We start from the raw sequence: 57671 nt of genomic DNA, 5'->3' as shown, positions 1-57671 counted from the left end.
ACGTGATCCACGGGTGACCGGTTTCGAACAGCATGCCCAGCATCTTGCGCCACAGGGCTTGTGCCGGCACCTTCTTGAACAGCTTGATCTCGCCGCGTGCGGCCTTGTCTTCGTAAGCCGTGTAAGCCTGTTCGAAAGCCTTGCCCACCTTGTCGTGCAGGTCCGGGCAGGTCGACGGCGAGAACAGCGTCCACTCCGCGCCTTCCATCACGCGCTTCATGAACAGATCGGGAATCCAGTTCGCCGTGTTCATGTCGTGCGTGCGGCGGCGGTCGTCGCCGGTGTTCTTACGCAGTTCGAGGAATTCTTCGATGTCCAGGTGCCACGTTTCCAGGTACGCGCACACCGCGCCCTTGCGCTTGCCGCCCTGGTTCACGGCCACGGCCGTGTCGTTGACCACCTTCAGGAACGGCACCACACCCTGGCTCTTGCCGTTCGTGCCCTTGATGTGCGAGCCGAGCGCGCGAACTTGCGTCCAGTCGTTGCCCAGACCGCCGGCAAACTTCGAGAGCAGTGCGTTTTCCTTGAGCGCTTCGTAAATGCCTTCCAGATCGTCCGAGACGGTCGTCAGGTAGCACGACGACAACTGCGAGCGGCGCGTGCCCGAGTTGAACAGCGTCGGGGTCGAGCTCATGAAGTCGAAGCTCGACAGAATTTGGTAGAACTCGATCGCACGCGCTTCGCGCTCGACTTCGTTCAGCGCCAGACCCATGGCCACGCGCATGTAGAACGCCTGCGGCATTTCGATGCGATGGCTATCGATATGCAGGAAGTAGCGGTCGTACAGCGTTTGCAGACCCAGGTAGTTGAACTGGAGGTCGCGCGAGGCGTCCAGCGCAGCACCCAGCTTGGCCAGGTCGTACGTCAGCAGTTGCTCGTCGAGCAGTTCGGCTTCCACGCCTTGCTTGATGAAGCGCGGGAAGTATTCGACGTAACGCTCGGCCATCTCGCCCTGCGGCACTTCTTCGCCGAGAATTTCGCGGCGGATCGTGTGCATCAGAATGCGGGCGGTCACCAGGCTGTACGCCGGTTCCTTTTCGATGAGGGTACGCGAGGCGAGAATCGCCGAGTCGTACACCTGCGACAGCGGCACGCCGTCGTACAGGTTCTTGATCGTCTCGGTCAGGATCGGCTCGGCGCTCACTTCGTTGCCGAGGTTTTCGCAAGCGGCCTGCACCACGCCACGCAGCACGCCCATGTCGAGGGCACGCGTCACGCCGTTGTCGGTGACATGCAACACCGGGGCATCAGGCGTGGCCGACTCTTGCGTCGTTTCGACGGCGTGAGCACGCTCTTGCGAACGCTTCTCGCGATACAGCACGTAGGCACGCGCCACGTTGTGCTCGCCCTCGCGCATGAGCGCGAGTTCGACCTGATCCTGAATGTCTTCGATGTGGAACGTACCGCCGTTCGGGCGGCTGCGCACCAGCGCGCGCACGACGGCTTGCGTCAGTTGCTCCACGAGTTCGCGAACACGCGCCGAAGCCGCACCTTGACCGCCGTTCACGGCGAGGAACGCCTTGGTCACAGCGATCGCGATCTTCGACGGCTCGAAACCCACCACCGCGCCGTTGCGTCGAATCACTTTGAAGTCGGCGTTGGTCGCCGGTTCGAATGCGCCCGTCGTTTGGGGCGCCGACGCACCCGTGCCATTGCCGGCATTCGCGGCGGGCGTCGGGTTCGGGCGGGTGAGGTTTTCGTTAGTCTGCATGTAAAAACTCCCGTTCCAATGAGATGGTGCTGTTAGCGCGTCTCTACCAGTTTTACGGCCGGCAAAAATGCGCCCTGGGGGCGCCGATGGAGCGAAGTGCTGAACACCGCACGACCGACGGACGGCCAAGGGTTCGAGGTGTCCGCTGCACGGCTTTGCTGCTGTGCCGCCCCACAAAACGCCGCAGGACAAGCACGGTATTGATGGATATTGCTTCCTGTGCCGACCACGTCATCAACCACTACATATAGTGGTCAGCACCCGAATTGGCACTAAGTATAGTGGAGATGACGCACTCCGCAAACTCAAAAATTTCTCTCTCCGGGAAGGCCCGTGGCATCGCCGTGTCAAGCAAAACCTACCCCGTCATGGGGGTTAATCCGCCGGTTGAAACGGCAACATCGCCGGGCTCAGGTCGGCCATCTGGCGCAACCGCGGCCATTCGAAATACGGCCCCGGATCCGTCTTGCGACCCGGTGCTATATCGGCATGTCCGGCGACAGCTTGAATGGGATAACGCCCGCGCAACGTCTTGGTGAGCGCCGCCAGCGTCGCGTACTGCGCGGCGGTGAACGGTGTGTCGTCGGTGCCTTCGAGCTCCACCCCGATCGAGTAGTCGTTGCAACGCGCCCGGCCTTCGAACGACGATGCACCGGCGTGCCACGCACGCGCATCGCACGACACGAACTGTTGCAACGCACCATCGCGGCGCACGAGAAAGTGCGACGACACGTGCACGCCGCGAATCTCGTCGAAGAACGGATGCGCGTCGTGATCGAGCCGGTTCTGAAAGAACGCCGGGATTTCGTCGCCACCGAACTGCCCCGGTGGCAACGAGATGTTGTGCACCACGAGCAGGTCGGTCGGCATGCCCGCTGGACGTGCATCGAAATTCGGTGACGGCAATCGCTGCGCTTCGCGCACCCAGCCTTCGGTGTCGAGCGTGAACGCCGGCAGCCGCGCCGAAGTGTCGGGTGCGTTCATACCGCGCCTCGCGACGACATGCGCAAAACCGCAGCGCAAGCGCTAGCGCGGCATTCCGGCCGGTGGACAACGATAGGGGACACCCATGACTGGAGCATGACGGGCACAGCGATCTCCCGTAGAGCGAGGGGCGCCATTGTAGCCCACTTGGCGTGACGCCGTCGGCGGTGATCCCAACGGCGGTAGCGGCACCCGCTGTACGCAATGTGCCCGACCGATAGCGCAAAACAAATCGGCAAAATCCCCAAAGAAGAAGCCTCCCGCCGCACTAGGCCGAGAGGCTTCCATGGGCGTTGCCACGCCCGGGGGTGGCAATGCACTCGTGTCGTGCAACACGTGTACCACCCCGCACCGCTCACAGGGGCGGCGCCGTTGGCCGAGACTTCCGGCCGGATGAACCCATCGATCACGGAAATGCCGGTATCGCCGCCTCCACCCCTTCCATATGCGCTTCGGGGTGGTGCGCTTTCAACATCTCACGGACCTCGTCGACGCGGCTCTCGCGCACATCGACCATCAGCAGAATCTGGCCTTGCTCCAGCGGCTCACGGAACATCTTGAGCCGCGAATTCGGCACCGACACGCCGATCATGCTCGACACCCACGCACCGAACAGTGAGCCCAGCGGCGCGGTGATGATCATCAATTCCCACTGGGGACGCGTGCCCACGATGGGGAAAAACGCCGCGACTGCACCGACCGCCAGCCCACAGAAGCCACCGATCACGAGCCCGGCTTCGGCGCCGTGCACGATATCGGAAGTCTGTAGGAGGTTAGCCTCGTGCAGTCCCTCCAGGTCCATTTCGTCACGTGCCATAAAGTGGATGTGACGCTCCTCGATCCGCGCGAGCAACAGGTCGCTCATGGTGCGTTGCGCACTGGCAAGATCGGGAAGAAGGAAATACATCCGTCTGCGCATTAGCATGTTGCGCCCTCCTGTCGACGTTTCCGACAAATCCCCTTCGTTGGTCTTAGTCTGTACGGGGTTGGTTACTGTGTTTTAGTGCATGCGACAGGCATGCGCAAGCCGCCCACCGAGGCAGGCTTGCTAATAGAGAGGGAAATGCGCGCGGAAGATGCGCGGATGTGCCGCGCTGGCAGACTCAGGCGCGGTGTTCGCGCGCGAGATAGGCGTCGCGATGCGCGCCGCTGCAAAAGTGCGTGCCACCGGCGCCATGCACCGCATCGCTCTCCGGCAGATAGGTATCGCACTCCTGGCAGCGCACCATGCGCTCGGCCGGCGGCAGCGATTGTTGCACGGTGGTCTTCGCGCCATTCGACGGCGGCGGACGCATGCGATCGGCGTCGCGCTTGCGTTCGTTATGACGCATCCACCAGGTGCCCAGCACCAACAACACCAGTAACAGCAAGATATTGCGCATCGCGCTTCAAGTCTCCGTCATGCGATGCAGCACCACCTCTAGCACGAAGCGAGAACCGACATACGCCAGCAGTAGCGCCACGAACGACGCCAGAACCCAACGCAGCGCGACCTTACCGCGCCACCCATAAAAGTGCCGGCCCAGCAGCACCGCGCCGAACATCAGCCACGACACCACCGCGAACACGGTCTTGTGATCGATGCGCACCGCACGCCCGAAGAGCGCCTCGGAGAACATCACCCCGGAAATTAACGTCAACGTGAGCAACACGAAGCCCGCACCGATCAGCCGGAACAACAGCTTCTCCATCGTGAGCAAGGGCGGCAGTGTTTCTAACCAACGCGCGAGCCAGCCGGTCGGCTCGTTGCCGCGCGACGGATGCAACTGACGTTCCGCGTAGATCATTAACAGCGCATGCAAGGCCGCGAGTGCGAACAAGCCGTAGGCCATATTCGCAATGATGAAGTGCGCCTTGAAGATCGGATCGGCGGCAAAACCAAGAATGCGCACGTCCGGGAAAATCAGCGGCAACAGACAGGCCACGGCCGCGATCGGTGTGACCATTAGCCGCAGGCTGTCGAGCGGGAAAAAGAAACTCTCGATCCAATAGATACCGACCGAGAGCCAGAGCATGGCCGAGAGCATGTACGCGAAACCGAAGTGCATGCTGTCGGCGCGGAAGATTGTCTGATGCAGCAACACCCCATGCAGCGCGAGCACGACGAACAGCGAAAGCTGCATCGGCCAACGCGACGGCGTGCCTGTGACAGGCATAGGCGCGAGCTGTCCACCCGCCATCGCGAGCGCGGCATCGCGCCGGTAACCTTGCCACGAACAAACCGCCAACCCGGCGTAAAGGATGGCGGTCAGCGCATACAGTAAAATAGTCATGTTTGAAGTTTACACCAGCCCATGACGGGCGCGCTGCCAGGCTGTTCACCCGCCCGGCCGTGCCCGCCCACCGGGCCACTGCGGGTCTTACAGGATACGTTTCATGCTCGACAATCTCACTACGCGCCTTGCCAAGGTCGTCAAGACACTGCGCGGCGAAGCCCGTCTGACCGAGGCCAACACGCAGGAAATGCTGCGCGAAGTGCGCCTTGCCCTGCTCGAGGCCGACGTGGCCCTGCCGGTGGTTCGCGATTTCATCGCCAAGGTGCGCGACAAGGCGCTCGGCGAAGAAGTCGTCGGCAGCCTCTCGCCGGGTCAGGCGCTCGTGGGTGTCGTTCAGCGCGAACTGACCGCGCTCATGGGCGGCGACTACGAAGGCCGTGCCGCCGAGCTCAATCTCGCCACCACCCCGCCCGCCATTATCTTGATGGCCGGTCTGCAAGGTGCCGGTAAGACCACCACCGTCGGTAAGCTCGCCAAGCTGCTGCGCTCGCAGAAGAAGAAAGTCCTGACGGTTTCCGTCGACGTCTACCGCCCCGCCGCTATCGCCCAGTTGCAGACGGTGACCGAACAGGTCGACGCCGATTTCTTCCCCTCGCAACCCGATCAGAAGCCGGTCGACATCGCCCGCGCGGCCGTCGACTGGGCGCGCCGCCATCACCACGATGTGCTGCTCGTCGACACGGCCGGCCGTCTGGGTATCGACGAAGCGATGATGCAGGAAATCAGCGCGCTGCACGCTGAGCTGAAACCGATCGAAACGCTGTTCGTCGTCGACGCCATGCTCGGCCAGGACGCCGTGAACACCGCCCGCGCGTTCAACGACGCGCTGCCGCTCACCGGCGTGGTGCTCACCAAGCTCGACGGCGACTCGCGCGGCGGTGCAGCGCTGTCGGTGCGTCATATCACCGGCAAGCCGATCAAGTTCGTCGGTGTGGCCGAAAAGCTCGATGGCCTCGAAGTCTTCCACCCGGACCGCATGGCGAACCGGATTCTCGGCATGGGCGACATTCTCGCGCTCGTCGAAGAAGCCCAGCGCGGTGTGGACGTGCAAGCCGCCCAGAAGCTCGCCGAGAAGGTGAAGAAGGGCGGCGACTTCGATCTGAACGACTTCAAGGCGCAGATCGGTCAGATGAAGAACATGGGTGGCCTCTCCTCGCTCATGGACAAGTTGCCGGCACAGTTCCAAGCCGCGGCCAGCCAAACCAATATGGATCAGGCCGAGAAGCAAGTGCGCCGCATGGAAGGCATCATCAACTCGATGACGCCCGCCGAGCGCGCCAAGCCCGAGCTGATCAAGGCCAGCCGCAAGCGCCGTATTGCTGCCGGTGCGGGCGTGCAGGTGCAGGAAGTCAACCGCATGCTCAATCAGTACGATCAGATGCGCACGATGATGAAGAAGCTGAAGGGCGGCGGCATGATGAAGATGATGCGCAGCATGAAGGGCATGATGCCGGGCATGCGCTAAGCGCGTGCGTTAGTGTGTGTTGTGCATGACATCCCGGTCGCAGGGTTGCGGTTCGGCTGATATCGGACATTTCCGGCTAACCCCGGGCTTTCCGTATATACTCCGGGCCGCAAATAGCGACATCCCCCCGCAACAAGTGATACAGGGTCGCCCCATATGAACCGCGAAGAAGCCCTCGAAGTATTCCGTAATTCCGAAGAAATCGTCTCGGCTGACCAGGTCAACGCCTCGGTCGACCAGATGGCCGGTGCCATCAAGGCCGCCATCGGCGACGAATTCCCGATGGTGCTGTCGGTCATGGGCGGCGCCGCCGTCTTCACCGGTATGCTGCTGCCGCGCCTCGACTTCCCGCTCGAGTTCGACTACATCCACCTCTCGCGCTACAACAACACCACCACCGGCGGTGCGATGCAGTGGCGCGTGGCGCCGCGCGACTCGGTGCGCGACCGAGTGGTGCTGGTGCTCGACGACATTCTCGACGAAGGCGCCACGATGGCCGCGATTCGCGATCGCATTCTCGAGATGGGCGCGTCGAAGTTCTACAGCGCGGTGCTGTGCGAAAAGATTCTCGCCAAGGAAAAGCCGTCGCATCCCGACTTCTGCGGCTTCACGGTGCCCGATCGCTATGTCTTCGGCTGCGGTATGGATGCCAAGGGTTACTGGCGCAACTTGCCGACGATCCGCGCGCTGACCATGCCGCGCTGATCGCTGGCGAATCACCGACGGATCGCTGCCATATCCCTGCCAGCGTCGCCATGAAGAAAGGGCCCCACGGGGCCCTTTTCTTTTTGTGTCTCGACGTATCGGCTGACGTGCCGCTCAGAACTGATGCACGAAGACCTTCACGCCCTTGAGGATCATCTCGACAGAGATCGCCACGAGAATCAGGCCCATCAGTCGCTCGAACGCCGCCACCACACGTGAGCCCAGCAAGCGCTCGATGCGATCGGCCAGCAGCAGCACAACAGCGCAGACGGCCATCGTCACACTCAGCGCCATGATCCATTCGAGCATCCGCCCCGGCTGTTGCGACACCAGCAGCATGACCGTCGCCAATGCCGATGGCCCAGCCAGCGCGGGAATCGCCAGCGGCACGATCAGCGGCTCGCCCGCCGTCGGCAGCGACCCCTGATCGGGATGCGGGAAGATCATGCGCAACGCAATCAGAAACAACACGATGCCGCCCGCCAACTGCAACGACAAATCCGTCAGGCTCATCATCCGCAGGAAGCGATCGCCGACGAGCATGAACAGCAGCAGAATCGCGAACGCGATCAGCACTTCCCGCACGATGACCCGTGGCCGTCGCGACGCGGGCACATTGCGCAAGGCGTTCACAAAGATGGGGATGTTACCGAACGGGTCGGTGATGAGCAGCAGGAGAATCGTGGCCGAAGCGAACGTGTATTCCATACGGAGAGTGCTCTGGATATGACAACGGCAGCCGCCGAAGCGACTGCCGTCAGGTACGGCTGGAACGGATAACTAGCTAGCTCAGACGGCCTTCGCTGCGCGCACCTTGCCAGTGACGACTTCGGCGACAGCCGCAGCGTCGAGCAACTGGGCTTCGGTGTCGCGTCGGCCCTGATACTCGATCTTGCCTTCCTTCAGGCCACGATCGCCAATCACCACACGGTGCGGCACGCCGATCAGCTCCCAGTCGGCGAACATCACGCCCGGGCGCTCGCCACGGTCATCCAGAATCACGTCGACACCGGCCGCCAGCAGATCTTCGTAGAGCTTGTCGGCGGCGGCGCGCACGGCGTCGCTGCGGTCGTAGCCCATCGGGCACAGCACCACTTCGAACGGAGCGATCGATTCCGGCCAGATGATGCCGCGATCGTCGAAGTTCTGCTCGATCGCCGCACCCAGCACGCGCGTGATACCGATGCCGTAGCAGCCCATTTCCATCGGGGCGGGCTTGCCGTTCTCGTCGAGGAAGGTGGCGCTCATCGCGTCCGAGTACTTGGTGCCCAGTTGGAAGACGTGGCCCACTTCGATGCCGCGGCACAGTGCGATCTCGCCCTTGCCGTCCGGCGAGGCGTCGCCCGGCACGACATTGCGCAAGTCGGCGACAACTTCCGGCTCCGGCAGGTCACGGCCCCAGTTCACGCCGGTGATGTGGAAGTCCACCTCGTTGGCGCCGACGACGAAGTCGCTCATCTTGGCGACCGTACGGTCGACCACCAGCTTGACCGGCTTCTTGGTCCCGATCGGGCCGAGATAGCCCGGCGGCGTGCCGAACCATTCGACGATCTCGGCTTCGGACGCGAAACGGAAGTCCGTCAGCCCCGGCACCTTGCTCGCCTTGATTTCGTTGAGTTCGTGATCGCCGCGCAAGAGCAGCAGCCAGACGGTCGTCCCGGCGTCTTCGCTATCGGTCGCCAGCACAATCGACTTGACGGTGCGCTGGAGCGGGATCGACAGCAATTCAGCGACGGCTTCGCACTTGGCCTTGCCCGGCGTGGCGGTCTTGGTCAGCGCCTCGGCAGCGGCAGCGCGCTCGCCTTGCGGGGCGGCGGCTTCGGCCATTTCGACGTTGGCGGCGTAATCCGACGTCGGGCAGTAGGCGATGGCGTCTTCGCCGGTGTCGGCAATCACGTGGAATTCGTGCGAACCCGAGCCGCCGATCGAGCCGTTGTCGGCCACGACAGCACGGAAGTCCAGACCCAGGCGCGTGAAGATGCGCACATAGGCGTCGAACATCTTCTGATACGAAACCTGCATGCCGGCGCGATCCTTATCGAAGGAGTAAGCGTCCTTCATCATGAATTCGCGCCCGCGCATCACGCCGAAGCGCGGACGGATCTCGTCGCGGAACTTGTTCTGCACCTGGTAGAAGTTGACCGGCAGTTGGCGATAGCTCTTGATCTCGCGACGTGCGATGTCCGTCACCACTTCTTCGTGGGTCGGGCCGACGACGAAATCGCGGTCGTTGCGGTCCTTCAGGCGCAGCAGCTCCGGACCGTACTTTTGCCAGCGGCCCGATTCCTGCCAGAGTTCGGCCGGTTGCACGGCTGGCATGAGCAGTTCCAGCGCGCCGGCGCGGTTCATTTCTTCACGCACGATGGCTTCCACCTTGCGAATCGAGCGCAGGCCGATCGGCAGGTAATCGTAGATACCGCCGGCAACGCGGCGGATCATGCCGGCACGCACCATCAGCTTGTGGCTGACGATCTCGGCGTCCGCGGGAGCTTCCTTGAGGGTGCCGATGAAGAAACGAGAGGCTTTCATGCAGATTTCCGGAAAAATTAAGGGTCAACGGCCGGGTTGCTTCGGTCGGGTGCCCGAGCCCCGCCAGCCGCCGCGCCGGTGATTATCTGTTTATAATCGAAGCAATTTTAAAGGATTCAAGGGTGGTTGTATGCTTGACCGTGAAGGCTTTCGCCCGAACGTCGGCATCATCCTCTTAAACGCACGCAATGAAGTGTTCTGGGGCAAGCGGCTGGGCGAGCACTCCTGGCAGTTCCCGCAAGGCGGCATCAAGTACGGCGAAACGCCCGAACAGGCCATGTTCCGAGAATTGCACGAGGAAACCGGGCTAAAGCCAGAACACGTCAAAATCATCGGTCGCACGCGCGACTGGCTGCGTTATGAGGTGCCGGACAAGTTCATCAAGCGCGAAGTGCGCGGACATTACCGGGGCCAGAAGCAAATCTGGTTCCTGCTGCGCATGGTCGGTCGCGACTGCGATATCTGCCTGCGTGCGACCGATCATCCCGAGTTCGACGCCTGGCGTTGGAACGAATACTGGGTGCCGCTCGACGCGGTGATCGAGTTCAAACGCGAAGTGTACCAACTGGCGCTCAACGAGCTCTCGCGCTATTTGCGCCGCACGGCTGCGCGTGCTCAGCACGAACGGCGGCGGTTTCCGCGCGCGGGTGCCCATATCGGCGAGTTGCCGCCGGGTGCCACGGACGGCGCGTACGGTGACGACTTGGGCCACGGTCCGCAGGGTCCGGACGACCATTCGGACCATTCGGGCCCTTGCACCGAAGACTGCGCCGGTGGTGCCGTAGACGCTTCCGTCAGCGCTTCCGTCGGGATCAACGAGGCCAATGGCACCGACGGCGCCAGCACTCCCGGCGGCGCGGCTAACCCCGGTAGCCACCGTAAGGGTTCGGCGGGCGGAGGTCACTGAACGAGGCCGCTGCTGGCCTGTCCATCATCGGGCGCGGGCGTCATGCCCGCGCCGCACCGATCTCACCGTGCCGACCAGCAGTCCCGGCAGCACCACCGATCACCCGGAACATTTCGCGCGGACTTTCCCGCTTTCGCTCATCAGCCGTCTTACTGACCGTCATCTCATGCGACTTTCTTTCCTCCGCCGCGCACCGCGTCTTGCTGTCCTGGCCCCGCTGACTGCGCTGGCATTGCTGGCCGCTTGCAGCAGCACGTCGCAGCCCGTCCAGGACTTCGACGAATACCTCGCCCAGCAGGAAGCTGAAAAGGGCAAATGGAAGGAAGCCGAGTTCACGATGCCGACGACGGCGCCGCAAGACGCCGATCTGGTCGCCTTCCCCACGCTGCCGAATTCCTCGCTCACTTACGCGATCGACACCAAGTCCGTGCAAGTGACCGACGACGGTGTGGTGCGCTATGTGGCCGTCATCACGAGTAAGGAAGGCGCGCGTAACGTCTCGTTCGAAGGCATGCACTGCTCGTCGTTCGAAACCCGCCTGTACGCCACCGGCCGTCCCGATGGCACCTGGGCCCCGGCACGCAATAGCGAGTGGCGCCCGATTCGTCCGTACGGCACGACGGCCTATCAGGGCATTCTGTACCGCGACTACCTCTGCCGCGACAAGACGCCGCTGGGCAAGTCGAAGGACATCGTGCAGAACCTTCGCTACCCGGCGACGAACCCGGACTACAAGTAAGCGGCAGCGGGCGACTCGCGCCCGCACGACAACGTCGATGCCATAAAAAAAACGCCGGCCACGGTTATCGTGCCGGCGTTTTTTATTGTGGCGATCCGCGCCCCGGGTGCGCCGGGAACGCCGCTCGATCAGCGCAGAATCAGGTTATCGCGATGGATCAGCTCGGGTTCATTGGCAAAACCCAGCACCTGTTCGATGTCGCTGCTCGGGTGACGACGAATGAGTCGTGCTTCCGACGCGCTGTAATTCGACAGCCCGCGCGCCACCTCGTGACCGGCTTCATCCACACAGGCGATGACTTCGCCACGTGCGAACGTGCCTTCGACGTCGATCACGCCGATCGGCAGCAGGCTCTTGCCCTCTTCGATCAGCTTCTTGCACGCGCCCGCATCGATCACGACGCGCCCGCGCACCTGCAAATGATCGGCCATCCACTGCTTGCGCGCCGTGAGCACTGCCGTACGCGCCACCAGTTGCGTGCCGATGGCTTCGCCGCCAGCGAGCCGTACGAGCACATCGGCTTCGCGACCCGATGCGATCACGGTATGCGCGCCGCTCGTCGCCGCACGCTTGGCCGCGAGAATCTTGGTCAGCATGCCGCCGCGGCCGATGCTCGAGCCCGCACCGCCAGCCATCGCTTCAAGACGCTCGTCGCCCGCCTCGGCTTCGTGCACGAACTCGGCGTTCGGGTCCTTGCGCGGGTCTGCCGTATAGAGGCCCGACTGGTCGGTGAGAATAACGAGGGCGTCGCCGTCGATCAGGTTGGTCACCAGCGCGCCCAGCGTGTCGTTGTCGCCGAACTTGATTTCGTCGGTCACGACCGTGTCGTTCTCGTTAATGATCGGCACGACGCCGAGACGCAGCAACGTCAGCAGTGTCGTGCGCGCGTTCAGATAGCGCTCGCGATCGGCCAGGTCGGCATGCGTGAGCAGAATCTGCGCCGTGCGCACGCCATGTTCCGCGAAACGCGTTTCATAGACCTGCGCGAGACCCATCTGCCCCACGGCGGCAGCGGCCTGAAGCTCGTCGATGGCCTTCGGTCGACGCGTCCACCCCAAACGCTGCATGCCTTCGGCAATGGCGCCGGAACTCACGAGCACCACTTGCTTTGGCGCACGTCCGTCGCCACCATGCCGCAAAGCGGCAATTTGCTGCGCCCAACGCGCAATGGCAACGTCATCCAACCCGCGACCGTCGTTGGTCACAAGGCTGGAACCCACTTTCACCACGAGCCGCCTGGCATCGGCAATGACCGAACGCATGGGACTGGTTTCTCCTGCGGATATATTGGGGAAGGCTGGTTCGCTGGCACCGTCGGGGAATTGCGGCGTGTGCGTCTATTAAGTCGACGGCACTCGCCTTCACACCGATCACGGCCAGCGCGGCCGGACCACCGGCGGCGACGTCATGCCGACGACACCGCCCGTGTCTTGAGTGATGTGGAGTTTACGCCTTTGGCGTATCGTCCGGGGGCGTTTGTGGTGCTGGGTCAGCCGCGGGCGCGGCTTCCGGCGATGCACTGCCCGCGCGGAATCGCGGATCGAGCGCGGCATCTTCGAGCGCTTCTTCCACGGCACCGCGTTGTTGATACAGATACTCCTGAACCGACAGGCACAGATGTTCGCAGCCTTCGCCGGTCAGCGCCGAGATCTGGAACGTCGGACCCTCCCACTCGTAACGCTTGAGGAAGTCGGCCACGCGCTCGGCACGCTCGTCTTCCGGGATCATGTCAACCTTGTTGAGCACCAGCCAGCGGGGCTTTTCGAAGAGCTGCTGATCGTACTTCTGCAATTCGAGCACGATGGCCTTCGCATCCACGACCGGATCGACACCTTCGTCGAACGGTGCGATGTCCACGATATGCAGCAGCAAGCCCGTGCGCTGCAAGTGACGCAGGAACTGGTGACCCAGCCCGGCGCCTTCCGCGGCACCCTCGATCAAACCGGGAATATCGGCGATCACGAAGCTCTTGCCGGGCGCGGTGCGCACGACACCGAGGTTCGGGTGAAGCGTGGTGAACGGATAGTCGGCAATCTTCGGACGGGCGTTCGACACCGACGCGATGAAGGTCGACTTGCCCGCATTGGGCATGCCGAGCAGGCCGACGTCCGCGAGCACTTTGAGCTCGAGCTGGAGCATACGGCGCTCGCCGGGCTTGCCGTCGGTCTTCTGACGGGGCGCACGGTTCGTGCTCGACTTGAAGTGGAGGTTACCCAGACCGCCTGCACCGCCTTGTGCGAGCACGACTTCCTGACCGTGTTCGGTCAAGTCGGCGATGGTCTCGCCGGTGTCCATGTCGCTGATGATGGTGCCGACCGGCATACGCAGGAAGACGTCGTCGCCGCCCTTGCCGTAGCAATCCGCACCCCGCCCCGACTCACCGTTGCGCGCCAAGTGCTTCTTGGAGTAGCGGTAGTCGATCAGGGTATTGATGTTGCGATCTGCCACGGCATACACGCTGCCGCCGCGACCGCCGTCGCCGCCGTCCGGTCCGCCGAACGGCACGAACTTCTCACGGCGCATCGATGCCGAGCCATTGCCGCCGTCCCCGGCGATCACCTCGATACGCGCTGCGTCAATGAATTTCATGGTTCCGTTCCGCCTTATCGACCGTCCGTAGACGATGCTAATTCTGTACAACGCCCCGTGCAATCCGCGAAATCTCGCGCCCTTTGCGCCGGGACAAACAAAAAAGGCTCCGCATGAGAGCGGAGCCTTTTGGTGGCAAAAGGCTTAGCTTACGCTGCCGGCACCACGCTAACCACTTGCTTCTTCGCTGCGCCCTTGACGGCGAATTGCACGTGGCCATCGGCCAATGCAAACAGCGTGTGGTCCTTACCGATACCGACGTTTTCGCCGGCATGCATACGAGTACCGCGTTGGCGAACGATGATGCCGCCAGCCAGGATTGCCTGACCGCCGTACACCTTCACGCCGAGGCGCTTCGACTCGGAATCGCGGCCGTTACGGGACGATCCGCCTGCTTTTTTGTGTGCCATGACTTAACTCCTTACCTAGCTCGATCGATTAGCCGTTGATGCTGTCGATGCGCAGCTCGGTGTAGTTTTGGCGATGGCCTTGACGCTTTTGGTAGTGCTTGCGACGGCGCATCTTGAAAATCTTCACCTTGGGGTGACGACCCTGGGCGATAACGGTAGCCTTGACGGAAGCCCCACTGACCAACGGTGCACCGAACTTAATCGATTCACCCTCGCCGACGGCGAGAACCTGGTCGATGGTGATTTCAGCGCCAATGTCAGCCGGTATCTGTTCTACTTTGAGTTTTTCGCCAGCAGCAACCTTATATTGCTTGCCGCCGGTTTTTATGACCGCGTACATTGTTGAACCTCACTCATAAACAAGAGATATTTCTTCGTGCAGGCCGAGGGTCCCGAAAGGACGCTTCTTACCGGCCGAACATTGCCCGCAGCCCGTCATACTTAGGTATTTTCGGACTTGTTGCGAAGAATGCGCGCACGAAAACCGGGGATTATACAGACTTTCTCCTTTTGCGTCAAAGACTTCCGTGAACGCAGTCATTCCGCGGGGCTGGTGCCCGAAAGTTGCCGCGTCCACTATATAATTTGGGGCGAATTTTTCCTCACCCGAGCCTTGTCTTGACTGCTTCGACTTCTCCCCAGAACGTACTGGCCGCCATCGCCGACGACATGCGTGCCGTCGACCAGCTTATCCGCCACCGGCTGGCCTCCGAGGTGGTCCTGATCAATCAGATCTCGGAGTACATCATCAATTCGGGCGGCAAACGCCTGCGTCCGGCCTTGTTGCTGCTCGTCGCGAATGCGCTGGGCGTCACTTCGCCACACCGTTTCGAATTGGCCGCCGTCATCGAATTCATCCACACCTCGACACTGCTGCACGACGACGTGGTCGACGAATCCGACCTGCGCCGCGGCCGTCAGACGGCTAACGCCCTGTTCGGCAACGCGGCGTCGGTGCTGGTCGGCGACTTCTTGTACTCGCGCTCGTTCGAGATGATGGTGAGCGTGGACAACATGCGTGTGATGCAGATTCTTGCGCGCGCGACGAACGTCATCGCCGAAGGCGAAGTGCTTCAGTTGCTCAACATGCACGACCCGGACGTCGACGAAGCGCGTTATCTCCAGGTCATCAAATACAAGACGGCCACGCTTTTCGAAGCGGCGACGCAACTCGCCGCGGTATTGGCGAATGCGGATGCACAGACCGAAGCGGCCGTCCTCGAATACGGCGGCCGTCTCGGCACGGCGTTCCAATTGATGGACGACTGGCTCGATTACGCCGGCGACACCGATGCGATGGGCAAGAATGCCGGCGACGATTTGCGCGAAGGCAAGCCGACGCTGCCGCTCATTCACGTGCTTCAACATGGCACCCCGGACGAGCGCGCGCTGGTGCGTGAAGCTATCGAGAATGGCGGCACCGACAAGTTCGAGCCGATCCTTGCCGCGATCACGCGCACGGGTGCACTCGACTACACGCTGGCACGCGCACAAGAAGAGGCCGATGCCGCCGCACAAATAATTTCTGCGCTTCCCTCTTCACAATACAAAAATAGCCTGCTAGAATTGTGTTCTTACTCGATAGCGCGACGCACTTAACACGCGGAGCAGCAAAATCGAAAGCGGGGTGTAGCTTAGCCTGGTAGAGCGCTACGTTCGGGACGTAGAGGCCGGAGGTTCGAATCCTCTCACCCCGACCAAGATTCACTTTGCTCTCATGCAAAGCAAAAAAACCGCCGGATTCGTCCGGCGGTTTTTTTATTTCTGCGGCCGTAATGATTGCGGTCGTTTTTGTTTCAGTCTTCGTTCGGATTTCGACGTCGCAGGCAGCACCAATGCCTTGCACTCCATGGCATCCGCAGAAGTCTCGCCAGCCCTTGGGCCGACGCAATTCCCCCTCTGCTATAGTGGCACCTCATTGCCACCGCCCGCGCCATCTGCGCACATATACGCTTGGATTCCCTGCCCTTATGGGCGCAAATTTGCGCCGTCGCCCTGCTGATCGTCTGCTCGGGCTTCTTCTCGATCTCCGAGACGAGCATGATGGCGCTCAACCGCCATCGCCTGAAACATCTTGTACGGGTCGACGTGCGAGGTGCCAAGGCCACACAGGGTCTGCTCTCCCGCACCGAAGACTTGCTCTCGACGATTCTCGTCGGCAATAACGTCATCAATACCGTCGTCCCGGTACTCACCACGTCCATCGCGGTGCGCTACTTCGGCAACGACGCGGTCACGCTCACGGTGGCGACCGCGCTCATCGCTTTGCTCATCATCGTGTTCGCGGAGATCGGTCCGAAGATCGTCGGCGCGACCTATCCCGAGCGCATCGCACTGCCCGCCAGCACACTGCTCAAACCCATCGTCACGCTCGCCACACCGCTCGTGTGGGTGCTCAACGGTTTCGTGCGCGGCATTCTGCGCGTGATCGGTATCGACACACGCCGCGCGGCCAATGAAGCTCGCCTCACGACCGAAGAACTACGCACCATCGTGCTCGAAGCCGGCAACTACATGCCGACCAAACCGCGCAGCGTGCTACTCAATCTGCTCGATCTGGAGAACATCGCCGTCGATGATGTGATGGTGCCGCGTGCGCGCATCGAAGCGCTCGATATCTCGGCCCCGCTCGACACGATCCTCTCGCAGCTCGAGACCTGCTATCACAACAAGCTGCCGGTCTATGACGGCGATATCGATCGCGTGGTCGGCATCTTGCCGGTGCGCCGCACGCTCGCCGCGCTGCGCCACCCGGACGATCTCACTGTCGACACGCTGCGTGCGCTGTTGGTCGAGCCGTATTTCATCCCCAGCGATACGCCTGCGCTGCGTCAGTTGCAGTACTTCCAGGAGAACCATCGACGCGTGGGTCTCGTCGTCAACGAGTACGGCGAGGTCGAAGGACTCGTGACGACCGAAGACATCATCGAAGAACTGATCGGTGAATTCACGACGAGCACACCCGGGTCCGGAGGCAGCCGCTCGGGGTGGAACGCAGAGAACGAATGCCTGGTCGGCGGCGGTGTCGGCTTGCGCGATCTGAATCGGCGGTTGGGTCTGCATCTCCCCACCGACGGCCCCAAAACACTCAACGGCCTGATCCTCGAAGTGCTGCGAGAAATTCCGGAAGCCGCCGTGAGTCTGGAAGTCAGCGGCGTGCGCATGGAGATCGTGCAGATCGACAATCAGGCGATCAAGACCGTGCGGCTGTTCAAGCCGGAAGGCCATAAGGCAGGCACATAACGCAGTAACGCAGAGCGAACGACGAGATCGGTGTGAATTTCTCCTGCTCAGTTCCTCCCGCTCACTGCGCGTAACATCGCCCTATTTTTCGGGCAATTCCGATTGAGATCCCATAGGGTTTTGACGAGACTGAAGCTTCACAACGCTCTCGCCAAACCCTGTCATGTCATCGCCCCTTCAGTATCTCGAGCAAGTGTTCGGCGAAGCGGTGCGCGCCGGTGCCTCCGATATTCATCTCGAACCGATGGCGCGACGCTTCCGCATTCGCCTGCGCGTCGACGGCCTGCTGCACGAACACGCCGACGTGCCGATGGCATGGCGCGATATGCTCGTCGCGCGGCTAAAGGTGCTCGCGCATCTGGACATCTCCGAGAAGCGCCTGCCGCAAGACGGCCGCATGCTGTGGCGCGAAGCGAACGAGCCCGTCGAATGCCGTGTGAGCACGCTCCCCACGCTGTATGGCGAGAAGCTCGTCGTGCGTCTGCTCGATGCGGCGAAAGTGCCACTCTCGCTCGAATCCCTCGGCTATACCCCTGAGCAATACCTTGCACTCGTACGAGCGATTGCGCGCCCGCACGGCATGATTCTGCTCACGGGCCCCACGGGCAGCGGAAAAACCGTCTCGCTCTACAGTTGCCTGAGGCGGCTTAACGATGCCACGCGCAATATCGTCACGATCGAAGACCCGGTTGAAATCCGGCTCCCCGGCGTCACCCAGGTGAATCTTAACGAGCGAGCCGGACTCGACTTCGCGACGGCGCTGCGGGCCTTTCTTCGACAAGATCCCGACGTGCTGGTCGTGGGCGAAATCCGCGATGCGCACACCGCGTCGATTGCAGTGCAGGCGGCGCAAACCGGTCACCTCGTTTTCGCCACCGTGCACGCGAACGACGCGTCGAGTACCGTCGCCCGATTGCTGGACCTTGGCGTCGCCCCGTTCAATCTTTCTTCCTCACTGCTGCTGATAAGCGCCCAGCGTCTCGTCAGGCGGCGTTGTCCGGCGGGGTGCGAAATCGCGAGCGCTCGCAAGGATGCGTCAACGATAGTCGCATCCGACGCGCACGAGACAAGCCCCAGCAACACGGAAAAAAACCATGAGCCGCACCAGCGCCGCCACACGTGCATGCGCTGTCACGACACCGGATTTGCCGGGCGAATCGGCGTGTTCCAGGTGATGCCGGTCAGCGCCACTCAGGCCGTCAATATTGCGCAATCTCGCAGCCCGCACGATCTGGCTGCGCAGGCGGCGAGCGAAGGCGTGATGACGTTGCGCGACGCAGGTCTGTGGCATGCCGCTGCGGGCACCGTCTGCCAGGAGGACATCGATGCGACAACACCGGCCTGACGCGGCGCTGAATCACTGGCACTGGCGTGGCCGTGATGATCAGGGTCACGAGAAGCACGGTGAACTGATCGCAAACGGCGAGGCAACCGCACGGCTTCTGCTGCGACGACAACGAGTGGCGGTCACGCATTTAAGCGCCGGTCGCCGTCATAGCCCAACCATCCGCGTCAACGCCACGGACGCGGCCAACCTCATGCGACGCTTGGCCACCTTGCTTGGTGCCGGGGTGCCGTTGACCGCTGCGCTCGATGTCCTCGCGCGTGGCGCGCACACTCGCGGGCTTAAGCGTCTTGCGCGTGAGATCGCGCGGGACGTCAGGCAAGGTTTTGCGCTAGCGCAGGCCATGTCACGCGCGACGCGTCATTTCAGTGCGGTCGATTGCCAGTTAGTCGCGGCGGGCGAGCTTGGCGCGCAACTCCCTGCCACACTCGCACGCCTGAGTGCACAACGCGACCATACCCGCGCGCTGCGCGACAAGCTTCAGCGTGCACTCGCCTATCCGCTGACTGTGTTGGGCATCGCCGTTATGGTCGTGATCGCGCTCCTGCACTGGGTCATCCCCGAATTCGAGCGGCTTTTCGCCAGTGCGGCAGGCGGCGGTGTCCCACTACCGCCGCTCACACGCGGGTTAATCGATCTTTCGCGTGCGACACTCGTCGACGGCCCATGGGTGCTGGCCGCCACCGGTGCAGCAGCGATCGCCCTGAGCGTGACGCTTCGGCACAGCACGCGCGCCCGGCGCTTGCGCGACCGTTTGCTTCTGCGGCTGCCCGGCGTCGGTCCCATCGTGCGCATGACGTGCGCAGCGCGCTGGGCGCGCACGCTCGGCACGCTGCTCGACGCGGGCATTCCACTGGCCGACGCCATGGACGCTGCGGCCAACGCCTGCGGCAATCTCGTCATCCGTGAAGCCGCCCATGCGGTGCACGTCTCAGTCGCCCGCGGGGCGCGCCTCGCGAGTGCGCTGGAGGCCGACGCGCACTGGCCGCTGGTCATCGCTCAACTCGCCGTAGTGGGTGAGGAATCGGGTACACTCGGGCGCATGCTCAACCAGGCGGCCGGTCTGCTCGACGAAGAAGCCGCACATACGCTGGTGAGCGCCTGCGCGACGCTCGAACCCATGATGATTACGTTTCTCGGCCTGCTGATCGGTGGCATGGTGCTTGCCATGTATCTGCCGATGTTCCAACTCGGATACGGTGTCGCATGAACGGCTACGCGGAGCCCCTTCTCATCGACTTTCTCGCGCAACTGGCGCCGCATTGGCGCTTCGCGCTCTTTGCGGCGGCGGGCATCGTCGCTGGCCTCGTTCTCGACCTCGCCGTACGCCGTGTGCCGGTTGCCGTCGAACGCGCCTGGCTAGCCGAAATGGAAGCCATCGGGCCCGGCGAGGCGACCACACCTCAGGCCTCCATCAGCGCCCTGTCTGCCGAGCGTTTCCAAGCCGTGCCAATGCCCGACGCTGCGCCGACGCGACGCTGGCAACTGTCGCTGCTCAGCGCCTTACTCAGCGTTGGCGTGGCGTGGCGCTTCGGCCCGACGTGGCAAAGCATAGGCGCACTCGGTCTCGTGTGGACCCTCATCACGCTCGCCTACATTGATTACGACACGCAACTGCTACCCGACATCCTCACGTTGCCACTACTGTGGGCGGGCTTGCTGTGTAATCTTGGGCATTGGTATGCGGCACTCCCCGACGCCGTCATTGGCGCGGCCGCCGGCTACGCGAGCCTCTGGGTGCTCTACTGGATCTACTGGCTGATACGTCGGCGCGAGGGCATGGGCTTCGGCGACTTCAAACTCTACGCGGCACTCGGTGCCTGGCTCGGGTGGGCGGCCTTGCTGCAAATTATGACGATCGCATGTTTGCTAGCGATCGTGGTGGCAGGCAGCGCTTGGCTCGCGGGCCGCTTGCGCAGCGATCAGATGTTTCCGTTCGGGGCATTTCTCGCCGCTGCTGGGATCGCCACGCTGTTCGGCGGTAACGAATTGATGATGTGGATTGGAGGGACCCCATGACTTACGCCATCGGCCTGACCGGCGGCATCGGCAGCGGCAAGACCACTGTCGCCAATTTGTTCGCAGCACATGGCATCGCCATCATCGATACCGACGCCATCGCCCATGGCATCACAGCGCCAGGCGGGGCTGCCATGCCCGCCATCCGTCAGACGTTCGGCGACGCCTTCGTCGCCCCGGACGGGTCGCTCGACAGAGCCCGCATGCGCGAACTCGTCTTTGCCGATAACGATGCAAAAGCGCGTTTGGAGGCGATTACCCATCCGTTGATCCGTACCGAGTGCGAACGCGCCGCCGCCGAAGCGAGCAGTCCTTATCTGATTTTTGTCGTGCCGCTGCTGGTCGAGTCCGGCACGTGGCGCGAGCGCGTCCAACGCATCGTCGTCGTCGACTGTCCGGAAGAGACGCAGATCGCGCGTGTTATGGCGCGTAATCAATTCTCTCGCGAGCAGGTGCTGGCAATCATGGCGCGGCAAGCCACGCGCGCGCAGCGGTTGGTCGTGGCCGACGATGTCGTCGACAACGACACGCAACATAGCGCGCTTACCTCACGCGTCGACCGGCTGCACGCGCAGTATCTCAAGCTGGCCGAACTGGCGGCGCGACACTGACCAATTTCGCGGCGCCATGACACCGTTATGTGACCCGGCAGGCAGCGCGTTCAGCGATTGCGGCCCATCGAACGCCGACTCGCGTTGCACCTCGACAGATTCCCGCATTAGAATGTCGCCATTACGCTGAAAAGCGCCAACTTCTAGGCCAACGCGCTTTGATCCTGTACGAATATCCGCTCAACGAACGCATTCGCACGCTGCTTCGGCTAGAAGAGCTGTTCGGGCGCTTTGCCTTTTTCGTCGGACAGGATCAGCCGCTCGATCATCACGCGGCGCTGATCACGATGTTCGAAATTGCGGACATCGCGGGCCGCTCCGATCTGAAGAACGATCTGGTCAAAGAACTGGATCGCCAGCGTCTGACGCTTCAGACCTATCGCGGCAACCCCGACATTGCCTCCGACGCGCTCGAACAGTTCATCGACGAAGTCGAGCGTGCGATCGCCAATCTCAACCTGATTCCCGGCAAACCCGGCCAGCACTTGAACGACAACGAGTGGCTTTCGAGCATTCGCAGCCGTTCCGTGATTCCGGGGGGCACCTGCCGCTTCGACCTGCCGTCGTACTACGCCTGGCGTCACAACGACGCTGAGCAGCGTCGTCAGGACATCGACAAGTGGATTGGTCCGCTCTTGCCGCTGCGAGATGCCATTGGCATCGTGCTCGGTCTGGCGCGCGAATCGGGCCATGCCAGCAAGGCGATGGCGCAGCAAGGCAGCTATCAGCAGATGCTGACGGGTCGCGTCTACCAGCTCATGCAGGTGCGCGTTGCCGCCGATCTGCGCGTGATCCCGGAAGCCAGCGCCAATAAGTACATGCTTTGGGTGCGTTTCACCACGCAGGACGGCGATTTGAAGCCCCGTCCGGTCGACAGCGACGTACCTTTCCTGCTGACCCTCTGCAATCTGTAAAGTCATGACAACCGTCGTCAATTGTCCGACCTGCGGCAAGAAAGTCGTTTGGGGGCCTGAAGCCAAGTTTCGTCCGTTCTGCTCGGATCGATGCAAGCAGATCGATATCGGCGCGTGGGCTGCGGAGAAGTACACGATTCCCGCAGAAGCCGCCGACGATCCGTCGCAAGATTCGCCGCTGGACCCGACGCAGCGCTAAGGACGGCACTTACCGCGCACCATCGACGCACGGCACTGAAACAACAAAGGCACCCTCGGGTGCCTTTGTGTTTTCGGGCGTAGCAAGTCGTGCGAGACGCCGGCCAACGTCCGACGACAGTTGGACGCAGCGAAGGCTTGCCCCTTATCTCACGCTTTACCCGCCATTTCCTCGGCCAGCCACTTGAGCGGCGGCTCGGCAGCCGGCAGCAACGGTGTCACGCCCACGGGCGGCCGCTCCCACGCCAGTGCCTGCCCTTCCTTGCCGTGCGGCTCGCCGTCCCATGCCGTGACCTTGCAGAAATGCAGACGCACGTAAGCATGCGGGTAGTCGTGCTCCAGCACACGCCACGGGGCGCAGCGCACCACCGTCACGCCCAGTTCTTCGTGCAGCTCGCGCGCGAGCGCCGCCGCCACCGACTCGCCGGCTTCGAGCTTGCCGCCCGGAAACTCCCAGTAGCCGGCATACGGCTTGCCGACGGGGCGTTGCCCCAGCAGCACCGTGCCGTCGGGGCGCACCATGACACCAACCGCCACTTCCGTGATGGCACGCCCATCGGGTGCATATCGCTTCGATTCAGTCATATTTCTGCGCTTGTTTTACCGGGCGCGCCGTCACCGCGCGCCCAATGCCTTTCAACGGATCGACACGCGATCAAGAAGCCTTCGCCGCACCACCCGCACTGCTGAGCTTGCCCGCCCAGTCGCGTGCAAACTGGAACGCCACACGCCCGGAGCGCGAACCGCGCTCCAGCGCCCAGATCAACGCTTCGTGCCGCGCGCCTTCCAACTGATCGGCCGGCACGCCGAAGTGTTGCAGCCAGTGACCGACGATCGTCAGGTAGTCGTCCTGCTTGAACGGGTAGAAGCTCACCCACAAGCCGAAACGCTCCGACAGCGAGATCTTCTCTTCGATGACTTCGCCTGGGTGGATCTCGCCGTCTTCGGTATGCCGATAGCTCTCGTTGTCCTTCATGTACTCGGGCAACAGATGGCGGCGGTTCGACGTGGCGTAGATCAGCACGTTGTCCGATTGCGCAGCAATCGAGCCGTCGAGCGCGACCTTCAGCGCTTTGTAACCCGATTCGCCATCTTCAAACGACAGGTCGTCGCAGAACACCACAAACCGCTCCGGACGCGCCGAAATCAGGTCGACGATGTCGCCCAGATCGACCAGATCGTCCTTGTCCACTTCGATCAGACGCAGACCTTCGCTCGCGTACTGGTTCAAGCAGGCCTTGATCAGCGACGACTTGCCGGTGCCGCGAGCACCGGTCAGCAGCACGTTGTTGGCCGGCTCGCCACGCACGAACTGACGCGTGTTCTGCTCGATCAAGCCCTTCTGGCGCTCGATGTTTTGCAAATCGCCCAGCGTGATTTCCGAGACGTGCGCGACCGGTTGCAGGTAACCGCGGCCCTGCTTCTTACGCCAGCGAAACGCCACTGCCGCGCGCCAATCGATCTCGGGGACGGCCGGGGGCAACATCGCCTCCAGTCGGGCCAGCACGCCTTCGGCGCGCGTGAGGAACTGCTCCAACTTGTCCATGCTTCGAATCCTTGCGCTGGCGAGGAACGCCAGTCGATGTCTCGTCGTTCGGTGTTGCCGCGTCAGGGCTTAGGAGCGGTAGTCCGCGTTGATGCTCACGTAGTCGTGCGACAGATCGCAAGTCCACAGCGTGGCTGCAGCGTCGCCGCGACCGAGCACCACGCGCACCGTGATCTCGCTCTGCTTCATCACGCGCTGGCCATCTTCCTCGCGATAGTCGGCATTGCGGCCACCGGCACGGGCAACCAGCACGTCGTCCAGATACAGGTCGATCTTGCTGACATCCAGGTCGTTCACGCCGGCGTAGCCAATCGCCGCCAGAATGCGGCCCAGGTTCGGGTCCGAGGCGAAGAACGCCGTCTTCACGAGCGGCGAGTGACCAATCGCGTAGGCAATTTGGCGGCACTCCGCCACATCGCGCCCGCCTTCGACGGTCACGGTGATGAACTTGGTCGCGCCTTCGCCGTCGCGCACGATCAGCTGTGCCAGCTCCTGCGAAATCGACAGCAACGCATCGCGCAACGCGGCAAATGCCGGGGTGTCGGTGCTGGCAATTTCCGGCAATTCGGTCTGCCCCGTGGCCGCCACGATGAACGAGTCGTTCGTGGACGTATCGCCGTCGATGGTGATGGCGTTGAACGAGCGGTCGGCCACGTACTTCACCAGCGCGTCGAGCACCGGCTGTGCCACGCGGGCGTTGGTACCGACGAAGCCGAGCATGGTCGCCATGTTCGGCTTGATCATGCCAGCGCCCTTGCTGATACCGGTCATGACGATGGTCTTGCCGTCGATCACAACTTCACGCGAAGCGGCCTTCGGCAGCGTATCGGTCGTCATGATCGATTGCGCAGCTTCGTACCAGTGCGCGGGTGCCAGATTGGCGATCGCCTGCGGCAGGCCAGCGACCAGACGATCGACCGGCAGCGGTTCGAGAATCACGCCCGTGGAGAACGGCAGAATTTGGTTCGGTGTGACCGACAACAGCTTGGCCAGCGCGTCGCACGTGGCGCGCGTGGCAGCCATCCCCGGCTCGCCGGTGCCTGCGTTGGCATTGCCGGTGTTCACCACCAGCGCGCGAATACCGGCGTGCGCGGCCAGATGCTCCTTGCACACGGTGACCGGTGCAGCGCAGAAGCGATTCGTCGTGAACACGCCCGACACAGTGCTACCGGCGGCTAGTCGCATGACCAGCACGTCCTTGCGGTTCGGCTTACGGATATTGGCTTCGGCCCAGCCCAGTTCGACGCCGGGGACGGCGCGCAGTTGGGAGGCTTCGATCGAGGGGAAATTGACGGCCATGAGGGTTCGCCCGCGAGAGGTAAAGGTTGCATCTCCCGCCCTGGCAATGTCGGCACGACAGCCCGCCCGGGCGGCGGTTGATCGGTGCGGCCCGGGACTGACACCCGCTGACGAGCAACATTCCCGGCGCCACAAACGACTCGGCGCCGATTTTTGGTCGGCGCCGCGTCGCTCGGTTCACATCTTAAGACAGTTTGCCGTGGCAGTGCTTGAATTTCTTGCCGCTGCCGCACGGGCACGGATCGTTGCGGCCAACCTTCGGCAGCAGATCGTCGCCGCCGGCCACCGCTGCGGCTGCCGAGGCAATCGCAGCGACCACCGGACGCCCGGCGTCCTCGTCGACCTCGCCCTCACCGCCCACGGTTTCGAGTTCGTCATGCTTGAACTCGATGTTGACCAGTCCACCCGCGTTTTCGTCGAGCGATTCGGTCGCTTGCTCCAACTCTTCCTGCGACTGAATCCGCACGTTCATGATGACGCGCGTGACTTCCAGCTTGATGGTCTCAAGCAACTGGGCGAACAGTTCGAACGCCTCGCGCTTGTATTCCTGCTTCGGATTCTTCTGCGCATAGCCGCGCAGATGGATACCTTGGCGCAGGTGGTCGAGTGCGGCCAGATGCTCGCGCCAGTTCGAATCGACGCTTTGCAGCATGACCGAGCGCTCGAAGCCCGAGAACGACTCGCGACCCACCAGTTCGATCTTGGCGGCGTAGGCAGCCTCGGCAGCGTCGAGCACTTCCTTCAGGATGTCTTCGTCGTCGATCTCGTCGGCGCCTTCGATACGCGATTGCAGCGGCAGATCCAACTGCCATTCTTCGCGCAGCGTCGTCTCAAGGCCCTTCAGATCCCACTGTTCTTCGACGGTACCGGCCGGCACATACGTGCGCACGATATCTTCGAACACGCTCTGACGCATGCCCGCGATGGTCTCGGAAACGTCTTGCGTCTCGAGCAGTTCGTTACGCTGCTGATAGATCACCTTGCGCTGATCGTTGGAAACGTCGTCGTACTCGAGCAGTTGCTTACGCACGTCGAAGTTACGCGCTTCGACCTTGCGTTGTGCCGACTCGATCGAGCGCGAAACGATACCCGCTTCGATGGCTTCGCCTTCCGGCATCTTCAGGCGATCCATGATCGCGCGCACACGGTCGCCCGCAAAAATGCGCAGCAGCGGATCTTCCAGTGACAGATAGAAACGCGACGAACCCGGGTCGCCCTGACGGCCCGAACGGCCGCGCAGCTGGTTGTCGATACGGCGCGATTCGTGACGCTCGGTGCCGATGATGTGCAGACCGCCAGCGGTCTTCACTTGCTCGTGCAGACCTTGCCACTCGTCTTGCAACTGCTTGATACGGCTTTGCTTGTCGGCGTCCGACACGCTCTCGTCGGCTTCGATGAACGCCGATTGCTTCTCGACGTTGCCGCCCAGCACGATGTCGGTACCGCGACCGGCCATGTTGGTGGCGATGGTGATCACCCCCGGACGGCCTGCCTGCGCCACGATCTCGGCTTCGCGAGCGTGCTGCTTGGCGTTGAGCACCTGATGCGGCAGCTTTTCGCGCGTGAGCAGTTGCGAGAGATATTCCGACGTTTCGATCGAGGTCGTGCCCACCAGCACCGGCTGGCCACGCTCGACGCAATCGCGAATGTCCTTGATGACCGCGTCGTACTTCTCTTTCGCGGTCTTGTAGATCTGATCCTGACGGTCGATCCGCTTAGGCGGACGGTTGGTCGGAATCACCACCGTCTCGAGACGGTAGATTTCGTTGAATTCGAAGGCTTCGGTATCCGCCGTACCCGTCATGCCCGAGAGCTTGGCGTACATGCGGAAGTAGTTCTGGAACGTGATCGAAGCGAGCGTCTGATTTTCGTGCTGAATCGTGACGTGTTCCTTCGCTTCCACGGCCTGATGCAGGCCCTCGGACCAGCGACGGCCCGCCATCAGACGGCCCGTGAATTCGTCGACGATGACGATCTCGTCGTTCTGCACCACGTAATGCTGGTCCTTGTGGAACAGCGTGTGCGCGCGCAGGGCAGCGTACGCATGGTGCATCAGCGTGATGTTCTGCGGTGCGTAGAGGCTGTCGCCCTCGGCGATCATGCCCCACTCGGCGAGCAGTTGTTCTGCCTTCTCGTGGCCGCGCTCGGTCAGGAACACCTGACGCGCCTTCTCGTCGAGCGTGTAGTCGCCCGGCACTTCAACGCCCGTGCCGTCGGCCTTTTCTTCGCCGATCTGACGCTCGAGCATCGCGGGCAGGCGATCCATTTTGACGTACAGCTCGGTGTGATCTTCGGCCTGACCCGAGATGATGAGCGGCGTACGGGCTTCGTCGATCAGGATCGAGTCCACTTCGTCGACGATGGCGTAGTTCAGGGCTCGCTGCACGCGCTGCTCGGTCTCGTAGACCATGTTGTCGCGCAGGTAGTCGAAGCCGAATTCGTTGTTCGTGCCGTACGTGATGTCGGCAGCGTAAGCGGCTTGCTTCTGGTCGTGCGGCATCTGCGACAGGTTGATACCCACCGACAGACCCAGGAAGTTGTACAGACGCGCCATCCATTCGGCGTCGCGCTGAGCCAGGTAATCGTTGACGGTAACGACGTGCACGCCCTTGCCCGAGAGGGCATTGAGATAGGCCGGCAACGTGGCGACGAGCGTCTTGCCCTCACCCGTGCGCATTTCGCCGATCTTGCCGAAGTGCAGCACCATGCCGCCGATCAGCTGCACATCGAAGTGACGCATCTTCAGCACGCGCTTGCCAGCTTCACGGCAGACGGCAAAGGCTTCGACGAGCAGCGAATCGACGCTCGCCCCTTGGGCGATACGTTGCTTGAATTCCTCAGTCTTGCCGCGCAGCTGCTCGTCGCTCAGTTGGGCGATCTGCGGCTCGAGCGCGTTGATCGCCGCGACGGTTTTCTGGTACTGCTTGATGAGCCGCTGGTTGCGGCTGCCAAATACTTTTTTGAGAAGACCGGGAATCATCGGATCACTGGTTAGGGCGGCAAATGTCGTTCGCAAGCTTGCGGACGGTCAAAGGAACAAGGTCCGAGCGCCACGAAATTTCCCCCGTGACATCCGGACCGCCCGACGCGCCTGCGCACTGCGGGTCACCAGCATTTGGCAGACTTGCCACACGCTGGTTCGATACCTGTTCTAAAAAATGGATTCTAGCATGCTGCGGTGATACGCCCGGGCGGCTTGGCGTCTCGCGCAGCCATGGTTTCACGCACTCGGCCGGGGCGACGCTCGATCGCGGGGTAGAATATGCGGCAACCTCTGTCTCATCATATGAAACGACCCAAAGCACCTCGCGTGGCCCGATCGCTGGACGCCCTGTTATCCGCCTCTGACGGCGCGGGGTCACTGCTGGCTGCCGCCGAGCAGCTCGGCCGCCTGGAGCGCGATGTGCACGCGTTGCTGCCTGCGCCGCTGGCCGTGAGCGTGCGTGTCGCGCCGCCGCGCGACGGAGCGCTCGTTTTTCTCGTCGCCAATAACGCACTGGCGGCACGGCTGCGTCAGCAAACGCCGTCGCTCATCGACGGGCTCGCCGCGCGTGGGTGGCTGATTCGCACGATTCGCATTCGTGTGAGCATTACCGCCCCCGAGCCGCCCAAGCCCCCCAAGGAAGCCCGTCTCTCACGGCAAGGTCTGGTAAGCCTGCGCGATCTGCGCGACACGCTGGAGCCTTCCCCCCTTCGCGATGCGCTCGCCCGCCTGGTCGCACGACACTCTTACGGCGGCACGCGCAAGCCCTGAGAATGACATCGGCCACGGGCCGCCGAAACTTATCGCGCGTCAAATAAAAAAGCGCCGGATATCCGGCGCTTTCGTTTTGTTACATCCGCACCGTTTCCGGCACGTCGCATCGTTCGCGTGAATTATGCGAACTGCGTTTGCGGTTCGAACTGGAAGCCGCGCGGGGCGTCTTCGGCACGCTCGAATGTCACCACTTCGAACGCTTCCTGTGCGAGAAGCTCGCGCAGCAGTTGGTTGTTCAAACCGTGGCCCGACTTGTAAGCCGTGTACGACGCCAGCAACGGGTGACCGATCACATACAGATCGCCAATCGCATCGAGCATCTTGTGCTTCACAAATTCGTCGTCGTAGCGCAGCCCGTCATTATTCAGAATGCGGTACTCGTCGAGCACGATGGCGTTGTCCATGCTGCCGCCACGGGCCAGACCCAGCTCGCGCAGCATTTCGACTTCATGCGCGAAACCGAACGTGCGGGCACGGGCGATTTCCTTCGCGTAAGACGTTTCAGCGAAATCGACTTCCAGCGCTTGCCCCGTGCGGTCCACTGCCGGGTGACGGAAATCGATCGTGAACTTGAGCTTGAAGCCTTCGAACGGATCCAGACGGGCGAACTTGTCGCCTTCGCGAATCTCGACCGGCTTGGTCACACGGATGAATTTCTTGGCGGCGGGCTGCTCTTCGATGCCAGCCGACTGGATCAGGAAGACGAACGTTGCAGCGCTGCCGTCCATGATAGGAATTTCTTCGGCGGTCACATCGACATACAGGTTGTCGATGCCCAGCCCTGCGCATGCCGACATCAAGTGTTCCACGGTGGAAACACGCGCACCATCCTTCTGCAACACCGACGCGAGACGCGTGTCGCCAATCGCCATCGCCGACGCCGGAATCTCCACAGGGGGATTCAGATCGGTACGGCAAAAGACGATGCCGGTATTCGGCGGCGCCGGACGCAGCGACAACTCGACCTTGCGACCGGAGTGCAAGCCGATGCCGACTGTCTTGGCGATGGATTTGAGAGTGCGCTGCTTGAGCATGCTATTTATTAAAACTATCGGACGCTAATGACCATAGATCGAATTATATCAGATCGGCGCCTTCATCGTTGTGCCACAAACACAACGAATCGTTACTAAACATTTTGGATTCTGCCTCACCGGTATGCCTTTGAAACATCCCGTCATCGGAAATAGGCCATTTCGCTTTCTAGCGACGACCCTTGCCTCAAGGTATTTCGCTGCCCTTCGATCCGTCCAACGTCCATCGTAGAACAATTGGCGATCAGCTTCAGGGCACCCCGTCCACCGCGACGGAGGCATGCCGCGGCGGTCGGGGGACAGACCCGCGAGACCGGGTCAGGGACGACAGACGCTTACCCGTAACGTCCATCACCTGTTACGCGTTGACACCTCATGCGACTCTGGTTGTCGCAACACCGAGACATCAACCCACATAACAACCTTGCCGTATCGCCGTTCGGACTCGTACTGCGGCGCGCCATCCCCACACCGAAAGGCATGGTTCATAGGGCGGCGACGAATCCTCACGACGACCTGCGTAGGTCTCGCGATTCCCAAGGTGCGGCGGCGCCAGGCACTGGCACCCGGCCCGCGCGCAACCCTGTCAGTCGGCTTGCTTGCGCAGGAAGGCCGGGATGTCGTACGTGTCGACACCCTTTTCCTGCAACGCGGCGACGTGCGAGGCTGCGGTCTCGCGCGTGCTGCGCCACACGGCCGGCGTATCCAGCGCGCCGTAGTCCGTACCGGCTGCCTGACCGACGTTCGGCACGTGGCCCGTCGCGATCGGCATATTGTCGGTACCGGTCTTGAGCAGCGTCATCGGTGCAGCGGCCTTCTTCGCCACGGCACGGCCCAGGCCCGTTGCGACCACGGTCACGCGCAGTGCATCGCCCATCTTGTCGTCGTAGACGGTACCGAAAATCACGGTCGCGTCTTCGGCGGCGTAGCTCTTGATGGTGTTCATCACTTCACGCGTTTCCGACAGACGCAGCGAACGCGAAGCCGTGATGTTGACCAGCACGCCACGTGCGCCCGACAGGTCCACGCCTTCGAGCAACGGGCTTGCCACGGCTTGCTCGGCAGCCAGACGCGCACGATCGACACCGGCAACCGTTGCCGTGCCCATCATCGCCTTGCCCTGCTCGCCCATCACCGTCTTCACGTCTTCAAAGTCGACGTTCACCAAACCGTCGACGTTGATGATTTCGGCGATACCGGCCACGGCGTTGTGCAGCACGTCGTCGGCGCACTGGAAGCACTTGTCCATCTCGGCATCGTCGCCCATGACTTCGAACAGCTTGTCATTGAGCACGACGATCAGCGAGTCGACGTTGTCTTCCAGCTCTTGCGCGCCCGTCTCGGCCACACGCATACGCTTGCCGCCTTCGAACTCGAACGGCTTCGACACCACGCCAACGGTCAGGATGCCCATTTCCTTGGCGATCTGTGCCACCACCGGTGCCGCGCCCGTGCCCGTACCGCCGCCCATACCGGCGGTGATGAACACCATGTGCGCGCCACGCAGTGCATCGGCGACGCGCTCACGCGCTTCGTCCGCTGCCGCACGGCCCATCTCCGGCTTCGCGCCAGCACCCAGACCGGTCTTGCCGAGCTGAATGTTCACGGCAGCCTGCGAGCGGCCCAGTGCCTGTGCGTCCGTGTTCATGGCGATGAATTCCACGCCTTGCACACCGCGGTTGATCATGTGCTGGACGGCATTGCCGCCAGCGCCACCAACACCCACCACCTTGATGATGGTGCCGTTGGTTTCCGTTTCCAACATTTCGAAGTTCATAGCGCCTCCAGTGAATTAAAAACAGATCCGGCACTGCCTGAACACAAGCCGCTCGGGTAAGCCGCCCATGGGTTCAACACCGAATCCACACCCCTCAAACAACCTAATAAAACGACTTAAAAATTGCTGAAGAACCAGTCGCGCATGCGCGTCCACACCTGGTTCGCTTGTCCCGATTGCACGGCGACCTTACGGCCACGCATGCGTTGCGAGCGCCCCTCGAGCAGCAGGCCCATCGCCGTCGCGTAGCGCGGGCTGCGCACGACGTCGGCCAAGCCGCCTGCGTACTCCGGCACGCCGATACGCACGGGCTTGAGGAAGATGTCCTCGCCCAGTTCGACCATGCCCGGCATCATCGCTGCGCCGCCCGTGAGCACGATGCCCGAGGACAGCAATTCTTCGTATCCCGACTCGCGCACCACTTGCTGCACCAACGAGAACAGTTCTTCCACGCGCGGTTCAATCACCGCCGCGAGTGCCTGACGCGAGAGCGTGCGCGGACCGCGCTCGCCAAGGCCCGGCACTTCGATCATTTCGTCCGGATCGGCCAGCGACTGCTTGGCGATGCCGTGTTGAATCTTGATGTCTTCCGCATCGGGCGTCGGCGTACGCACGGCCATCGCGATATCGCTGGTGATCTGATCGCCAGCGATCGGAATCACAGCCGTGTGACGGATCGCGCCTTCGCTGAAGATCGCGATATCGGTCGTGCCGCCACCGATATCGATGAGCACCACGCCCAGTTCTTTCTCGTCTTCCGTGAGCACCGAAATGCTCGACGCGAGCGGTTGCAGAATCAGGTCGTTCACTTCGAGGCCGCAGCGGCGCACGCACTTCACGATGTTCTGTGCGGCCGACACGGCGCCGGTCACGATATGCACCTTCACTTCAAGACGAATGCCGCTCATGCCGATCGGCTCGCGCACGTCTTCCTGACCGTCGATGATGAATTCCTGGGTCAGGATGTGCAGCACCTGCTGATCGGTCGGGATGTTGATCGCCTTGGCGGTCTCGATCACGCGCGCCACATCGGCCTGCGTCACTTCCTTGTCCTTGATCGCCACCATGCCGCTCGAATTGAAGCTGCGGATGTGGCTGCCGGCAATGCCCGTGAACACGTTGGTGATCTTGCAATCGGCCATCAACTCCGCTTCTTCGAGCGCACGCTGAATCGACTGCACGGTGGCCTCGATGTTGACCACGACGCCCTTTTTCAGACCTCGCGATTCACTCTGACCGAGACCGATCACTTCATAACGGCCTTCAGGGCGCAGCTCGGCCACCACCGCCACGACTTTCGACGTGCCGATATCGAGGGCGACCAACAGATCCTTGTAATCTTTGCTCATAGCGTGTGTAAGTCCTGAAGTCTCACTGGCTTCGCTTGACCGGGGCGGCGGGTTTCTTCGCTGCCGGCTTCGGCGAATCCCGCTTTTGCACCGGTGCTGCGGCCAGTTTCTTGGCCTGCTCTTCGCTCAAGAAACGCATGCCTGCGGCCCGTACTGCAAAACCGTTTGGGTAACGCAGATCGGCATACTCGATCTGATTGCCCCAGCGTGCCGCTACCTGCGGATACGCCTGCACAAAACGGCGACTGCGTGTGACAAGCGTCTCGGGCGTACGCTCGCGACCCAGCGCCAACTGCAATCCGCCGACCAACCGCACGCCCCAGGCGTAACGGTTCGACAGCGTGACCGCTTCGGGTTTCATATTCAAAGGCGCGAACCACTTCACGAAGTCGTAGTAGCGCGCCGTCACATCTTTCTCGCTGCCCGGCGGGCCCGCGAACTCCGGCAACTTGCCGTCGTCCTCCGCTTCGGCCAGATTCGCCGCAAACAGTTCGCCGTCCACGCTCACCAGACGGCCGTCGTTCCACGTCGCAAGCGGCTTGTATTCCTCGATCGTCACCGCGAGCTGGTTCGGCCACACGCGGCGCACGCTCGCATGACGCACCCACGGCACCGCTTCGAACGCCGCACGCGTGGCATCCAGATCGATCGTGAAGAAGTTGCCCTTCAACCGCGACACCGCATTCGCACGCAAGGTCGGCCCATTGATGTGAGACACGTCCCCATCGATCTGAATCGCCTTGAGCGTGAAGATCGGCCGCTGAATCAGCCAATGGCCGCCCGCCGCGAGCGCCGCCAGCACGACAAGTGCGACGAGCGCACTCGCGATGGCGTTGAGCAGGCGTACGTTTTGCCACATGGCGATTCGCTTTCCGTATCAGGGCGTTCTTCAACGCGTTGTTCAAGATGTCACTCAGGTTTCCACTGCGCGTTCGGGTGCAAATCGAGCGTCGCAGTTGCCAGAATTTCAACCACCAGGTCTTCATACGACAGGCCCGCCGCCCGCGCCGAAATCGGCACCAGCGAGTGGCCGGTCATGCCCGGCGACGTATTGATCTCCAACAGATACGGCTTGTTGTCGCGCTTGCGCAGCATCACATCCGCACGCGCCCAGCCACGGCAACCCAACACGAGATACGCGCGCAACACGAGGCGCTGCACTTCTTCCTGCAACGAGACCGACAGCGGTGGCGGGCACTCGTAGCGGGTGTCGTCCTTGAAATACTTGTTCTGGTAGTCGTAGTTCGCGTCAGGCGCGACGATGCGGATCACCGGCAGCGCACGTGCCGCAGCAGCGCCCTTGGTGCCCACACCCAGCACCGGCACGGTCAACTCGTCGCCGTCGATAAACTCTTCGGCGAGCACATCCGGGTCGAGTACGGCAGCCTTCTCGTACGCGGCTTTCATTTGCGACGCGTCGGTGACCTTCGTCAGACCGATGGTCGAGCCCTCGCGCGACGGCTTGACGATCAGCGGCAGCCCGAGATCGCGCGCCACAGCATCGAAGTCGCTATCGGCGTTGAGCATCGTGAAGCGCGGCGTCGGCAGCCCTTCGTTGATCCACACGCGCTTGGTCATTTCCTTGTCCATCGCCAGCGCGGAAGCCAACACGCCGCTGCCGGTGTAAGGAATGCCCAGATGCTCCAGCGCGCCTTGCAGCGTGCCGTCTTCGCCGTAGCGGCCGTGCAGTGCGATGAACACACGGTCGAACTTCTGTGCCGCGAGCGCGGCGAGGTCATTCATGCCGGTATCGAAAGCATGGGCGTCCACACCGCGCGAGCGCAGTGCTTCGAGCACGCCATTCCCCGAGATCAGCGAGATCTGACGCTCGGCCGAGCGCCCGCCCATCAGGACGCCAACTTTGCCGAAACGTTTCGGATCGAAAGCACTCACGTCAAACTCCTTGCTGAACTTGCAACTTCGCGGGCACCGCGCCGATCGAGCCGGCACCCATGGTGATGACAACGTCGCCCGCACGGGCGACCTGCGAAATGGCGTCGGGCAGTTGCGCGACGTCTTCCACGAAAACCGGTTCCACCTTGCCCGCCACACGCAACGCGCGCGCCAGCGCGCGGCCGTCCGCCGCCACGATGGGCGCTTCGCCAGCCGAATACACTTCGCCGAGTACCACCGCATCCGCTTCGGAAAGCACCTTCACGAAGTCTTCGAAGCAATCGCGCGTGCGCGTGTAGCGATGCGGCTGGAACGCCAGCACGATGCGGCGACCCGGGAAGGCGCCACGTGCCGCGGCCAGCGTTGCGGCCATCTCGACCGGGTGATGACCATAGTCGTCAATCAGCGTGAACGTGCCGCCGCCGTTCGCTTCGGGCAGCGCGATTTCGCCATAGCGCTGGAAGCGACGGCCCACGCCGTTGAATTCGGCCAGCGCCTGCTGAATCGCCGCGTCGGGCACTTCCAGTTCGGTCGCAATCGCAATCGCGGCCAGCGCGTTGCGCACGTTGTGCTCGCCCGGCAGGTTCAGCGTGATGTCGAGCGGCGGTGCCCCGTCGCCGAACGTGCGCTGCACCGTGAAGCACATACGCCCGGCGTCAGCGCGCACATTGACCGCGCGCACCTGTGCGTCTTCCGACAGGCCGTAGCGCACGATCGGCTTCGAGACGAACGGCAGAATCTCGCGCACGTTCGGATCGTCCACGCACAGCACGGCAATGCCGTAGAACGGCAGGCGCTGCGTAAAGGCCACGAACGACTGCTTGAGCCGCGCGAAGTCGTGCCCGTAGGTATCCATGTGATCGGCATCGATGTTCGTGATGACTTCGATGACCGGATTCAGATTCAGGAACGAGGCGTCCGATTCGTCCGCCTCGACCACGATGAAGTCGCCCGTGCCGAGCTTGGCATTCGCACCCGCGCTGTTCAGACGGCCGCCGATCACGAAGGTCGGATCGAGCCCGCCCTGCCCCAGCACGCTCGCCACCAGACTCGTCGTGGTGGTCTTGCCGTGCGTGCCCGCAATGGCGATGCCCTGCTTCAGACGCATGAGTTCCGCGAGCATCAGCGCGCGCGGCACAATCGGAATCTGACGGGCGCGACCTGCCAGGACTTCAGGGTTGTCTGCGGTAATCGCGGTGGACACCACGATGGCATCCGCGCCTTCGATGTGTTCGGCCGCATGGCCGCGGGCGACGCGCGCGCCCAGCGCGGCAAGGCGCTGCGTCACGGCGTTGTCGCCGAGATCGGAGCCGCTCACCTGATACCCCAGGTTGAGCAACACCTCGGCAATGCCGCTCATACCCGAGCCGCCGATGCCGACAAAGTGAATGTGTTTGACGATGTGTTTCATTTCAATCCTTGGCCAGAGCCGCGCACACGCGCGCCACTTGTTCGGTGGCGTCCGGCTTGGCGAGCGCCCTGGCTTTCTCTCCCATCGCGAGCAGCGATTCACGCGTCTGACGGCGCAGCCACTCGGCCAGGGTCTCGACCGACAGCTCGCGCTGATCGATCAGCGTTGCCGCGCCCTTATCGGCGAGGAAACGCGCATTCGTTGTCTGGTGGTCGTCGACCGCATGCGGGAACGGCACGAACAGCGCCGCCACCCCAGTTGCGGCCACTTCGGCCACCGTCATCGCACCTGCACGGCAGATCACCAGATCCGCCGCTGCATAGGCCTCGACCATGTTGTCGATGAACGGCACCGCTTCGACCGTCACCCCCGCTGCGGCGTAGTTCGCCTGCAACGTCTGAATATGTTTGACGCCCGCCTGATGCGTGACTTGCGGACGCGTCTCGCGCGGCAGCTTCGCCAGCGCTTTCGGCACGATCTCGTTGAGCACTGTCGCGCCCAAGCTGCCACCCACCACCAGAATGCGCAGCGGACCGGTGCGCGCACCGTAACGCTCGGCGGGCGGCGCCATGTCGTCGAAATCGGCGCGAATGGGGTTGCCGACCCACTCGCCGCGCTCGATGGTGTCGGGGAACGCCAGCAGCACCTTATCGGCCACGCGCGCGAGCACCTTGTTCGCCAGTCCGGCCACCGAGTTCTGCTCGTGCAGCACCAGCGGGCGGCCGAGCAGCGAGGCCATCATGCCCGCCGGGAACGTGATGTAACCGCCCATGCCCAGCACCACGCTCGGCTTGGCGCGACGCACGGCCGCGAGGCTTTGGCCGAACGCGCGCAGCAGGTTCAGCGGCAGCAGCAGCTTGGTCATCAGCCCCTTGCCGCGCAGTCCGCCGAACTTCACGAACTCCATCGGAATGTCGTACTTCGGCACGAGCGTCGCTTCCATGCCGTTCGGATTGCCGAGCCACACCACGCGCCAGCCCTGCACGCGCAAGAAATTGGCAACCGCGAGGCCCGGAAAGACGTGACCACCCGTGCCGCCGGCCATGACCAGCAGCGTGCGTGTCTTCGTCTCCGGTGCCGGCATCGCGGTAGCGCGCTCGGTCATACTTTTCCTCCCCGCATCAGCACGCGGTTTTCGTAATCCACCCGCAGCAAAATCGCCACGGCCACACAGTTGAGCAAGATGCCCGAGCCGCCGTAACTGACCAGCGGCAACGTCAGCCCCTTGGTCGGCAGCAGGCCCAGATTCACGCCCATGTTGATAAAGCATTGCGCACCGAGCCACACGCCCACGCCCTTGGCCAGCAACCCGGCGAATGTGCGCTCCAGCGCCAGTGCCTGACGGCCGATTTCGAACGCGCGGCGCACCAGCCAGTAGAAGAGCAAGATCACCACCAGCACGCCGACGAAACCGAATTCCTCACCGATCACGGCGAGGATGAAGTCGGTGTGCGCTTCGGGCAGGTAGTGCAATTTTTCGATGCTGCCGCCCAGCCCCACGCCAGTCCATTCGCCACGACCGAATGCGATGAGCGAGTGCGTCAACTGATAAGCCTTGCCCAGCGCGTAGTCTTCGCGCCACGGATCGAGGTACGCGAAGATCCGCTCGCGACGCCAGGGCGAGAGCCAGATCAGCATGGCGAACGTGCCGACCGCCGTGAGCGCGAGCCCGCCGAACAGACGTCCGTTCACGCCGCCGAGGAACAAGATGCCCATCGCGATGGCGGCCACCACCATGAACGCGCCCATGTCCGGCTCAAGCAGCAACAGCAAGCCGACGAACACCACGGCGATACCCATCGGCAAGAAGCCCTTGCCGAAGCTCTGCATGAATTCCTGCTTACGCACGGTGTAGTTCGCGGCGTACAGCGTCACCGCGAGCTTCATGATTTCCGACGGCTGGAGGTTGAGCACGCCAAACGGAATCCAGCGCTTCGAGCCGTTCACGCCCTTACCCACGTGCGGAATCAGCACGATGATGAGCAGCAGCAGCGCGAGCAGGAAGAGCTTGGGCGCGAGCTTGTCGAGGGTCTTGACCGGAATGCGGAACGTAATCGCGGCCGCCGTCAGGCCCATCGTGAGCGACACGATGTGGCGACCGAGGAAGTGATACGTCGAGTAGCCGCTGTACTTGGGCGAATCGGGCAGCGCGACCGACGCCGAGTACACCATCACCAGGCCAAGCGAGAGCAGCGCGATCACCACCCACATCAGTGCGTGATCGTATTCGAGCATGCGCGAGCGCGTGGGCTTGATGCTGCCCAGCGTGCGGCTCGCGGCGCTGGTCGCAGCGCCCGGTGCCGTGTCGGCCCCGGCACCGGCGAAACCGGCCTGACGCTTCTTGCTGAAGAACGACTTGAGACGGTTCATAGCATCACCCCCGCGTCGGCGGCCAGATCAATCACGGTGTCGCGAAATACCTGCGCGCGATGTTCGTAATTGCGGAACATGTCGAAGCTGGCGCACGCGGGCGAGAGCACCACGGCGTCGCCCGGCTGGGCCAGCTTGGCCGCTTCGCGCGTGGCGTCTTCGAGCGTCGATGCATCGATCAGATCGACACCCGTGTCGGTCAGCGCTTCGCGCAGCAACCCGGCATCACGGCCGATGAGGAACACGGCGCGCGCGTGGTGCGCGACCGGATTGGCCAGCGGCGAGAAGTCCTGCCCCTTGCCGTCGCCGCCCAGAATCAGCACCAGCTTCTTTTCCAGACCGGTGATCGCCGCGACCGTGGCACCGACATTGGTGCCCTTGCTGTCGTCGTAGAACTCGACTTCGTTGATGCTCGCGACGAGTTGCACGCGATGCGGCTCGCCCGGGTATTCGCGCAGGCCGTGCAGCAACTTGGCCATCGGCAGATCGATGGCCCGCGCCAGCGCCAGCGCCGCCAACGCATTCGACGCGTTGTGCTGGCCGCGAATGCGCAACGCATCCGCTGGCATCAAACGCTTGGAGAACACTTCGACCGGCGCTTGTTCGGCACCCGCCTTGCGGCGCTTCGGGGCAGGTGGCGCGTCGTCACGCGTGATGCCTTCCACCAGCCACCACATGCCGCCTTCCATCTCGAGACCGAAATCGCCAACGGCGTCGGGGGCCTGCGTGCCGAACGTCACCACGTTCGCCTCGGGCGAGGCCATGGCGATCACGCGCGAGTCGTCGCGGTTGAGCACACGCACCGTCTGCGGCCCGAAAATGCGGGCCTTGGCGGCGGCGTACGAATCCATACTGCCGTGCCAGTCCAGATGGTCTTGCGTGATGTTGAGAATGGTCGCGGCGTCCGGCGCGAGCGAGTACGTGGTCTCGAGCTGAAAGCTGGAGAGCTCAAGCACCCAGACATCGGGCAGTGTTGCGTCCGCAATGCACTCGGTCAGACGGTCGAGCGCCGTTGGGCTGATATTGCCCGCCACAGCAGTACGCTTGCCCGCGCGACGGCACAGCAAGCCGGCCAGACTCGTCGTCGTGGTCTTGCCGTTCGTACCGGTGATCGCAAGCAGCTTGGGTGCGTAACCGCTCGTCGCCTGCATATGACGCAGCGCCTGCGCGAAGAATTCGATTTCGCCCCACACCGGAATGCCGCGCTCGGCGGCTTCGGCCAACAGCGCAGCCACATCGGGCACGAGCGGCGAGAGGCCGGGACTGATGCCGATCAGCTCGATCTCGTCGAGCAACGGGTCGATGCGATCGGCAAACGCGCCACCGATGAACTCGGCCTGCGGGGCTTCGGCGTGCAGGGTAGCGACGTTCGGCGCGCTCGGCGGCAACTCGCGCGTGTCTGCCGCACGGACGCGGCAGCCGTAACGCGCGCACCAACGTGCCATCGCCAGGCCGGACTCTCCCAGACCCAGGATCAGGACACGCGGTTGCCAGGATTCACCAAACTTCTCGCCAAACACGTCGCTCTTCCTTTTATCGATTCAAACAACCTACGAATGCATCGCTTCTTTGCCGCCGATCTCCCACTATCGGCGCGAGCGGTCCTACCTTTAGCGCTTTGTTACTTCTTGTTGCTTAACTAACGCCTTAGCGAAGCTTCAGCGTCGACAGGCCGATCAGCACCAGCATCAGCGTGATGATCCAAAAGCGCACCACGACCTGCGTTTCCTTCCAGCCCGACAATTCGAAGTGGTGATGCAGCGGCGCCATCTTGAAGATGCGCCGCCCCTCGCCGAATCGTCGTTTCGTGTACTTGAACCACGTGACTTGCAGCATCACCGACAGCGTCTCGGCCACGAACACACCGCCCATCACGAAGAGCACGACTTCTTGACGCACGATGACGGCCACGGTGCCCAGTGCGCCGCCGAGCGCGAGCGCGCCCACATCGCCCATAAAGACTTGCGCCGGGTGAGTGTTGAACCATAGGAACGCGAGCCCCGCCCCCGACATCGCCGAACAGAACACGAGCAATTCGCCCGCGCCCGGGATATGTGGGAACAGCAGGTACTTCGAGTAGACGACGTTACCCATCACGTAGGCGAACACGCCGAGCGCGGCGCCCACGAGCACCACCGGCATGATCACCAGGCCATCGAGACCGTCGGTGAGGTTAACGGCGTTGGACGAGCCGACGATGACAAAGTACGTGAGCGCAATAAATCCGAACACGCCCAGCGGGTAGCTCATCGTCTTGAAGAACGGCACGATGAAGTCGGCTTTCGGCGGCAAATCGAGCGGGAAACCGTTACGCACCCAGCTGATGAACAGCTCGAACACCTTCAGATTGCTCGTCTCGGACACCGAGAACGCCAGATAAATGGCGGCGAACAAACCGATGATCGATTGCCAGAAATACTTCTCGCGCGACGACATACCGCGCGGGTCCTTGTAGACCACCTTCCGGTAATCGTCGATCCAGCCGATGATGCCGAAACCCAGCGTGACGGTCAGCACGATCCAGATGAAACGGTTGCTCAGATCTGCCCAGAGCAGCGTAGCGACGGTAATGCCGATCAGAATCAGCACACCGCCCATCGTGGGCGTACCCGACTTCACCAGGTGAGTCTGCGGGCCGTCGGTACGCACGGCCTGGCCCACCTTCATTTCGGCGAGCTTGCGGATGACCATCGGCCCGAACGAGAGCCCGATCACCAGCGCCGTGAGGCTTGCCATCACGGCCCGAAACGTCAGGTAGTTGAACACGCGCAAATAGCTCGCATCCGCTTGCAGCCATTGCGCCAACGTCAGCAACATTCCATCAATCCTTTTTTACTTAGCCGGGGCGTTGCCGCCCCCGGTTTCACTCGTAGCGCGCAGTGCTTCCAACACGCGCTCCATCCGCATAAAGCGGGATCCTTTCACCAGCACCGTCGCCGGTGCGCTCAGCCTTGTCCCCAACGCCGCCGCCAGCGGAGCGACATCGGCGAAATGCTCGCCGCCGTCGCCGAAGGCGGTCACGGTGTCTTGCGTTTGCTCGCCTAACGCCATCAACAAATCGATGCCGCGTTGTGCCGCGTATTCGCCAACTTCCCGATGAAACTCAGGGCCGTTGTCGCCCACTTCGCCCATGTCACCCAACACCAGCACACGAGGTGCGGGGGTCTGCGCGAGTACGTCGATTGCGGCCCGAACCGAATCGGGGTTCGCATTATAGGTGTCGTCGATCAGCGTGACGCCGGCGAGCGGTCCCTTCGAGAGCGTCGACACCTGAAGACGGCCTTTGACGGCAGAAAACGCTTCAAGTGCCCGCACGATCGAACCAATATCCACATGCGCGCCGACAGCACACGCAATCGCAGCCAGTGCGTTGCGGGCGTTGTGCTCACCGAGCAGCGGCAACTTCACCGTGAAGCCACCCGCGGGCGTGTCGACACGCAGCACGCGGGTCGCCACGTCGTAGCGGCCAGACACGGCTGCGCGGACATCGAGTGCGAAGTCGAGCACGCGACGCTTCGTGCCGCGCGCCTCGGCAATTTCCCGCCACATCGGCGCGAATTCGCTCTCTGCCGGGAACACCGCGACGCCGTCAACCGGCAGCGCCGCCAGCACCGCCGAATGTTCTTCGGCTACCGCAGCCACGCTCACCATGAATTCCTGATGCTCGCGTTGCGCGTTATTGATGACAGCGACCGTCGGCTGCGCAATGCGCGCCAGATAGGCCGTCTCGCCCGGATGATTCATGCCCAGTTCGAGCACGGCGAGCTTGTCGCCGTCCTTCAGACGGAACAGCGTGAGCGGCAGACCGATGTCGTTGTTGAAGTTACCGGCCGTCGCCAGTCGCGCGTCGGCACCGACCGCTTCGGCAAAAATCGCCGAGATCATTTCCTTGACCGTCGTCTTGCCATTGCTGCCCGTGACCGCGACCACCGGAATCGCAAAGCCACGGCGCCATGCGGCGGCCAGTTCACCCAGCGCGATGCGCGTGTCGGGCACGATCAGCGCCGGGGCTTCGAAGCCTTCCGGCACGCGCGACGCCACGACGGCAGCCGCGCCAGCGCGCACTACGTCTGCGAGGAAGTCGTGTGCATCGAAGCGCTCGCCCTTGATCGCCACGAACAAATCGCCCGGCTGCACCGAGCGGCTGTCGGTCACGATGCGCGAAAACGCCGTCGACGCCTCGCCCAATACGCGGGAATCGGCCACGGCGGCTTGTGCATCGCTCAGTTGCCACATACTCATTCGCCACCTCCGCGCACGGTCGTTGCACGCGCCGCGAGTGCCAGGCGTGCGTGCTCCTGATCGGAGAACGGCTTCTTCTTGCCCATGATTTCCTGTGTACTTTCGTGCCCTTTACCGGCGATCAACACCAGGTCGGCGGCCTGTGCACCGCGCACGGCTTGCAGAATCGCGCTCGCGCGGTCCTCGATGCGGCGCGCGGCGTCGGGCTGTGCGAGACCGGCAGCAATCTGCGCCATGATCTCGGCGGGCACTTCGCCGCGCGGGTTGTCGCTCGTGAGCACCACCGCGTCGGCCAGACGCTCGGCCACCGCGCCCATCTGCGGACGCTTGCCCGCGTCGCGATCACCACCGCAGCCGAACACGCAAACGAGCTTGCCGCCACGGGCGTCGGCCACCGGGCGCAACGCGGCGAGCGTCTTGTCGAGGGCATCGGGCGTGTGGGCGTAATCGATCACCACCAGCGGCTGCCCCGGTTGCCCGATCTGCTCCATGCGACCGGAGACCGACGTGAGCGTGGCAAGCCCGGCAATGGCAGCGTCCTGCGGCACACCGGCCGCGAGCGCCGCGCCAAGCACGGCCAGCGCGTTACTAATATTGAATTCACCGATCAGCGGCACGGTGATCTGCTGGCTGTGACCATCGATATGCAGCGTGAAGCGCGTACCGATCGTCGTGGCCCGGATGTCTTCCGCACGCAGCACGCGATTGCCATGCGTCGACGTCGCGTCGCCATGCAGGCCGTACTCAAAGACCGGCGTTTTGCCTTTGAGACGTGCCAACAGTCGTTGGCCCATCGCGTCATCGCGATTGATGACCGCAGCCTTCAGACCCGGCCAGTCGAACAGACGCGTCTTGGCGGCTTCGTATTCCGCCATCGTGCCGTGATAGTCCAGATGGTCCTGCGTCAGATTGGTGAACACGGCGACGTCGAATGCCACGCCGTTCACGCGTCCTTGATACAGCCCGTGCGACGAGACTTCCATCGCTACCGCCGCGGCACCTTGCGCACGAAGATCGCCGAGGCTGCGCTGCAATTGCACGGCGTCGGGCGTCGTAAAACCGGTGACGGTCAGATGACCGGGGAAGCCGCTGCCCAGCGTACCGATGACGGCACTTCGTGTGCCCGCCTTCGTGAGCAACTGCGCCAGCCATTGGCTGCATGACGTCTTGCCGTTGGTGCCCGTCACGCCAAGCATCGTCATGCCGACGCTCGGCTCGCTGTACCACAGCGAAGCCAGTGGGCCTGCGAGCCAGTCGAGGCGCGCAACACCGAAATTCGGCACGTTACCGAGATTCGCCATCCCTGACGGCCACGTGAAATCGTCGCTCTGCCAGAGCACCGCCGCAGCGCCGCGCTCTACCGCGTCGGCAATAAAGCCACGGCTATCGGCCCCCTTCACGGCGTAGGCCACAAACACATCGCCCGGCCCGACACGGCGGCTGTCGGCGTGCAAGATAGCACCGGCCGGTACCGTGCGGCGCAGCCAATCCCAAGCCTGCGCCAACGTGGCACGCTCGGTGGCGTTGGTGATCATGGTCAACGTGACCGGGGTGGAGTTCACGGTGCCCATGGCTCGCTCTCCTCCACCTTGTCGCTCACGACGAGCTTGGTTACGGGCGAATCCGGCACCACGTTCAGCGAACGCAGCGTGCCGCCCACGATCGCGGCAAATGCCGGACCGGCAGCCACACCGCCGTAGTGCGCGCCACGGCCCGGCTCGTCGAGCGTGACCGCCACGATGATGCGCGGCTCGGACATCGGCGCCATGCCGACGAACGACGCACGATATTTGCTCTTGTCGTAGCCCTTGCCCGATTGTTTGTACGCTGTGCCGGTCTTGCCGCCCACGCGATAACCGATGACTTGTGCACGCGTGGCGGTACCGCCCGGCGAGGTCACCATTTCGAGCATTTTGCGAACTTCGCGGGCCGTCGCAGGCGAAATGACCGGCGTGCCCTTGACCGTGCTGCCATCGGTCTTGTAGATCGAGATCGGCAGCAGTTCGCCGTCATGGGCGAACACGGTGTAGGCACGTGCGAGCTGAATCAGCGAGCTGGACAGACCGTATCCGTAGCCCATCGTCGCCTGCTCGATCGGACGCCAGCTCTTGGCCGGGCGCAGCCGACCGGCCACGGCACCGGGGAAGCCGATCTTCGGTGCCTGACCGAGGCCGACACTAGTAAACATGTCCCACATTTCCTGCGGCTTCATTTGCAGGGCAATCTTCGCGGTGCCGATATTGCTGGAGTGCTGAATCACGCCTTGCACGGTGAGCAGACCGTAGTCGCGCGTGTCCGTGATCGTCGCACCGAAAAAGTTGGCCCGGCCGGTGGTCATCACCGTCGTCATCGGTTTCACGTAGCCATGCTCGATCGCCGCCGCTACGGTGATCGGCTTCATGATCGAGCCGGGCTCGAACGTGTCGGTGATCACGCGGTTGCGCAACTGGGCGCCCGTGAGATTGGTGCGGTTGTTCGGGTTGTAGGTCGGCAGATTCACCAGCGCGAGCACTTCACCCGTGCGCACGTCGAGCACGACGGCGCTGCCCGCCTTGGCACCGGTGCGGTCGATGGCATCCTTCAGTTCGCTGTAAGCGAGGAATTGAATCTTGCTGTCGATCGAGAGCGTGATGTCGTGGCCGTCGCGCGGCTGCGCCAGGATATCGAGATCCTCGACCACGCGGCCCAGACGATCCTTGATCACCCGGCGGCTGCCCGGCGTCGCGGCGAGGTCTTTCTGCATCGAGAGCTCGACGCCTTCCTGACCAATATCCTCGACGTTCGTGAAGCCGACGATGTGCGCGGCGATCTCGCCTTCCGGATAGAAGCGCTTGTATTCCTTGCGCTGGTAAATGCCCGGGATATCGAGATCGGCCACTTGCTTGGCCACGTCGGGCAGCACCTGACGCTTCACGTAGACGAAGCTCTTGTCTTGATTGAGCTTTCGGCGCAGATCGGGCTCGCCCATTTCGAGCAGACGCGCGAGCTTGCGCACCTGTTCGGTGGAAACGTCATCGGGCACGTCTTCGGGAATCGCCCAGATCGCCTTGACCGGCAAGCTGGTGGCGAGCACTTGCCCGTTACGGTCGAACACTTTGCCGCGCGTAGCGGACATTTCCAGTGTGCGTTCGTAACGGCTCTCGCCCTGACGTTGATAGAAGGCGTTGCCCGGCCCCTGAATCCAGAACGCACGTGCCGCCAGTGCTGCGAAGGCGCCGAAGATCACGAAGACGAGCATCTTCGAGCGCCACATCGGCAAACGCACGGACAGCACCGGGCTGGCAGAGAACTGCACATCCTTGGTCTTGGCCTTGGCGTCTTTGCGGCGGATCATCGCTTGCCTCCGCTGGCGGGGGCCGACGCGGCGCTTGCGGTCGGCACCGGCACATCGACCATCGCGCCCGTGCCACCGGCCGGGGCCGAGAGATATTGCGTGCGACCGGGGGAGACGGCCTGCATCTTCAGGTCGCTACGGGCCACATTCTCGATGCGCGCGCTCTTGCTCTGCGCACTTTGCTCGTACTGGAGGCGGTCCCAGTCTTGCAGCAACTGATGCTCGAGCGCCTGCTCGCGGTTCAGTTCGACGAACGTACCGCGCGCCCGGTATTGCGCATTGATGAGCGACAGTGCGCAGCCGATCAGCAGCGCGAGCAGGAGAATGTTGAGCCGGCTCATGCTGACACCCGCTCCATCACACGCATGATCGCCGAGCGCGCACGCGGGTTGGCTGCCACTTCAGCGTCGGAAGGCTTGATCTTGCGGTGGGCTTTGAAGGGAGGTTCGGGAATTTCGTGGGCGCGCAAAGGCACGCGGCGATCCACCACCGGCGCGCTCGTGCGCGCTTGCATGAAGCGCTTCACGATGCGGTCTTCCAGCGAATGAAAGCTGATCACCACGAGTTTGCCTCCCGTTTCGAGGACATCGGCCGCCGCTTCAAGCGCTATCTCGAGATCCGCAAGCTCTTGATTGACGTGAATCCGTATAGCCTGAAAGGTGCGTGTTGCCGGGTCCTTGCCCTTCTCACGGGTCTTGACGGCGCCAGCCACGATCTCGGCAAGCTCGCGAGTGCTGACGAGTGGACCGAGGTGGTCGGCGTTTGCCCGGCGAGCAACAAGCGCCTTTGCAATCTGAAAAGCAAACCGTTCTTCCCCATAGTCCTTGATGACCTCCGTCATTTCTTCCAGCGTTGCTCGGGCCAGCCACTCGGCGGCCGACTCGCCGCGCGTGGTGTCCATGCGCATATCGAGCGGCCCGTCGAACCGAAAGCTGAAGCCGCGCGCGGGGTCGTCGAACTGCGGCGACGACACGCCCAGGTCCAGCAATACGCCCGACACCTTGTTCGCGCCGCGACGGGCAAGCCCATCGCGCAGCGTCGCAAAGCTGTCGTGCTCAATCGAAAATCGCGGATCGGCAATCTTTGCCGCCTCCGCGATCGCTTGGGGATCCTTATCGAATGCGATCAGTCTCCCCTGGGCGCCCAGCCGCTCTAGCACCCTGCGACTGTGCCCGCCCCGGCCGAACGTTCCGTCGACGTATACGCCGTCGTCGCGCCACAGCAGGGCATTCACGGCCTCGTCCAGCAGGACCGTGCGGTGCTGCATTACCGTTTCCACCGCGTGCGCCATGCTCGTCGGACCACCTAATCAATCAAAAAGTGAAGTTTTTCAGTGCTTCCGGCATACCCTGCGCCATCGCTGCCTGTTCCTTGGCGGCGTAAGTCGCGGCATCCCAGAGTTCAAAGTGACTGCCCATGCCCAGCAGCATGACTTCCTTGTCCATGCCCGCGGCTGCACGCAATTCCGGCGCTACCAGGACACGCCCCGCCGAATCCATCTCGACGTCGGCTGCGTTGCCCAGGAAGATGCGGCGCCACCAGTGCGCATCCATCGGCAGTGCGGCGATCTTGCCGCGGAAGATCTCCCATTCGGGACGCGGAAACAGCAGCAGACAACCATCGGGGTGCTTCGTGATCGTGACCTTGCCTTCGGCCTCGCCTTGGAGCACGTCACGATGCCGGGCCGGAATCGACATCCGTCCCTTTGCATCCAGTGAAAGTGCCGAGGCTCCCTGAAACACGTGCGCTCCCGTGAGGTTTCGACCGCCTGTCCGTCATGCCGAGAGAGAAAGATTTCGTGCCCTACAGCACACAAAAATACACTTTCTCACACTATTTCCCACTTTAGAGGAGAGTGTTTGGCCGGTCAAGCGTTTCGCCGGTTTTTCGGACGGGATTTGTCAGACAGAACAATGACTTAGCGCACTTTCCTCAAGCAGCCGAACCAATTTTTGTCAGGAAAATTAATGACATAACTGCGATAGTGAAAGTGGAACCTCAAACTTGTAACCAAATCTCGCGCGAAGCCCGCCAGTGCTATCGATACGGGGTAGTGCGCGCTTACGCCAAGACGCGCGCCCTCCGGCAGCACGCCAAATGCCACCGGACACACGCAACGCGAGGGAGATCGACACGGGAAAAGGGAGAGTGCCAGAGACGACCGCAGTGCTCTATATATAGTAGGCCGTCGTCGTCATGACCTTGGCAGCGGCACGCATCACCTGCTGCACCGGCGCAGGCAGTTCAATGCCGCCCGCGTCGCGCGCCGCCTGACCGTGCTCGATTTCATCCAGACGCATCTGATCGACGATGGCCCGCGAGCGCAGGTCATGGGCAGGCAATTCATCGAGATGCGTATCGAGATGGCGCTCGACCTGACGCTCGGTCTCGGACATAAAGCCCAGACTCACGTTGTCGCCGCACTTGCCCGCCACGAAACCGATCGCGAACGCGCCGGCGTACCAAAGCGGATTGAGCAAGCTAGGACGCGAGCCCAGTTCGGACAGCCGGTGCGCTGTCCAGGCGAGGTGATCCTCTTCCTCTTTACCCGCATGTTCGAACGCTGCCCGCAACTCAGGCCGCTTGGTCGCAAGCTTCTGCGCCTGATAGAGCGCCTGCGCGCAGACCTCACCGACGTGATTCACGCGCATGAGACCGGCGACATGGCGACGCTCCTGCGGACTCAATGCGTCGTCGGCAGCATCGCCGGATACGTTTTCACCCCGCTCGCTCGCCACACTGGTTCCGGTCAGCTCGGCGGTAGCTTTTGCGGGTGCAGGAATCGGCCGGGAAGCTTGGGTGACGCCCACGATGGCGCGCAGGCCACGGTCAAGTTCGGAGATGAGGCTGTCTGAGAACATCTTACTTTCAACTCACTTCAATCTTTCACAATGTGGAATTTAGGACGATTCCACCGCGTCTGCCGGGGATGATACGCGCCTTTGCCAGACGTGCCTTGCGCGGGAGCAAACGCGCGCAACCCCCGCCAGAAGCCGGTTTCCGGGCTGTTGCGTAAACGAAACAAAGGTCGCCGCAAACCCGCGCAAATCCGGCCTTTTCCTTTGCCGCCCACAGTGAATTTGTTACATTACGTCCAACTTCTCGCGAAGTTGATTAGCAAGGACGTTATCACTAGTGACCTTGTTAAACAAATCTCACAATCCTTTGGAGATCACTCAATGAAAAAGTCGCTTCTCGCTCTGGGTGTGCTCGGCGCATTCGCTGGCGCTGCTCACGCTCAAAGCAGCGTGACCCTGTACGGTATCATCGACGCTGGCCTGCAATACGTCAGCAAGACCGGTGGCAACCTGGCTGGCACGGGTAACACCTCGAAGAACTTCCAGTTCGCCAACGGTAACCTGCAAGGTTCGCGTTGGGGCCTGAAGGGTGCTGAAGACCTCGGTGGTGGCCTGAAGGCAATCTTCGTGCTGGAAAACGGTTTCAACCTGGGCAGCGGCACGCTGGGCCAGAACAGCCGTATGTTCGGTCGTCAAGCCTACGTTGGTCTGAGCAGCGCAACGGCTGGTACGTTGACCATCGGTCGTCAGTACGACTCCGTGGTTGACTTCGTTGGTCCGTACGCTTCGGGCAGCCAATGGTCGACGTTCGCGGGCGCTCACCCGTTCGATAACGACAACTTGAACAACTCGTTCCGCGTGAACAACACTGTCAAGTACACGTCGGTTAACTACAACGGCTTCAGCGCTGGCGGTATGTACGGCTTCTCGAACTCGGCGAACAATGGTTCGACCGGTTCGGGCTTCGCTAACAACCGTGCTTACTCGTTCGGCTTGGGCTACGCAAACGGCCCGGTGTCGTTCGGCGCTGGCTACTTGTACCTCGGTTCGCCGGCTAGCAACTCGTCGGGCGTGATCAACAACGGTGGCGATGCTACGACCCCGATGACGCTGGGCGGTCTGGTTGCCAGCGACAAGGCATGGATCGCATCGGCAGGCGGTTCGTACGCCTTCGGTCCGGCCACGCTGGGTCTGGTCTACGGTCACTCGGTCTACCAATACGTTGGTGGCGGCAGCTGGAAGTTCGACAACGCCGAACTGAACGCCAAGTACATGCTGACCCCGGCTCTGCAACTGGGCGCATCGTACACGTACACCTGGTCGACGCTGAACCTGACCGGTTCGAGCGTGTCGCCGAAGTACCACCAAGTCAACCTGGGCGTCGACTACTTCCTGTCGAAGCGCACGGACACGTACCTGGTTGGTCTGTGGCAACACGCCAACAACGACGCTCCTGGCGGCGCATCGTTGAACGGCCTGGGCTTCTCGAACAGCACGAACCAGTTCGCTGTTACGGCCGGTATCCGTCACAAGTTCTAAGCTGACAGTTTCTGTCACTTAGTCTTTGTTTGACGAAAGGGCACCTTCGGGTGCCCTTTTTTATTGCCTGGCTTATTGCCGGGCACTTCCTGCACATCTACCGCCACCGCCCGCCTCGCAGGTTTGGCTGCGCGCCTCCGCTGCCTTACTCCCCCTCAAAGTAGCGCGTTGTTTCCAAACCAACCGCCAGCGCAAACCCGGCTTGACCGGGCGTTTATTTCAAACCTAAAATTTCCATACTGTAAATTTCATATCGCCTCCCATGAGCCTCGCCGATTCCGACTCTCTCGATCTCGAAACGCGAGCCAACGACCGCGAGCACGACGCGCTGCGTCTCTGGCTGCGACTGCTCACCTGCGCCAATATGATCGAAACCGACATCCGGTCGCGCCTGCGCCAGGATTTCGACTGCACGTTGCCGCGCTTCGATTTGCTCGCTCAACTCGACCGTCATCCGGAAGGGTTGAAAATGGGGGAGCTCAGCAAGCGCATGATGGTGACCGGCGGCAACGTTACCGGCATTACCGATCAGTTGGAAAAAGAGGGATGGGTGACGCGCGAAACCGTCGCCAACGACCGGCGTGCGTTTTTGATCAAGCTGACACCGCGTGGCAAGAAGGCGTTCTCCAATATGGCGCGCGCCCACGAGGAATGGATCGAACAACGCCTTGGCCGCCTGCCGGAGGATCGGCAACGTCAGCTGTATGCGCTCTTGGGTGATTTGAAGTCGGTGATTGCGTGACCCACAGGTCCTAACCGAGGAAACGGGGACAGCCGCCCCGGTCAGCGACGGTGCAAGCGCACCGGACATATTGCGGATTTGGGTGCCATTACCTAGTTACCTAGTTATCTAGCCGCATGAGCGGGCGCATTCAGCGCCGCTCGTGCCGCGACCGCCGCAGGCGTTTCATTGAGCTCGGCAAGCACAGCATCACGCTCGGAAGCCTTGCGCTTCGACAGCGCTTTCACTGCGTTATAAAACTTTGGCAAGTCGTTACCCTCTTGCACAAGCAACGCCATGAACGCCGGCACCCATTGGTTATAAGTGGCGAATGAACCGATCTTCGCGTTGTTCAAATCACTGGCAAACCAGAGATCGAACCCTTTGTAGCCACCCCACGACGCCTTAAGTGCCGCGTAATCGGCGCGCATGCGGATGAACAATGCGTTCTTTTGCGCCGCCTTTTGCTCATCGGTGTCGGTGCCGTCGTACAGCGTCTCCAACTGCTTCCGATACCCCTCGACCAGATCGCGGAATTGCCGTCGATGCGCGTCGTACCGCTCGTACTCGATCGCCGCATCGGGATGCGCCGCCAACCAGCGCTGCACGCCGACCGTCTCGACCGTGACCGCAAACGACTCATTGAACGTCGTATCCCCTCGCACGAACAAGATTTGGTGCGCCAACTCGTGGAAGATCATTCGCGCGACTTCGGCACGTGGTAAGTAGATGAAGGTGCTGAGCAACGGATCATCGAAGTACCCCAGCGTCGAGTACGCGGGAATGCCAGCGACGAAGGTTTCCCATCCGTCCCGATGCAGTTCGGCCGCATACGCCTCCGCCGACTCTCGTGAGTAATACCCACGGTATTCGACACACCCGACGACAAGCAGACACGACTCATGGAGCTTTAGCGAGAGTGCTGGCGCTGCGAACACGTTGTAGACGACGAAGGGACGTTTGATGTCCGCGTAGCTCCGATAGCTGCCGTTGTCGGGTTCACCGAGCGCAGTCACAGCGTAGCTACGAATCTGCTCCGCCTCTGTCAAACGTGCACGCAAACGCGGATCGAGCGAAGGGTCAGCGAGCAGTTCATCCACCGGATGCGCCTCGTGCAGCATGGTGAAGTGGCCATTAATCGATTGCGCGTAATAGCCCACCTGACTGCAACCGCAGGCGGCCAACAACAACGCCCATGCCGACAATGCCTTGAGGTACCGAAACCCAATCGCGAACCCGTTCGCCGGCAAGGTCGACATGGCAAGCTCCATGCGCATTGGCGCGTGTTGATAAACGTCGGCGAGTGTTGGTTACTGCCGAGGCGAATGCGTCGCCGACGTCTCAGGCCGGTGCGACGTCGACCAGACAGTCGTAGAAGGTGGGTGCACGGCCGAGGTCTGTCAGTTGTTGGCTCGTGACCTCGTTGGCATTTTTGCCGTCCGGTGCGAGCTTTTTCCACCAGATTGACAAGCCGACCACCACGCCCTCGCGAGCCTTTTCCGTCACCCGTGCCTTGGCGTTCAATGTGCCGCGATCGTTGAAAATCCGCACGCCCGCGCCATCCTCAATGCCTCGCGGCCCGGCATCGGCCGGGTGAATATCCAGCGTCGGCTCGCCTACAGAAGCACGCAGGCTATCGACGTTCACGAAACTTGAGTTCAGGAAGTTACGCGCTGGCGGCGAAATCATTGCCAAGGGATAGCGTGCTGCAAGCGTCGGGTTGCTTGCGACCGATTCATACGGCGGCACCCAGTCCGGCAGCGGGTCAAAACCCTCCTGCTGCATACGCTCGGAGTAAAACTCGCATTTACCAGACGGCGTATAGAAACTGCCATTGGCAAACGGCGCCTCGGGCAAGTCGTAGCGCACCCAGCCGTCACGCTTGAGCGTTTCCCAATCGGCGCCCGCCATACGCGGATCCGACCAACGGATCGATTGCTCCGCAAGCTGATCGTCCGAATCGGTAAAGCACAGGTCCTGCCACCCCATCCGTTGGGCCAGCAGGCGGAAAATTTCCGAGTTCGGTTTTGTCTCGCCCAGTGGGGCAATCGCGGGATTATTCGCGAGTAAGTAGGTGTGTCCGTACGCCTTGTGAATATCGAGATGCTCAAGCTGCGTGGTCGCCGGAAGAATGAAATCGGCGTAGTCAGCGGTATCGGTCTGGAAGTGCTCCAGTACCACCGTGAACAGGTCCTCTCGGCCGAAACCGGACGCTACCTTACTCGACTCGGGGGCTACGGCCACTGGGTTGCTGTTGTAGACCACGAGGGCCTCGATCTTCGGACCAAACGACGCGTCACCTGGATGACAGAGTGCGTCGCCAATGGCGCTCATGTTCACCAACCGCGGTACCTTTTCCGGCATCGGACGCAGGTCCGGACGGGCTTGCGCCAGCGCATCGACCGGCGCATAGCCCGACGTCGACATCAACAACCCGCCGGCCGGGTGACGCCACGCGCCGATAAGCGCCGGCAAACATGCCACCGCGCGCGTCGCCTGACCACCGCCCTTGGCGCGCTGCATGCCATAGTTGAGTCGAATCGCGGCGGGCTTGGCGCTGGCGTACTCACGGGCCAACGCCACGACAACTTCTTCGCTGATACCGCAGATCTCAGCCACGCGCGCAGGCGTATAGCGCTGCGCTCGCTCCTTCAATTGCGCGTACCCGATCGTGTGACGTGCAATGTATTCATGATCGACGAGGTCCTCTGCGATCAGCACGTGCATCATGCCGAGCGCCAGCGCAGCGTCGGTGCCGGGCAGCAACGCAATATGCTGATGGCACTTCTCTGCGGTGAGCGAGCGGTATGGATCGATTGCGATCAATTTCGCACCACGCCGCTTGGCCTCCTGCGCAATCGCCCAGAAGTGCACGCTCGACGTAATCGGATTGCTGCCCCAGATAAGAATCAGTTTGCTATCGACGAAATGCTCGACGTGCATCCCGACGCCGGCACCATAGGTGTAGCGCAACCCTGCGGCACCAGCGCTCGCGCAAATGGTGCGATCAAGTTCGGAGGCCCCGAGTTTGTTGAAAAAGCGTGCAGCCATCGTCTCACCTTGCACAAACCCCATCGTGCCCGCATAGCTATAGGGCAGGATGGCCTCAGGCTCACGTGCTGCAATTTCCCTGAGACGGGTAGCGATCTCATCGAGCGCCTGATCCCAGCTCACTTGTACAAATTGCCCGGTCCCCTTGGGACCCACGCGCTTGAGCGGGTGCAACAGGCGGTCCGGGTGATAGGTGCGCTCGGTATAGCGAGAGACTTTCGTGCACAGCACGCCCTTGGTCGTCGGATGGTCCGGATCGCCCTGAACCTTAATCGCGACGCCATTCTCCACCGTCACGTGAAGTGCGCACGTATCGGGGCAGTCATGCGGACAAGCGGCCCGGACGACGTGGGTATTGGACGTCATGAAACTACTCCTCTCTCTACCGAAATGTCGCGTCTGGCTGGGGTGTGACGCTGGCGATATTGTATTACGTTCATCGGCGCTTCGCCCCGCCCCACGGGGCATTGCAGCATTTTCCGGATAGGTCCGCACTGACGTTCGGGGTTTTCCTATCGAGGTGCCAGACCCTGCCTTTAGGGGTAAGATGAGCCATTGCGTACGCAGGAAACCCCGTCATGAAGCTTATTCCCGAAATCGATGCCGCCCGCGGCGAAATTCAGACCATTCGACGTGACATTCACGCGCATCCCGAGCTGTGCTTCGAAGAGAAGCGTACCTCCGATGTCGTGGCCGAAACGCTGACCAAGTGGGGCATCCCCATTCATCGCGGACTGGGCACGACGGGCCTTGTCGGCATCATCAAGAATGGCAGCAGCGATCGCGCGATCGGCCTTCGCGCCGACATGGACGCCCTGCCGATTAAAGAAGCGAACACGTTCGAACATGCCTCGAAACATGAAGGCAAGATGCACGCCTGTGGTCACGACGGTCACACCGCCATGCTGTTGGCCGCTGCACAGTACCTTCAAAAGCATCGTAATTTCGACGGGACGGTTTATCTGATCTTCCAGCCTGCCGAAGAAGGCGGCGGTGGTGCACGCGAGATGATCAAGGACGGCTTGTTCGAGCGCTTCCCGATGCAGGCTGTTTTCGGTATGCACAACTGGCCGGGGGTCCCCACGGGTACCTTTGCCGTTACGCCGGGCCCGATGATGGCCTCGAGCAACGAATTCAAGATCACACTGCGCGGCAAAGGTACGCACGCCGGCATTCCGAATGCAGGGATTGATCCGGTCATTGCTGCGGTGCAGGTCGCGCAGGCGCTCCAAAGTATCATCACACGCAACAAACGGCCGATCGACGCCTCCGTGCTGTCGATTACGCAGATTCATGCGGGCGACACCACCAACGTCGTGCCGGACACCGCGTGGCTGGGCGGGACGATCCGTACCTTCTCGCTCGAAGTATTGGACCTGATTGAATCGCGTCTGCGCGAAATCTCGGAATTCGTGGCCAAGGGGATGGGATGTTCGGCCGAAGTCGAGTTCCAGCGCAATTACCCGCCGACGATTAACGATCCCGCAATGGCCGCCCTGTGCGCCGACGTCATGCGCCAAGTGGTTGGCGATGAGAACGTGAACGATAAGGTTGAGCCCACGATGGGTGCAGAAGACTTCTCGTTCATGTTGCTTGAGAAACCAGGCGCATACGTTTTCATTGGCAATGGCGATGGCACCCACCGCGACAGCGGCCATGGTCTGGGCCCCTGCAATCTGCATAATGCCAGCTACGACTTCAACGATGATTTGCTGCCGCTGGGCGGCACTTATTGGGTGAAGCTCGTCGAAAACTACTTCGGTCGAGACCAGTAAGTTGCTCACCACGCGAGCAATATTTCAACAAAAAAGCCGGCAGTAGCCGGCTTTTTTTGCGCTGATTAAACTTACTTCGCGGCGGTGGTCGTCGGGATACCGTCAGTCTCCAATCGAATGTCGCCATACCAGGCCGTAAATTTCGATTGCGTGTTATCGCCATCACTCATGATCGCGATTCCAATCAAACGCCCCGGCGGCTCCCCGAACGCCTTCTCGTAATCCTTCGCGATATCACGGGAATAGGTTTGCCATGTGCCGAGGCCATCGGTGCCTCTTTCCACCACAATGGCTCGAATCCGGCCGGTGTAGGGGTTTTGCACGACTTCATCGGCTGCGAAGTGTCCGTCACCCCAGGTGTACATCAAGGTCGCATAGGGCAATTCGCGCCCGCTCACTAGACGTGCGAGTTCGCGGTGCAAGTGATCCTGTGTCGTCAGCTTCGATGAATCGCCATCGAAAGCGAGGGCGATACGCACCGGCGCGTCGTCGTATCGCTTCGTTCGAAGGTCCGCGGACGGAGGCATAGCATCGGCTCGCCAGCGCCAATGCAGTTTGGCGCCTGGATAGATAGGAATATCGAGTTTCTGCGCAATTCCCGATGCCGATTCGTCGACCTGCGCACGAATGACCGCCACACCTTGCGCATCTAAGGTCTGCTCGTAGTTTGTGCGACGTTTATTGTGCGTTACGAGATAGGTCTCCCAATGCGGCGGAAGGCCTTCAGGTGTGACGGCCGCAGATAGCGGTGCAATCTCGTCATTCACCGTGAGCGACGTAGAGGCAACTGCCTCATCCGACGGCCGATGTATCGCGCAACCGGTGATGATTAACGCGACGCCCAACGCACCACTCAGCAAGGTCCAACTACGCCACGTTGCATGGCGCTTACGTCGATCATGATCCACCACTAGTTTCACTCCCCGAACCACAGCTAACCCCGTGGTCGAATCGTAAGCGAGAAACCGGTGTCGATCTATCCGAAGTTCTACTTCGCGACGTCAATGCAACACTTTTCGCGATGATACAAAGCAAAAACCCCTTGCTACTTTAGTAGCAAGGGGTCTTTAGGGGAGCCTGACGATTACCTACTTTCACACGGGTATCCGCACTATCATCGGCGTGGAGTC

The 57671-nt window shown here is 62.2% G+C and carries 51 protein-coding genes and 1 tRNA gene (1 of these 52 running past the window's edge); 17 read left to right on the top strand and 35 right to left on the bottom strand.

Annotated features, from left to right (window positions below; translation table 11 throughout):
* The 5 genes from ACPWR9_RS16805 to ACPWR9_RS16785 all read right to left on the bottom strand — a co-directional run.
* On the bottom strand, nt 1-1711 hold the 5' portion of the coding sequence (locus ACPWR9_RS16805) for a ribonucleoside-diphosphate reductase subunit alpha (RefSeq protein WP_426299461.1). Its footprint begins 1244 nt before the window's first position; 1711 of the gene's 2955 nt are visible here — the first part of the coding sequence; its start codon is at nt 1709-1711; its stop codon lies off the left edge, out of view.
* A gap of 375 nt (nt 1712-2086) precedes the next feature.
* Nucleotides 2087-2695: a 1,6-anhydro-N-acetylmuramyl-L-alanine amidase AmpD gene (gene ampD, locus ACPWR9_RS16800; protein ID WP_426299459.1), complete on the bottom strand. Its 609-nt coding sequence runs from the start codon at nt 2693-2695 to the stop codon at nt 2087-2089.
* A gap of 406 nt (nt 2696-3101) precedes the next feature.
* Entirely contained in the window at nt 3102-3614 is a 513-nt protein-coding gene (locus ACPWR9_RS16795) for a DUF1269 domain-containing protein (protein WP_058379914.1), read from the bottom strand.
* Between the two features lie 184 nt (nt 3615-3798).
* Nucleotides 3799-4077, bottom strand: coding sequence for a PP0621 family protein (locus ACPWR9_RS16790; protein ID WP_150681032.1), 279 nt, complete (start codon nt 4075-4077; stop codon nt 3799-3801).
* 6 nt (nt 4078-4083) lie between these two features.
* A complete protein-coding gene (locus tag ACPWR9_RS16785; RefSeq protein WP_426299457.1) occupies nt 4084-4968 on the bottom strand; it encodes a cytochrome C assembly family protein in 885 nt (294 codons plus the stop codon).
* Nucleotides 4969-5071: 103 nt separating this feature from the next.
* Here ACPWR9_RS16785 and ffh point away from each other — a divergent pair, with 103 nt between their 5' ends.
* Complete coding sequence (ffh, locus tag ACPWR9_RS16780; protein ID WP_426299455.1) at nt 5072-6436, top strand: signal recognition particle protein; 1365 nt, start codon at nt 5072-5074, stop codon at nt 6434-6436.
* Nucleotides 6437-6592: 156 nt separating this feature from the next.
* A complete protein-coding gene (locus ACPWR9_RS16775) occupies nt 6593-7141 on the top strand; it encodes a hypoxanthine-guanine phosphoribosyltransferase (protein ID WP_426299453.1) in 549 nt (182 codons plus the stop codon).
* A gap of 114 nt (nt 7142-7255) precedes the next feature.
* Here the strand turns inward: ACPWR9_RS16775 and ACPWR9_RS16770 are convergent, their stop codons facing one another.
* Together ACPWR9_RS16770 and ACPWR9_RS16765 are read right to left on the bottom strand one after the other, a co-directional pair.
* A complete protein-coding gene (locus tag ACPWR9_RS16770; RefSeq protein ID WP_150681036.1) occupies nt 7256-7849 on the bottom strand; it encodes a MarC family protein in 594 nt (197 codons plus the stop codon).
* 81 nt (nt 7850-7930) lie between these two features.
* Nucleotides 7931-9670: a proline--tRNA ligase gene (locus tag ACPWR9_RS16765; RefSeq protein ID WP_426299451.1), complete on the bottom strand. Its 1740-nt coding sequence runs from the start codon at nt 9668-9670 to the stop codon at nt 7931-7933.
* A 130-nt stretch (nt 9671-9800) separates the two neighbouring features.
* Between ACPWR9_RS16765 and ACPWR9_RS16760 the strand changes: the two genes are divergently transcribed.
* Both ACPWR9_RS16760 and ACPWR9_RS16755 read left to right on the top strand, forming a co-directional pair.
* On the top strand, nt 9801-10577 hold the full coding sequence (locus ACPWR9_RS16760; RefSeq protein ID WP_426299449.1) for an RNA pyrophosphohydrolase: 777 nt from the start codon (nt 9801-9803) through the stop codon (nt 10575-10577).
* 166 nt (nt 10578-10743) lie between these two features.
* Nucleotides 10744-11316, top strand: a complete 573-nt coding sequence (locus ACPWR9_RS16755) for a CNP1-like family protein (RefSeq protein ID WP_426299447.1) — start codon at nt 10744-10746, stop codon at nt 11314-11316.
* Between the two features lie 128 nt (nt 11317-11444).
* Here ACPWR9_RS16755 and proB read toward each other — a convergent pair whose 3' ends face one another.
* From proB to rplU, 4 genes are all read right to left on the bottom strand, one after another.
* On the bottom strand, nt 11445-12578 hold the full coding sequence (proB, locus tag ACPWR9_RS16750; RefSeq protein WP_426299445.1) for a glutamate 5-kinase: 1134 nt from the start codon (nt 12576-12578) through the stop codon (nt 11445-11447).
* 184 nt (nt 12579-12762) lie between these two features.
* Nucleotides 12763-13905, bottom strand: coding sequence for an Obg family GTPase CgtA (cgtA, locus tag ACPWR9_RS16745; RefSeq protein WP_426299443.1), 1143 nt, complete (start codon nt 13903-13905; stop codon nt 12763-12765).
* A gap of 149 nt (nt 13906-14054) precedes the next feature.
* A complete protein-coding gene (gene rpmA, locus ACPWR9_RS16740) occupies nt 14055-14315 on the bottom strand; it encodes a 50S ribosomal protein L27 (protein WP_010803931.1) in 261 nt (86 codons plus the stop codon).
* Between the two features lie 28 nt (nt 14316-14343).
* Complete coding sequence (gene rplU / locus ACPWR9_RS16735; protein WP_010803930.1) at nt 14344-14655, bottom strand: 50S ribosomal protein L21; 312 nt, start codon at nt 14653-14655, stop codon at nt 14344-14346.
* Nucleotides 14656-14984: 329 nt separating this feature from the next.
* Here rplU and ACPWR9_RS16730 point away from each other — a divergent pair, with 329 nt between their 5' ends.
* The 9 genes from ACPWR9_RS16730 (at nt 14985) to yacG (ending at nt 22646) form a co-directional block, all read left to right on the top strand.
* Nucleotides 14985-15914, top strand: a complete 930-nt coding sequence (locus ACPWR9_RS16730) for a polyprenyl synthetase family protein (RefSeq protein WP_426299927.1) — start codon at nt 14985-14987, stop codon at nt 15912-15914.
* A 24-nt stretch (nt 15915-15938) separates the two neighbouring features.
* Nucleotides 15939-16015, top strand: a tRNA-Pro gene (locus ACPWR9_RS16725).
* Nucleotides 16016-16268: 253 nt separating this feature from the next.
* On the top strand, nt 16269-17558 hold the full coding sequence (locus ACPWR9_RS16720; protein WP_426299441.1) for an HlyC/CorC family transporter: 1290 nt from the start codon (nt 16269-16271) through the stop codon (nt 17556-17558).
* Nucleotides 17559-17721: 163 nt separating this feature from the next.
* The gene (locus tag ACPWR9_RS16715; RefSeq protein WP_426299439.1) at nt 17722-18903 is read left to right on the top strand and encodes a GspE/PulE family protein; all 1182 of its coding nucleotides are present in this window, start codon (nt 17722-17724) and stop codon (nt 18901-18903) included.
* On the top strand, nt 18884-20113 hold the full coding sequence (locus tag ACPWR9_RS16710; protein WP_426299437.1) for a type II secretion system F family protein: 1230 nt from the start codon (nt 18884-18886) through the stop codon (nt 20111-20113). The genes ACPWR9_RS16715 and ACPWR9_RS16710 overlap by 20 nt, the downstream gene beginning before the upstream one ends.
* Nucleotides 20110-20922, top strand: coding sequence for a prepilin peptidase (locus tag ACPWR9_RS16705; protein WP_426299435.1), 813 nt, complete (start codon nt 20110-20112; stop codon nt 20920-20922). The genes ACPWR9_RS16710 and ACPWR9_RS16705 overlap by 4 nt, the downstream gene beginning before the upstream one ends.
* Entirely contained in the window at nt 20919-21533 is a 615-nt protein-coding gene (gene coaE, locus ACPWR9_RS16700) for a dephospho-CoA kinase (protein ID WP_426299433.1), read from the top strand. Before ACPWR9_RS16705 ends, coaE begins: the two co-directional genes overlap by 4 nt.
* Nucleotides 21534-21691: 158 nt before the next feature.
* Nucleotides 21692-22447, top strand: a complete 756-nt coding sequence (zapD, locus tag ACPWR9_RS16695; RefSeq protein WP_426299431.1) for a cell division protein ZapD — start codon at nt 21692-21694, stop codon at nt 22445-22447.
* A 4-nt stretch (nt 22448-22451) separates the two neighbouring features.
* On the top strand, nt 22452-22646 hold the full coding sequence (yacG, locus tag ACPWR9_RS16690; RefSeq protein WP_150681047.1) for a DNA gyrase inhibitor YacG: 195 nt from the start codon (nt 22452-22454) through the stop codon (nt 22644-22646).
* Nucleotides 22647-22795: 149 nt separating this feature from the next.
* Here the strand turns inward: yacG and ACPWR9_RS16685 are convergent, their stop codons facing one another.
* The 4 genes from ACPWR9_RS16685 to secA form a co-directional block, all read right to left on the bottom strand.
* Nucleotides 22796-23230, bottom strand: a complete 435-nt coding sequence (locus tag ACPWR9_RS16685; protein WP_426299429.1) for an NUDIX domain-containing protein — start codon at nt 23228-23230, stop codon at nt 22796-22798.
* A 70-nt stretch (nt 23231-23300) separates the two neighbouring features.
* Nucleotides 23301-24191, bottom strand: coding sequence for an ATP-binding protein (locus ACPWR9_RS16680; RefSeq protein WP_426299427.1), 891 nt, complete (start codon nt 24189-24191; stop codon nt 23301-23303).
* A gap of 69 nt (nt 24192-24260) precedes the next feature.
* Nucleotides 24261-25490, bottom strand: a complete 1230-nt coding sequence (gene argJ / locus ACPWR9_RS16675; RefSeq protein ID WP_426299425.1) for a bifunctional glutamate N-acetyltransferase/amino-acid acetyltransferase ArgJ — start codon at nt 25488-25490, stop codon at nt 24261-24263.
* A gap of 184 nt (nt 25491-25674) precedes the next feature.
* Nucleotides 25675-28470, bottom strand: coding sequence for a preprotein translocase subunit SecA (secA, locus tag ACPWR9_RS16670; protein WP_426299423.1), 2796 nt, complete (start codon nt 28468-28470; stop codon nt 25675-25677).
* A 330-nt stretch (nt 28471-28800) separates the two neighbouring features.
* Here secA and ACPWR9_RS16665 point away from each other — a divergent pair, with 330 nt between their 5' ends.
* On the top strand, nt 28801-29244 hold the full coding sequence (locus ACPWR9_RS16665; protein ID WP_426299421.1) for a DciA family protein: 444 nt from the start codon (nt 28801-28803) through the stop codon (nt 29242-29244).
* Nucleotides 29245-29366: 122 nt separating this feature from the next.
* Here ACPWR9_RS16665 and lpxC read toward each other — a convergent pair whose 3' ends face one another.
* From lpxC to coq7, 17 genes are all read right to left on the bottom strand, one after another.
* Nucleotides 29367-30281, bottom strand: coding sequence for a UDP-3-O-acyl-N-acetylglucosamine deacetylase (gene lpxC, locus ACPWR9_RS16660; protein ID WP_058376190.1), 915 nt, complete (start codon nt 30279-30281; stop codon nt 29367-29369).
* A gap of 586 nt (nt 30282-30867) precedes the next feature.
* Nucleotides 30868-32058: a cell division protein FtsZ gene (gene ftsZ, locus ACPWR9_RS16655; protein ID WP_426299419.1), complete on the bottom strand. Its 1191-nt coding sequence runs from the start codon at nt 32056-32058 to the stop codon at nt 30868-30870.
* Nucleotides 32059-32174: 116 nt separating this feature from the next.
* Complete coding sequence (gene ftsA / locus ACPWR9_RS16650) at nt 32175-33407, bottom strand: cell division protein FtsA (RefSeq protein ID WP_010806905.1); 1233 nt, start codon at nt 33405-33407, stop codon at nt 32175-32177.
* 22 nt (nt 33408-33429) lie between these two features.
* Nucleotides 33430-34266, bottom strand: coding sequence for a cell division protein FtsQ/DivIB (locus tag ACPWR9_RS16645; RefSeq protein ID WP_426299417.1), 837 nt, complete (start codon nt 34264-34266; stop codon nt 33430-33432).
* 50 nt (nt 34267-34316) lie between these two features.
* Nucleotides 34317-35300, bottom strand: coding sequence for a D-alanine--D-alanine ligase (locus ACPWR9_RS16640; RefSeq protein WP_426299415.1), 984 nt, complete (start codon nt 35298-35300; stop codon nt 34317-34319).
* 1 nt (nt 35301) lies between these two features.
* On the bottom strand, nt 35302-36711 hold the full coding sequence (gene murC, locus ACPWR9_RS16635) for a UDP-N-acetylmuramate--L-alanine ligase (RefSeq protein WP_426299413.1): 1410 nt from the start codon (nt 36709-36711) through the stop codon (nt 35302-35304).
* Between the two features lies 1 nt (nt 36712).
* Nucleotides 36713-37816: an undecaprenyldiphospho-muramoylpentapeptide beta-N-acetylglucosaminyltransferase gene (gene murG / locus ACPWR9_RS16630; protein WP_426299411.1), complete on the bottom strand. Its 1104-nt coding sequence runs from the start codon at nt 37814-37816 to the stop codon at nt 36713-36715.
* Nucleotides 37813-39081 carry a putative lipid II flippase FtsW gene (gene ftsW, locus ACPWR9_RS16625; protein WP_150681059.1) on the bottom strand — a complete coding sequence of 423 codons (1269 nt, stop codon included), beginning with the start codon at nt 39079-39081 and terminating at the stop codon, nt 37813-37815. Before ftsW ends, murG begins: the two co-directional genes overlap by 4 nt.
* Nucleotides 39078-40601, bottom strand: a complete 1524-nt coding sequence (murD, locus tag ACPWR9_RS16620; protein ID WP_426299409.1) for a UDP-N-acetylmuramoyl-L-alanine--D-glutamate ligase — start codon at nt 40599-40601, stop codon at nt 39078-39080. Before murD ends, ftsW begins: the two co-directional genes overlap by 4 nt.
* A 127-nt stretch (nt 40602-40728) precedes the next feature.
* Nucleotides 40729-41898: a phospho-N-acetylmuramoyl-pentapeptide-transferase gene (gene mraY, locus ACPWR9_RS16615; protein WP_426299407.1), complete on the bottom strand. Its 1170-nt coding sequence runs from the start codon at nt 41896-41898 to the stop codon at nt 40729-40731.
* Nucleotides 41899-41913: 15 nt separating this feature from the next.
* Entirely contained in the window at nt 41914-43323 is a 1410-nt protein-coding gene (locus ACPWR9_RS16610) for a UDP-N-acetylmuramoyl-tripeptide--D-alanyl-D-alanine ligase (RefSeq protein WP_426299405.1), read from the bottom strand.
* Nucleotides 43320-44858, bottom strand: a complete 1539-nt coding sequence (locus tag ACPWR9_RS16605) for a UDP-N-acetylmuramoyl-L-alanyl-D-glutamate--2,6-diaminopimelate ligase (RefSeq protein WP_426299925.1) — start codon at nt 44856-44858, stop codon at nt 43320-43322. Before ACPWR9_RS16605 ends, ACPWR9_RS16610 begins: the two co-directional genes overlap by 4 nt.
* 23 nt (nt 44859-44881) lie before the next feature.
* Entirely contained in the window at nt 44882-46657 is a 1776-nt protein-coding gene (locus tag ACPWR9_RS16600; RefSeq protein WP_426299403.1) for a peptidoglycan D,D-transpeptidase FtsI family protein, read from the bottom strand.
* Nucleotides 46654-46998, bottom strand: coding sequence for a cell division protein FtsL (gene ftsL, locus ACPWR9_RS16595; protein WP_087686358.1), 345 nt, complete (start codon nt 46996-46998; stop codon nt 46654-46656). Before ftsL ends, ACPWR9_RS16600 begins: the two co-directional genes overlap by 4 nt.
* Nucleotides 46995-47924: a 16S rRNA (cytosine(1402)-N(4))-methyltransferase RsmH gene (rsmH, locus tag ACPWR9_RS16590; RefSeq protein ID WP_426299401.1), complete on the bottom strand. Its 930-nt coding sequence runs from the start codon at nt 47922-47924 to the stop codon at nt 46995-46997. Before rsmH ends, ftsL begins: the two co-directional genes overlap by 4 nt.
* A gap of 46 nt (nt 47925-47970) precedes the next feature.
* Complete coding sequence (gene mraZ / locus ACPWR9_RS16585) at nt 47971-48399, bottom strand: division/cell wall cluster transcriptional repressor MraZ (protein WP_039406026.1); 429 nt, start codon at nt 48397-48399, stop codon at nt 47971-47973.
* Between the two features lie 429 nt (nt 48400-48828).
* A complete protein-coding gene (gene coq7 / locus ACPWR9_RS16580; RefSeq protein ID WP_426299399.1) occupies nt 48829-49518 on the bottom strand; it encodes a 2-polyprenyl-3-methyl-6-methoxy-1,4-benzoquinone monooxygenase in 690 nt (229 codons plus the stop codon).
* Nucleotides 49519-49836: 318 nt separating this feature from the next.
* Here coq7 and ACPWR9_RS16575 point away from each other — a divergent pair, with 318 nt between their 5' ends.
* Together ACPWR9_RS16575 and ACPWR9_RS16570 are read left to right on the top strand one after the other, a co-directional pair.
* The gene (locus ACPWR9_RS16575) at nt 49837-50994 is read left to right on the top strand and encodes a porin (RefSeq protein ID WP_426299397.1); all 1158 of its coding nucleotides are present in this window, start codon (nt 49837-49839) and stop codon (nt 50992-50994) included.
* Nucleotides 50995-51256: 262 nt separating this feature from the next.
* On the top strand, nt 51257-51736 hold the full coding sequence (locus ACPWR9_RS16570; protein WP_426299395.1) for a MarR family winged helix-turn-helix transcriptional regulator: 480 nt from the start codon (nt 51257-51259) through the stop codon (nt 51734-51736).
* Between the two features lie 104 nt (nt 51737-51840).
* Here the strand turns inward: ACPWR9_RS16570 and ACPWR9_RS16565 are convergent, their stop codons facing one another.
* Entirely contained in the window at nt 51841-52974 is a 1134-nt protein-coding gene (locus ACPWR9_RS16565) for an aminopeptidase (RefSeq protein ID WP_426299393.1), read from the bottom strand.
* 82 nt (nt 52975-53056) lie between these two features.
* Complete coding sequence (locus ACPWR9_RS16560) at nt 53057-55132, bottom strand: molybdopterin-containing oxidoreductase family protein (protein ID WP_426299391.1); 2076 nt, start codon at nt 55130-55132, stop codon at nt 53057-53059.
* Nucleotides 55133-55344: 212 nt separating this feature from the next.
* Here ACPWR9_RS16560 and ACPWR9_RS16555 point away from each other — a divergent pair, with 212 nt between their 5' ends.
* The gene (locus ACPWR9_RS16555; RefSeq protein WP_150681072.1) at nt 55345-56541 is read left to right on the top strand and encodes a M20 aminoacylase family protein; all 1197 of its coding nucleotides are present in this window, start codon (nt 55345-55347) and stop codon (nt 56539-56541) included.
* 71 nt (nt 56542-56612) lie between these two features.
* Here ACPWR9_RS16555 and ACPWR9_RS16550 read toward each other — a convergent pair whose 3' ends face one another.
* Complete coding sequence (locus ACPWR9_RS16550) at nt 56613-57452, bottom strand: DUF3047 domain-containing protein (protein WP_426299389.1); 840 nt, start codon at nt 57450-57452, stop codon at nt 56613-56615.
* Nucleotides 57453-57671: the final 219 nt, after the last annotated feature.

It is taken from the genome of Pandoraea pneumonica, from assembly GCF_049918595.1.
GTDB classification, from domain to species: Bacteria; Pseudomonadota; Gammaproteobacteria; order Burkholderiales; family Burkholderiaceae; genus Pandoraea; species Pandoraea pneumonica_A.
This window is presented reverse-complemented; position numbering and strand designations above follow the sequence as displayed.

What these genes read in the sequence shown, in the direction of transcription:
- yacG (WP_150681047.1), top strand. Translation starts at nt 22,452, where the DNA reads ATGACAACCGTCGTCAATTGTCCGACCTGCGGCAAGAAAGTCGTTTGG.
- ACPWR9_RS16680 (WP_426299427.1), bottom strand. Translation starts at nt 24,191, where the DNA reads ATGGACAAGTTGGAGCAGTTCCTCACGCGCGCCGAAGGCGTGCTGGCC.
- ACPWR9_RS16755 (WP_426299447.1), top strand. Translation starts at nt 10,744, where the DNA reads ATGCGACTTTCTTTCCTCCGCCGCGCACCGCGTCTTGCTGTCCTGGCC.
- ACPWR9_RS16760 (WP_426299449.1), top strand. Translation starts at nt 9,801, where the DNA reads ATGCTTGACCGTGAAGGCTTTCGCCCGAACGTCGGCATCATCCTCTTA.
- ACPWR9_RS16565 (WP_426299393.1), bottom strand. Translation starts at nt 52,974, where the DNA reads ATGTCGACCTTGCCGGCGAACGGGTTCGCGATTGGGTTTCGGTACCTC.
- ftsA (WP_010806905.1), bottom strand. Translation starts at nt 33,407, where the DNA reads ATGAGCAAAGATTACAAGGATCTGTTGGTCGCCCTCGATATCGGCACG.
- ftsL (WP_087686358.1), bottom strand. Translation starts at nt 46,998, where the DNA reads ATGAGCCGGCTCAACATTCTCCTGCTCGCGCTGCTGATCGGCTGCGCA.
- ACPWR9_RS16715 (WP_426299439.1), top strand. Translation starts at nt 17,722, where the DNA reads ATGTCATCGCCCCTTCAGTATCTCGAGCAAGTGTTCGGCGAAGCGGTG.
- ffh (WP_426299455.1), top strand. Translation starts at nt 5,072, where the DNA reads ATGCTCGACAATCTCACTACGCGCCTTGCCAAGGTCGTCAAGACACTG.
- murG (WP_426299411.1), bottom strand. Translation starts at nt 37,816, where the DNA reads ATGACCGAGCGCGCTACCGCGATGCCGGCACCGGAGACGAAGACACGC.
- ACPWR9_RS16795 (WP_058379914.1), bottom strand. Translation starts at nt 3,614, where the DNA reads ATGCGCAGACGGATGTATTTCCTTCTTCCCGATCTTGCCAGTGCGCAA.
- coq7 (WP_426299399.1), bottom strand. Translation starts at nt 49,518, where the DNA reads ATGTTCTCAGACAGCCTCATCTCCGAACTTGACCGTGGCCTGCGCGCC.
- ACPWR9_RS16790 (WP_150681032.1), bottom strand. Translation starts at nt 4,077, where the DNA reads ATGCGCAATATCTTGCTGTTACTGGTGTTGTTGGTGCTGGGCACCTGG.
- ACPWR9_RS16645 (WP_426299417.1), bottom strand. Translation starts at nt 34,266, where the DNA reads ATGTGGCAAAACGTACGCCTGCTCAACGCCATCGCGAGTGCGCTCGTC.
- ftsZ (WP_426299419.1), bottom strand. Translation starts at nt 32,058, where the DNA reads ATGAACTTCGAAATGTTGGAAACGGAAACCAACGGCACCATCATCAAG.
- argJ (WP_426299425.1), bottom strand. Translation starts at nt 25,490, where the DNA reads ATGGCCGTCAATTTCCCCTCGATCGAAGCCTCCCAACTGCGCGCCGTC.
- ACPWR9_RS16685 (WP_426299429.1), bottom strand. Translation starts at nt 23,230, where the DNA reads ATGACTGAATCGAAGCGATATGCACCCGATGGGCGTGCCATCACGGAA.
- secA (WP_426299423.1), bottom strand. Translation starts at nt 28,470, where the DNA reads ATGATTCCCGGTCTTCTCAAAAAAGTATTTGGCAGCCGCAACCAGCGG.
- ACPWR9_RS16555 (WP_150681072.1), top strand. Translation starts at nt 55,345, where the DNA reads ATGAAGCTTATTCCCGAAATCGATGCCGCCCGCGGCGAAATTCAGACC.
- ACPWR9_RS16570 (WP_426299395.1), top strand. Translation starts at nt 51,257, where the DNA reads ATGAGCCTCGCCGATTCCGACTCTCTCGATCTCGAAACGCGAGCCAAC.
- murC (WP_426299413.1), bottom strand. Translation starts at nt 36,711, where the DNA reads ATGAAACACATCGTCAAACACATTCACTTTGTCGGCATCGGCGGCTCG.
- ACPWR9_RS16600 (WP_426299403.1), bottom strand. Translation starts at nt 46,657, where the DNA reads ATGATCCGCCGCAAAGACGCCAAGGCCAAGACCAAGGATGTGCAGTTC.
- ftsW (WP_150681059.1), bottom strand. Translation starts at nt 39,081, where the DNA reads ATGAACCGTCTCAAGTCGTTCTTCAGCAAGAAGCGTCAGGCCGGTTTC.
- ACPWR9_RS16765 (WP_426299451.1), bottom strand. Translation starts at nt 9,670, where the DNA reads ATGAAAGCCTCTCGTTTCTTCATCGGCACCCTCAAGGAAGCTCCCGCG.
- ACPWR9_RS16575 (WP_426299397.1), top strand. Translation starts at nt 49,837, where the DNA reads ATGAAAAAGTCGCTTCTCGCTCTGGGTGTGCTCGGCGCATTCGCTGGC.
- ampD (WP_426299459.1), bottom strand. Translation starts at nt 2,695, where the DNA reads ATGAACGCACCCGACACTTCGGCGCGGCTGCCGGCGTTCACGCTCGAC.
- ACPWR9_RS16785 (WP_426299457.1), bottom strand. Translation starts at nt 4,968, where the DNA reads ATGACTATTTTACTGTATGCGCTGACCGCCATCCTTTACGCCGGGTTG.
- ACPWR9_RS16730 (WP_426299927.1), top strand. Translation starts at nt 14,985, where the DNA reads ATGCGTGCCGTCGACCAGCTTATCCGCCACCGGCTGGCCTCCGAGGTG.
- ACPWR9_RS16770 (WP_150681036.1), bottom strand. Translation starts at nt 7,849, where the DNA reads ATGGAATACACGTTCGCTTCGGCCACGATTCTCCTGCTGCTCATCACC.
- rpmA (WP_010803931.1), bottom strand. Translation starts at nt 14,315, where the DNA reads ATGGCACACAAAAAAGCAGGCGGATCGTCCCGTAACGGCCGCGATTCC.
- ACPWR9_RS16705 (WP_426299435.1), top strand. Translation starts at nt 20,110, where the DNA reads ATGAACGGCTACGCGGAGCCCCTTCTCATCGACTTTCTCGCGCAACTG.
- ACPWR9_RS16710 (WP_426299437.1), top strand. Translation starts at nt 18,884, where the DNA reads ATGCGACAACACCGGCCTGACGCGGCGCTGAATCACTGGCACTGGCGT.
- lpxC (WP_058376190.1), bottom strand. Translation starts at nt 30,281, where the DNA reads ATGCTCAAGCAGCGCACTCTCAAATCCATCGCCAAGACAGTCGGCATC.
- cgtA (WP_426299443.1), bottom strand. Translation starts at nt 13,905, where the DNA reads ATGAAATTCATTGACGCAGCGCGTATCGAGGTGATCGCCGGGGACGGC.
- ACPWR9_RS16775 (WP_426299453.1), top strand. Translation starts at nt 6,593, where the DNA reads ATGAACCGCGAAGAAGCCCTCGAAGTATTCCGTAATTCCGAAGAAATC.
- rsmH (WP_426299401.1), bottom strand. Translation starts at nt 47,924, where the DNA reads ATGCAGCACCGCACGGTCCTGCTGGACGAGGCCGTGAATGCCCTGCTG.
- proB (WP_426299445.1), bottom strand. Translation starts at nt 12,578, where the DNA reads ATGCGTTCGGTCATTGCCGATGCCAGGCGGCTCGTGGTGAAAGTGGGT.
- coaE (WP_426299433.1), top strand. Translation starts at nt 20,919, where the DNA reads ATGACTTACGCCATCGGCCTGACCGGCGGCATCGGCAGCGGCAAGACC.
- ACPWR9_RS16605 (WP_426299925.1), bottom strand. Translation starts at nt 44,858, where the DNA reads ATGATCACCAACGCCACCGAGCGTGCCACGTTGGCGCAGGCTTGGGAT.
- ACPWR9_RS16560 (WP_426299391.1), bottom strand. Translation starts at nt 55,132, where the DNA reads ATGACGTCCAATACCCACGTCGTCCGGGCCGCTTGTCCGCATGACTGC.
- ACPWR9_RS16610 (WP_426299405.1), bottom strand. Translation starts at nt 43,323, where the DNA reads ATGAGTATGTGGCAACTGAGCGATGCACAAGCCGCCGTGGCCGATTCC.
- rplU (WP_010803930.1), bottom strand. Translation starts at nt 14,655, where the DNA reads ATGTACGCGGTCATAAAAACCGGCGGCAAGCAATATAAGGTTGCTGCT.
- mraY (WP_426299407.1), bottom strand. Translation starts at nt 41,898, where the DNA reads ATGTTGCTGACGTTGGCGCAATGGCTGCAAGCGGATGCGAGCTATTTG.